Origin of the sequence: Selenomonas sp. oral taxon 137 str. F0430 (assembly GCF_000183625.1) — a bacterium.
GTDB lineage: Bacteria > Bacillota > Negativicutes > Selenomonadales > Selenomonadaceae > Centipeda > Centipeda artemidis.
Map to the genome: position 1 here is coordinate 115,343 of NZ_AENV01000014.1, position 48,781 is coordinate 164,123.

Here is a 48,781-nt window from a genome sequence, read left to right on the forward strand (position 1 = left end):
ATGTAAAAGGAAACACATGCAGAAAAATGGAGGGATCGGTATGAATCTGAGAAAATGGGCAATGTTTCTTCTTCCTGCCGCTTGCTTGGGACTTGCGGGCTGTGGAATGCCGGGGGCGAGTTCGAACCGCGTCGTCTATGCAAATTTTGACGATGCGGACGGGTTCTGTTCGCAGATCAGAGCGGCATTTGATCAAAAGGCAAAGGCGGACGGCATCGAGGTCACGTATTTGGACGCCAAGGGCAGCGGCAATATGCAGATCGACCAGATGAACGATGCCATCAGCAGCGGTGCAGGCGCGATCGTTCTGCTCGCGGCGGACGGGACGAGCATTGTCAAAAGCATCGAAAAGGCAAACGATGCGGGCATCCCTGTGATCATCGTCAACCGCAGCGTTGCGGGTGGAAAGGTGCTGCGCGCGTTTTCCGACGATAAGGAAGCCGGTCGTATGCAGGGCGAATACATGGCGACGCATCTGCCGGAGGGCGCAAAGATCGTCTATTTGCAGGGCGACGGTACGCAGAGCAGTGCCGTGGGACGTTGGGAAGGGTTCAAAGAAGCCTGCCTTGACAAGCGCCCGGACATACAGCTGCTCTCTTTTGTCGATGCCGGATGGAGCAAAGCAGAGGCGCTCAAGACAATGACTCTTTGGATGAGCATGTTTCCGGAGATCAACGGTGTCGTTGCGGGCAACGATGAGATGGCGCTCGGCGCAGTGCAGGCACTCAAGGGGGCAAACCGCCTCGAGGGCTGCCTGATCTCAGGGGTTGATGCGACACCGGCAGGGCTTGCCGCCGTGACGGCCGGGGAGATGGTGCAGACCGTCAAGCAGGATGCAAAGGGACAGGGCGAAGCCGCGCTGACGCTCGCGGAGGGATTCATCAAGGGAAATCCGCCGTCAAGCGACACATCGATTCCTTTTACATCCATCACGCAGGAAAATATCGGACAGGTTGGCAACTGAGGAGGGCGGCGGCATGAATATTCCAATGATTGGTGCGGATGCACTCAAAGATTACAGCGTGCGGACGAAGATTTTTATCCTCTCCGTGACGCTGCTCGTCGTTCTTCTCATTGTTGCGTCAGTTGGAATCTACTCGAACTACCGTGCGAAAGAGTCGCTCGACGATATGTATAACCACAACCTCATGACGACGCAGTACCTCAACGATGCGAACAATCGGCTGCGCAAAATCAGTGTGAACACGCCGTATCTGTTGCAGACGGATATGCCCGTGGACAGCCGCAAGGTGCTTGTGGACGATGTGCTCGGCAATCTTGACGGAATCCGGCACGATATGGAGGAACTCAAAAAGATTGACACGAGCGAGCGCGCGCAGGCGACCATTGCTGAGCTGGAAAAAAACCTCACTGTCGCCGCGGATAAGGTCGGCGGCATCAACAATATGGGAACTGCACCGGAAGATCGCATTGCGGCCTTTAATAATCTTGCGTCGCTCACGGTGATTTCGAGCAATATGGATGTGCTCACTCCGGATAACGTGTTTCAGGGAAAACAGGTCTTTGAGGCGAACAATGTCCGCTATGACGAGACGGTCTACACCTTTGCGGTGATCCTGCTGATCGCGCTCGGATTCGGGCTGTTCGTTTCGCGTCTCATCGCGGATAATATCTCGGGACCGCTTGCCGCATCGATCGGACACCTCAACGCCGTGGCGGCGGGCGATCTGAGCCGCGAGATCCCGGCGGAACTCTCGGCGCGCCGCGATGAGATCGGCGTCGTGGTGCAGGCACTCGGCAAAATGCAGGGCTTTATGAAGCAGGTGCATGAGGAAGCTGAGACGACGGACGCCATGGTCGGCGAGCTTGAGCAGATGCTGAATAGTCTCAGCGGCGACACACAGGACATGTCAGCCGTAACGCAGGAGATGTCGGCGGGCATGGAGGAGACGGCGGCGTCCACCTCCAACGTTCAGCATCTCAGCAGCGATCTCAGTGACGGCATTAAGGGGGCGGCGGATGCCGCCGCGCGCAGCGAGGAGTATGCGCGCGAGATTGTGGGACGCGTCGCACAGCTCAAGACGGCGATGGAGCAATCGCGGGCAAGCGCCGATCGCATCTACGGGGCGACGAAGGCCTCTGTCGAGGAAGCGATCGAATCCGCAAAGGTTGTCGACCAGATTGGACAGCTCACACGAGACATTGCTGAAATTGCGGAGCAGACCAACCTGCTCGCGCTCAACGCGAGCATCGAAGCAGCACGCGCCGGAGAACAGGGGCGCGGCTTTGCCGTCGTTGCGGGCGAGGTCGGAAAACTCGCCGAGCAGTCGCGCGAGACCACCGAGAAGATCAGAGGTCTCACGGGGCAGGTCACGGCATCCGTACAAGCGCTCTCAGACGGAGCATACAGCCTGCTGCAATTCATCGACGAGGACGTCCATGCCGACTATGGGCGGATGGATGAAACCACGCTCTCCTATGAGAAGGATACGGCGTATTTCCGCAAGAGCGCAGAGGATACGACGACAAATTCGCAGCAACTGCTCTCCGCTGTCAATGAAATGAACCAGGCGATGGACGAGATCCGCAATGCAACCCATGAGGGAGCCGTCGGCAATACGAAGATCGCGGAGAAAGTCGTCGGTATGGCGGAGCAGTATGAGGATATTTTGGCAAAGATTCAAACCTTCAAAGAAGGTACGGCGCGCCTCAAGAACCTTGTTGCAGCATTCAAAGAGGGCTGATTTTGCCGCCTCAAAAAGCAGTTTGACTTTTTTATAAAAAGACTATTGACTTTTTGACTTAAATGGATTACTATATGAATCGTGAGTTAGCACTCAGTACATGAGAGTGCTAACAGCGTAGAATATCATTGTTATGAAACTAGGAGGCAGATACCATGATTAAGCCATTGGGCGAACGTGTTGTCATTGAGGTTGCGGAGAGCGATGTCACGACGGCGAGCGGCATTGTGCTCCCCGACACGGCAAAGGAAAAGCCGCAGAAGGGCAAAGTCGTTGCCGTTGGCACGGGCAAGCTGCTGGATAACGGACAGCGCGCCACACCTGAGGTAAAGGTGGGCGACGGCGTCGTATTCTCGAAATACTCGGGCTCCGAGATCAAGGTCGACGATAAGGATTATCTCATCGTCCGCGAGAGCGACATTTTGGCGATTCTGTAAAATCACGCAGCTTTTAGGAGGCAATCATAATGGCAAAACAGATTTTGTTCGACGAAGAGGCGCGCCGCGCACTTGGCCGCGGTGTTGACGCACTGGCAAACGCAGTCAAGGTAACGCTCGGTCCCAAAGGCCGCAACGTCGTTCTCGATAAGAAGTACGGCGCACCGACCATCACGAACGACGGCGTAACGATTGCGCGCGACATTGAGCTCGAGGATCCGTTCGAAAACATGGGCGCACAGCTCGTGAAGGAAGTTGCAACGAAGACGAACGACATCGCAGGCGACGGTACGACGACTGCGACGCTCCTCGCACAGGCGATGATTCAGGAAGGAATGCGCAACGTCGTTGCGGGCGCAAACCCGATGATCGTCAAGAAGGGGATTGAGTGCGCAGTCAAGACCCTCGTCGAGGAGATCAAGAGCAAGGCACAGAAGGTCGAGACCAAGGCAAAGATCGCGCAGGTTGCGGCGATCTCCTCCGGCGACAGCGAAGTCGGCGACCTCATCGCAGAGGCGATGGAGAAGGTCGGCAAGGACGGCGTTATCACGGTCGAGGAGTCCAAGTCCATGGACACGAACCTCTCCGTCGTCGAAGGAATGCAGTTTGACCGCGGCTACATCTCCCCGTACATGGTCACGGATACGGAGAAGATGGAAGCCATTATGGACGACCCGTATGTGCTCATCACGGATCGCAAGATCTCGTCCGTCGCGGACATCCTGCCCGTGCTTGAGCAGGTGGTCAAGCAGGGCAAGCAGATCGTCATCATCTCCGAGGATCTCGACGGCGAAGCGCTCGCGACCATCGTCGTCAACAAGCTCCGCGGCACGTTCAAGGCGCTCGCGGTGAAGGCGCCGGGCTTCGGCGACCGCCGCAAGGCAATGCTTGAGGACATCGCGATCCTCACGGGCGGCACGGTCATCAGCGAAGAACTCGGGCGTAAGCTCGACAGCGTTACGCTCGCGGATCTTGGACGTGCGCGTCAGGTGCGCTCCACGAAAGAGGAGACGACCATCGTTGACGGCGCAGGCGACAAGAATCAGATCGCTTCGCGCGTCGATCAGCTCAAGAAGCAGATCGCGGAGACGACCTCCGATTTCGATCGCGAGAAGCTGCAGGAGCGTCTCGCAAAACTCGCGGGCGGCGTTGCGGTCGTTGAGATCGGCGCAGCTACCGAAGTCGAGATGAAGGACAAAAAGTACCGCGTCGAGGACGCGCTCAACGCAACGCGTGCCGCGGTCGAAGAGGGCATCGTTGCCGGCGGCGGCACGACCTTCATCGACATCCTGCCGGCGCTCGACAAGCTCGACGCCGACGGCGACGTCAAGGTCGGCATCGACATCGTGCGCCGCGCCATTGAGGCTCCGGTGCGCCAGATCGCCGAGAACGCAGGGCTTGAAGGCTCCGTCGTTGTGGATAGCGTAAAGAAGGCGGGCGACGGCGTCGGCTTCAACGCACTCGAGAACACCTACGTCGACATGATCGGCGCGGGCATCGTCGATCCCGCAAAGGTCACGCGCTCCGCGCTCCAGAACGCGGCATCCATCGCCGCGATGGTGCTCACGACCGAGACCCTCGTCACCGACAAGCCGGAGCCGGAGGCTCCGATGCCGGGCGGCGCGCCGGGCATGGGCGGAATGGGCGGCATGATGTAAGGATGCCCCGTGCGTTCCGGTAAATAAACGGTTTTAGCATTTTGACAAAACGATTTGTGCATATTTTGTGCATAGAAAGTTTTACGTAATACAAAAAGACGCCCCTCCGAAAATTCGGAGGGGCGTCTTTTGTATGTTGCAAGTTATATGCTGCCGGTGATATTAGGGAGATGCCCCAAAATGAAAAACTACCTGTTGTGCGGGTGGATATTATTTATATGGGAGAGGATTAGCGCTTGCTCTCGGCTTTGGCGAAGAATTTTTCCGATGCGACGGCAAAACGCTCATGCGTGCCGGAACCGATCTCCTCGCGGGCATCGTATGCCGTGACCTTGAGGTTGATCTTGCGCTCGTCGACTGCCGTGACCTCGGCGACGGCGCGGACGGACAGTCCGACGGGCGTTGCGGCACGGTGGCTGATAGAGAGCGCAGTGCCGACGGTCGTCCATCCGACGGGGCATTCGCGCTGGCATAGCTCGGCTGCGGCGCGTTCCATGAGCGCCGCCATGCAGGGGGTCGCGTAGACGTTGAGTGATCCGCTGCCGACGACGCGCGCAGTCTTCTCCTCCGTGACGCTGTCCTGTACCTCGTGTGTCATGCCGGGGGCGATGGTGCTTGTAAATTCCATAAAAAGTTCCAGCTCCTTTTCCATGATTTGGACTTGGTATAGGTAATTTCTTTTTTTATATTTTACTGCATGCCAAATTCTTATGCAACGGGCGAGGGGAGAAAAAGTGAACTCTGTATACAGAATAATTTGCCGTGGACGGTTGCGCCCGTCATGGAATCGTTTTATAATAAGGGACGCCCGCAAAGAGGGCATATATCCGTAATAAGAGGTGATACGAGTGAGTGATACATACAGCGTTGCCATCAGTTATGGCGAGGTACTCGGCTGGATTGACTACGACGGTGCGGCACGGTCGGCAAGTGTCAATCTTGCGGACGAGAAGGGGCGCACGGCAGTGGAGGCTTTTCTTGCCGCTCCGCATGAGGTCGAGATGCCGCATGAGACGCTGATGGACTTTACGAAAGAAACGGTCACGCCGCTCGCCGACCGGGAGAGCTTTGAGCTTGCCCTGACCCGTCTCTGGAACGAGACGGGGGTTCAGGTGGATTGGTCGCGTCCGGTGGACTATGTGAAGGCACACCCGCATTACTGAGGAGCGTTGTTTCCTCAAAGGTTTTACGCCGTTTTAGGGGAAACGGTGGGAGGAGCATTTATGACACGAATTGGAATTTTGGGCTATGGGAATCTCGGACGCGGCGTCGAGTACGCTGTGGAGGCAAATGCGGATCTGGAGCTCGTCGTCGTCTTTACGCGGCGCGATCCCGCGTCGGTCAAGGTGCGCTCAGGCGTGCCCGTCGTCTCCGCAAGCGCGGCGGCAGAGTGGAAGGATAAGGTGGATGTGCTGATTCTCTGCGGCGGTTCGGCGACCGATCTTCCGGAGCAGACACCGGCCTTTGCAAAGCTGTTCAATGTGGTGGACAGTTTCGACACGCACGCGAAGATCCCCGCGCATTTTGCGGCGGTGGATGCGGCGGCAAAGGCGGCGGGGACGGTAGGCGTGATCTCGGTCGGTTGGGATCCCGGACTGTTCTCGCTCGCACGCGTCTATGGCGATGCGGTGCTCACGAACGGTGCAGACTACACGTTCTGGGGGCGCGGCGTGAGTCAGGGGCACTCGGATGCGATCCGACGCATCCCAGGTGTGCGCGATGCCAAGCAGTATACCGTCCCCGTGCCTGCCGCGCTCGATGCCGTGCGCAGCGGTGCGAATCCTCAGCTCACCACACGCGAGAAGCATACGCGTGAGTGCTATGTTGTGCTTGAGGAGGGCGCGGATGCGGCTGCCGTGGAGAAGGCGATCGTGACGATGCCGAACTACTTCGCGGACTACGATACGACGGTGCACTTCATCAGCGAGGAGGAGCTGCAGCGTGACCATGCGGGGCTGCCCCATGCGGGTTTTGTCGTTCGCTCGGGCGCGACGGGCAAGGATGGCGAGCATAGGCACGTCATCGAGTTCAACCTGAAGCTCGACTCGAACCCCGAGTTCACGGCGTGTGTTCTCGCGGCGTATGCACGTGCGGCACACCGCCTTGCGTCTGAGGGGCAGACGGGCTGCAAGACCGTCCTCGACATCGCTCCCGCCTATCTCTCGGCGCAGGGCGGTGAGGAGCTTCGTGCGGCTTTGTTGTAAAATCCAGTGCCTCGTGCATTTTTGCACGGGGCACTTTTGTATTGGTGCTGTGGCATTTGCAGAAAGGAGGAGCAGCATGGGCTTGCTTCGGCGATTTTTTGGTAATTTTGAGAAACCACAGGGGACGATGGGCAGGGTCGTTGTTGCGATGATGAATCGCGGGCATGTTGGGATTGCAGCATGGGGGCTCTCGCATCTGGACCTGCGCGGGGACGAGCACGTTCTCGACTGCGGATGCGGCGGCGGGGCGAACCTCGCGAAATTTTGCAGATGCTCCCCACAGGGGATGTGACGGGGCTGGACTATTCGACGGTTTCCGTCGAGAAGGCACGTGAGGTGAACCGTGCGGCAATCGAGGTGGGACGGTGCACGGTCATGCAGGGGAATGTATTGGAACTGCCATTTGGTGATGGGCAGTTCGATGTTGTGACTGCGTTTGAAACAATCTACTTTTGGCAAGAGATTGCCCATTGCTTTACGGAGATGCACCGCGTACTGAAATCCGGCGGCGTATTCATGATAACGAACGAGACGAGCGGCAAGACGGGTGCACATGAAAAGTGGCAGAAACTCGTTGATAATATGTCTGTCTATACGGGTGAGGAACTCGAACCGCTGCTCATGGGTGCGGGCTTTGCACGTGTGGAGATTGACGAGGATTTGAAGGCGGATCGCCTCAATGTTCGGGCGTACAAGGCGTGAGATTTTTCTTTTGCAAATGAAGAAAGCGTCCCGTATCGGCGGGACGCTTTTGCTATTTCGCCGAACGATATTTTCTGCTATAGTAAGGGCATAGACTGGATGAGAAAGGAGTGCTGCTATGGCGATTACACCGCCGACGCCGCCGACGCCTCCCACGCCGCCGAAGATCACGCTCGGCGACGCAGCGCGGGACGCGCAGAATAACAGCGTGCATACGACGGGCGACGCGCAGGCGGAGCAGCAGGCGCGGGACTCCGTCGCGCAGGGAAACGGCGCGCTCTCCAAGACAACAACGGGGGCGCCGCAGGATCGCACGAAAACGGGACAGAGTGAGCGATCCAATGCAGGCGCGCGCAGCGATGCTGCAAACGGCGACCGCGTGAACACGGCGAGTGCACGCGTCGATCGCGGAACGCAGGTCGAGGGACAGACGGGTGCGGATGCGGCAAACGGACTCAGCGCCGCAGAGGAGAACGTGATCCTCAAGAAGCAGCTCGGCATCGGCACCGACGCGAATGCGCAGACCGCCGCACCGGAGCCGCCGCAGTCCTATACCGCGCCGAGCGCTTTTGCATGGGCAGGACTGCTTGTCGTCGGCATCGTTGGAGGGGTCGTTCTTTTTCGCAGGTTCTTCCGCAGGAAAGAGAGCACGGAGCCGGCGGAAGAGGTGCCGCATCTCGCGGAGCGTATCTTGGCTCAGGAGCGCGAGAGGGATGCATTGCGCCCCGCAGATACGGACGGCACAGCGGAGGAACATTCGGCACTGCTTTCGGCGGCGGCGCGGACACGCCGCGCACGCGATACGCGCGGAGAGCTTTTGACGGAGTACACGGGGCTGACGGCGGGCGAGGCACTCGAACGCCTCGCCCGTAAGGAGCGGCGCGCCCCCTCGTCGGATGTAGGAGCGCAGATGCCGCCGCGCAGTGCGCGCCGTGAGGGGGCACGGACGTCCCCCCCGCCCGTAGAGCATGCGCCGTCTGCACCGACGCCGGCAGTACCGCCAGTATCGCGCACTCCGACAGAGCAGATACCGAAAACGGATGCTCCACCGTCCGCACACCGCCCCGCAGAGCGGGAGGAGGACGGCGCGGAGCGTCCGCGTTTTGAGGTGCGTGTCTAGGTGTTTCTTTACAAAATACGCCCTTTGTACTATGATAACAGATGAAATTCTACACTGCGATGGAGTGATATTGATGCTGGATATGAAGTTTGTCCGAGAGAACCTAGACGCCGTGCGCGAGATGCTGAAGAACCGCTGCAACGGTCTCGACCTCAGCCCTTTTACCGCGCTTGACGAGGAGCGCCGCCGCATTTTGCAGGACGTGGAGGAAAAGAAGGCGCGCCGCAACGCCGTGTCGAAGGAGATCGGCGTCCGCAAGAAAGCGGGCGAGGCGGCGGAGGACGTCGTCGCGGAGATGCGGACGCTCGGCGATGAGATCGCGGCGCTCGATGAGGATCTGCGCGATGTCGAGCTGAAACTGCGCGACCTGCTCCTTCAAATTCCGAACATGCCCAAGGCGGATGTGCCCGTCGGCAGAGACGAGACGGAGAATCCCGAGGTGCGCCGCACGGGGACGCCGCGCGTCTTTGATTTTGAGCCCAAGGCGCATTGGGACATCGGCGAACAACTTGGCATTCTCGACGCGGAGCGCGCGGCAAAGGTCACGGGCGCGCGCTTTACGTTCTATAAGGGACTTGGCGCGCGACTTGAACGCGCCTGCATCAATTTCATGATGGATCTGCACGCGGAAAAGCACGGCTACACCGAGATGCTCGCACCTTACATCGTGAACGAGAGCAGCATGGTCGGCACGGGACAGCTCCCAAAGTTCGCCGAGGACATGTTCAAGCTTGAGGGGCTGGACTACTACCTCGTGCCGACAGCGGAGGTGCCGACGACGAACTACCACCGCGACGAGATTCTAGACGCGGCGCAGCTGCCGGAGTACTATACCTCCTACACCGCGTGCTTCCGTGCCGAGGCGGGCAGCGCGGGACGCGACACGCGCGGACTGATTCGTCAGCATCAGTTCAACAAAGTCGAGCTGATCAAATTCGTCACGCCCGAGACGAGCTGGGACGAACTTGAGAGTATGGTCGAGGCGGCGGAGGACGTCCTGCGGACGCTCGAACTGCCGTACCGCGTGATACAGCTCTGCACGGGCGACATGAGCTTTACCTCCGCCAAGACCTACGACCTCGAGGTGTGGATGCCCGCGCAGAATAAATACCGTGAAATCTCGTCGTGCTCGAACTGCACGGACTATCAGGCGCGCCGCGCGAATATCAAATACCGTCCCGCGCGCGGGGCGAAGCCCGCGTTCCTCCACACGCTGAACGGTTCAGGCGTCGCGGTCGGGCGCACGGTCGCCGCAATCCTCGAGAACAATCAGCAGGAGGACGGCTCGGTCGTCGTGCCGCAGGCGCTCGTGCCCTACATGGGCGGCGTGACCGTGATTCGATGAAAAAAATCATTGTCGGCATCACGGGCGCGAGCGGCAGCATCTATGCCGTGCGGCTCATGGAGGTACTGTGCCGCCGCGGCATCGAGATTCACGCCGTCGTCACTACGAGCGGGGAAAAGGTGCTCGATTATGAATGCGGCATCACGCGCGAGGAGCTTTCCCGCCGCGTGACGAAGCTCTACGCGAACGACGATGTGGGCGCGGCGATCGCGAGCGGCTCGTTCCGTATGGACGCGATGGTCATCCTGCCGTGCTCCATGCGCGCGGCGGGCGCACTCGCCCACGGCGTCACGGACGATCTCCTGACGCGCGCCGCTGACGTTACGCTTAAGGAGGGGCGCAGACTCCTGCTCGTGCCGCGGGAAACCCCGATGCACGAGATCCACCTCGAGAACCTGCTCCGCCTTGCGCGCGCGGGCGCGGTCGTCATGCCTGCCGCTCCCGGCTTTTACCACCGCCCGGAGACGGTGGATGATCTCGTGAATATGATGGTTGGAAAGATATGCGACCGCCTCGGTCTTGAGGAAGAACTTTTTTGCGTTGGAGGTGATTGTGATGACTTTGTGTAAGTCAAAGACAGCTGTTTTGGCGGGGCTTGTGCTCTTTGCACTGCCGCAGATCGCGGCGGCAGATGCGCGCCCCGTGGACGATATGCGGGAGATGCATATGGGGGATGCGTCCGCGCGCACGGAGAAGCGCAGCGCGGAGATTCAGATGGATTACCTGCATGGGCACGGTGAACGCCGTTATATCGATCTCTACAATGTGCAGGTCTATCGGCAATATAAGGAGATGCACGCAATGTCTCTCCATTGGGGGGTGACCGTATCGCGTGCCGTCGGTTCGTGGGCAGAGAAAGACCGTCCGGACGTGCGGCTCGATTCGTCTGCCGTCGGCGTGGGCCCCTCGTATATGGTACGCTGGACGAAGCCCATGGGAAAAAAGTGGGAAGCGTCCCTTGACGTGACGGGCGCCCTGCTCGTTTATAACCGCGTCCACCCTGCACATACGCGCAACTATGACTTCCTATGGCGCATCGGTCCTCGTCTTACCTATAAGTTCAACGACCGCAGCGCACTGAGTGTCGCCTATCTCGGGCATCATGTCTCGAACGGACAGCGCACGAAAAATCCGGGGTACAACGGTGCCGGTCTCTCTATCGGTTATCGCTGGTCGTACTAGAGGACGGTATTTGTGGCAAAGAAATTCTACGCCGTGAAACGCGGGCACAAAACGGGGCTGTTCACCATATGGGCGGACTGTGCCGCGGCGGTGCAGGGCTTTCGGGGCGCGGTTTATAAAGGCTTTATGACCGAGTCCGAGGCGCGTGACTGGCTTGCGGGGACGGGAGTGAGCGGTGGTACTCAGCCCCCCGCACACACTGCACCGTCCGCTGCGGATGAAGCGCCTGCCGACGCGGACTACATCATTCACACGGACGGCTCGTGCCTGCGGAACCCGGGCGGTGCCGGCGGATGGGCGGCGGTCATCGAGACTGCCGCGACGGGGGCGGTCGAGGAGAAGAGCGGCGGCGATCCCGAAACCACGAACAACCGCATGGAGCTGACCGCCGCGCTGAAGGCGGTATCCGCTGTCCCTGCGGGATCGCGTATCGTGCTCTATACGGACAGTCAGTATCTGAAGAATGCGTTTACCAAATTTTGGCTGCCCGCATGGAAAAAGCGCGGCTGGAAGAAAGCGGACGGCGCGCCCGTTCTCAATCAAGACCTGTGGATGCAGCTCGACGCGGCGTTTGCCGCGCGGCACGTCCGGTTCCGGTGGGTCAAGGGACATGCGGGCAATCCGCGGAACGAACGCTGTGACGAGCTCGCACGCACAGAGGCGATGCGGGCGGCAAAGGGGTAAGGAGGTGCGGCGGTGCAGAGAATCCTAGAGGCGGTCGGGGCATTTGTCCTCACGCATCTCGCCAATATCGGGCGCGTCACGCTCCTCTACGGAGAGACCATGCGGCAGGTCACGCGGCGGCTGCGCGTGCGGAGCATCGTCTATCAGATGTCGCATCTCGGTGCGGACTCCCTGCTCATCGTCGGACTGACACTTCTCTTTACAGGCGTTGTGCTGACGCTCCAGACGGCGCACGAATTCATCCGCTACGGCGCGCAGAGCACGATCGGCGCGGTCATTGCCATCAGCATCGGGCGTGAGCTCGGCCCCGTCCTCGTCGGCGTCGTCTGCGCGGGGCGCGTGGGCGCGGCGATTACCGCGGAGGTCTCCACGATGAAGGTCACGGAGCAGATCGACGCACTGCGCGTCATGGCGGTCAGTCCCGTCAACTACCTCATCGTGCCCCGGATGCTCGCGTGTATGTGCGTCGTTCCCATCTTGACCGTATTCGGCGACGTCATCGGCGTGTTCGGCGGCTATCTCACCGCCGTGCATTACTCCGGCATCTCCGCCTACACGTTCACACACTCGATTACACAGTTTGCAACCATCTATGACTTAACGGGCGGACTGATTAAGGCGATCTTCTTCGGCAACGTCATCGCTGTCCTCGGCTGTCATTATGGGCTTGCGGCGCCGAACGGTGCGGAGGGCGTTGGGAAAGCGACCATGCAGACCGTCGTCACCTCCATCATCGTGATTTTCATCCTGAACGCCGTCCTGACGTTCTTCCTCTTCTGACGGACGGGAGGGCATATGATAAAACTGCACGGCGTCTCCAAACGCTTTGCCGAAAAAGAAGCGCTGAAGGACATCAGCCTGACCATAGAAAAAGGCGAAACCGTCGCCATCATCGGCGGCTCCGGATCGGGGAAATCCACCCTCCTGCGCCTCATGATCGGGCTTGACCGCCCCACCGCGGGCGAAATCTGCGTCGGCACGGACAACATCGCCGCTATGGACGAGACCGCCCTCGACCGCGTGCGTCTGAGGATGGGCATGGTTTTCCAGTACTCCGCGCTCTTTGACTCCATGAGCGTCGGCGAGAACGTCGCGTTCGGACTGCGCGAGCACACGGATAAAACTGAGGATGAGATTCGCCGCATCGTCGCCGAAAAACTCGAGCTCGTCGGGCTGCCGGGCGTCGAGCACCTCATGCCTCAGGAACTCTCGGGCGGCATGAAAAAGCGCGTCGGGCTCGCACGCGCAATTGCGACCGATCCCGAGATCATCTTTTACGACGAACCGAGTTCGGGTCTTGACCCCATCATGACGGCAAAGATCGACGAACTCATCATCGATATGCAGAAAAAGCTCGACGTGACCTCCGTCGTCGTCACCCATGATATGGCGAGCGCCAGCCGCATTGCCGACCGCATCGCCATGATTTACGACGGCACACTTATTGCGGTGGACACGCCGGAGCGGTTTCAGGAAATTGATGATGCGCGTGTACAGGCGTTTTTCCGTACGCTGCATCACAGAAAGGAGAGCGGAGCATGAGCGCAGAGGCAAAAGTCGGCGCATTTACACTCGTCGGCGCGGCACTTCTCGTCGCCGTCGTCATATTCTTTGGCGGGCTGCGGCTTGGCGGGGGACATGAGTACACACTCTACGTCGGCTTTGGGCGCGCGGTCGGGCTGAACCCCGAGGCGCAGGTGCTCCTCTCCGGCGTGCCCGTTGGACATGTCGAGAAGGTGGGCAGCGACGGCACAGGTGTTACCGTCGCTATCAGCGTCTCGGACGACGTGAAGATCCCGCGCGGATCGTCTGTGACCATCGCACAGCCCGGCATCATGGGGGATAAGTTCGTCATCATCACACCGTCTGCAAATACGGATTACTATGCCGCGGGGGACTATCTCTACGGCGCGGATGAGATGGGCATGGACTCCATGTTCACCGAGCTGAATAAGATGATCATCCAGGTCGAGGACATGCTCACGGGCATCAACAACATCGTCGGTGAGCCCGGCTTCCAGACCTCCATGGTGCAGCTCGTCGTCAATATGGAGCACATGACGGCGCATCTTGACGGGCTTACTGCAACGCTTGAGCAGATGGCGGCGGAGAACCGCGGGAACCTCAGCGGCACGATCGCGAATATGAACGCCATGAGCGCCAACCTTGCGCAGAGCACGGCGAGCGTCGAACGTATCATGACCAATCTCGAGACCGTCGGAGCAGATCCCGCGACCGCAGAAAATCTGCGCCGCACCCTCGCCAATATCACTGAGGCATCGGGGCGCATCGCGCGCATTGCCGAGGGGATCGAGTCTGTGACCGGAGATGTGAAGACGCAGGAAGATGCGCGCGCCCTCATCCACAACGCGCGTACGATGACTGACAAGGCAAACGGGCTGATGGGACGACTCGGGAGCATAAAGGTCACGCCGAAGGTCGACGCCATGTACAGCGGCAAGGCGGACGACTGGCGGACGAACTTCAATCTCGACGTGGGCGAAGCGAAGGGGATGTATGCCTCGTTTGGCGTCGACGACATCGGCGGCGGCGATAAATTTAACGCACAGGTAGGCCTGCGCGGATCGGCACTCGGTGCGCGCGCGGGCGTTGTCGCGGGTGCGGCAGGGATCGGCGTCGATGCCTTCGCAGGGGATAAATTCAAATTCTCTGCCGACGCCTATGACCCGAATGATTTCACCGTTCGTCTGCGCGCGCAGTATCAAGTGCACGGCGGAACGTATCTCTTCGGCGAGTGGAACGATGTGAACGACAGTAAACAACGAGCCTTCTATACGGGCATTCGCCAAGAATTCTAGACGTGACGCGCGATTTTGGCGCATAGCTGTGTCACTGCGAAAAATCCTGCGCTCGACGTAGCTCTTAACTACGCCTTCGCTTGGATTTTTCTAGTTCCTTGCTCTGCCTCCAAACTTGCGCGTCACTCAGATTACGGTGTGACGGGGCGTGACGCGGGATTTTCGCGCCTAGCGTCGTCATTTTTGGCAAACGCTTCGTCGACGTAGGTTTTGGCTGCGCCTTCCTCGCGTTTGCCGCTATTCCTAGCTATGCATCGAAACTTCCGCGTCACTCGCTGTATGGTTTTATGTGCGGGATTTTGGCAATAGGTTAGCATTTGCATCAAATAAATAAGGACATTGCACGAAGCCGGCTATGGCGGTGCAATGTCCTATTTATGTGTTGGGCTGTATTTTTCTTGATTTTGTCTGGATTGCTGAGGTGTAGAGATGGTCTCTGAGGTTGCCGCTGCGAGATAGACAATGTCCTGCGTCATCGTGTTTGCGGCGTTGGGCAGCCAGCTCCTTGACCATTGCCTTTCAGATCCTTTTTCGCTTGGACAGCCTTGGAATCAAAAAGGGACTGCCGTACGGTGCACAAGGGATTCGTGCGGCAGTCTCCGAAGTGATCATAGTGTTTCAATGGGTATGATGGCTGTCCTTGAGGATGCCGACGAGCGCTCTTTGTACAATATCGAGCACGTCTTGCAGGAGTGCGTTATACATCTCGCCGCCGTCGACGACGCCGCGCCCGTTCTCTGTGAGGAAGAATTTTTTGGGATGCTCCGACGCTTCGTATGCTTCGTCGAATTTTGCCTTGACCAGTGCTTCAAAATCCATGAAAAGCCCTCCTTAAGATACAATAACAGATATCATCATTATACATGCTTTGCGGGGAAAATTCAAGGAATGGGCAGAAGCATGGCAAGCTCCGTAAATCCCTTTGCACGCAGCCATAGTCGGAAATCCTCGAACGGTGCGATGAGCGGTGCATATTTGAGCCGCATCTTGAAGCGCTCCATTGTGTGCATGTTGGCGCCGAAGATGGGGATTCGATCCATTTGATACGCGCCCTTGGCAGGTGTGCTCAGACCGTAATGGACGGTGAAGCCGCCGCGGTACCCCGCCGCCCGTGTGATGGACTCGATCTGCTCGTTGACAGCGCCGCCCGGGTAGGCGATGTAGCGGACGTTATAGCCGAGTTTTTCCGAGAGCAGCCTCTGCGAGTCGGCAATTTCATGCCGGAGATCTGCTTCGGCGGTGAGTTTGGAGAGATTCGCGTGGGTCATCGTATGGCTCTCGAAGCGCATGAGACCGGATGCTTTCATTTCCGCGATCTCATTCCATGTCAGGTAACCGGGATACGCATCCGTAAGGTCATAGATGAGGAAGATGGTCGCCTTGAATCCATATTTTTGCAGGATGGGATAGGCGTACTCGTAGTTGTCCTCATATCCGTCGTCGAACGTTATAACGACGGGTTTTTCCGGCAGGGCGGCACCGTTTTCGCAGGCGTCCATCAGCTCGTCAATCGTGACCGTCGTATATCCTTCTTCTTTGAGATACGCCATCTGTGCCTCGAATTGCTCCGGGTGGAGTGTGAGCGGGTTGCCGTCCTTCACCTCCACTTGATGATAGTTGAGGACGGGAACAGCACGGCGTTCCGACCACATAAGAATGAGCGCGGCGGCAAGAAGCAGCCCGAAGAGGATGATGACGGCGCATAGGATTTTTTTTGATGAAAATTGCAATTCGATTGCCTTCTTTATAAAAATTTCACAATAAGTTTAGCTTATACCTTACTTCATGTCAAGGGGTTGCGGGCGGAGTAACAGTGTGCAGTGAAAAAACTTTGATAAAAATGATGTTTCGGGCTATAATGAAAGTGAATCTATATGAAAAGTAAGGGGCGAAGCAATGAATCGAAACGATCCGTGCTGGTGCGGCAGCGGAAAAAAATACAAGAAATGTCATGCAGATTTTGACGAGCGGATTGCATCCATACATTATGATGTTGTCAAAGGACAGGTGCGTCCGCCGCGCAGGATTATCAACAACGAGGCGGATATTGAGGGGGTACGCCGCGCTGCGCTTGTGAATGACGGCGTACTCGATCTCATGGAGCAGCTGATTGAACCGGGGGTGGACACGGAGACGCTGGATCATGCGGCGTATGAATATATCACAGAGCGCGCTGGAATCCCTGCCTGCCTCGGATTCGAGGGCTTCCCGAAAAGTATCTGCACGTCGATCAATGACGTCGTCTGCCATGGGATCCCGTCAAAGAAGGACGTCCTCAAAGAGGGGGATATCGTTAATGTTGATACGACAACCATTGTTGGCGGCTATTATGCGGATGCATCACGCATGTATATGGTGGGAAAAGTTCCTCTCGCCGCGGAGCGGCTCGTACGCGTGACAAAGGAGATCATGGAGCGCGGCATTGCGGCGGCGCGTCCCTGGCATTTCCTCGGTGATGTCAACGCCGCGTGCGGTGACTGGGCACATGCGAATGGTTACTCTGTCGTGACGGCACTCGGCGGGCACGGCGTCGGCAAGGAGTTTCATATGGATCCGTTCGTTTCGCATGTGGGAGAACCGGGGACGGGGATGCTCATGGTGCCTGGCATGATCTTTACCATCGAGCCGATGATCAATGCGGGCGGTTATGACGTCACCGTCGACGCGGATGACGGCTGGACGGTGCGGACGAAGGATCATTCGCTTTCTGCACAGTGGGAGAATACGATCCTCATCACAGAGACCGGCGCAGAGGTGCTTTCATCATGATGCCGTTTGCAGAGATCGGAGTTTCGGAGGCGCTGTGCACCCTGCTCAAAAACCGGGGCATCAGCGTCCCGACGCCCGTACAGGAGCGTGCTGTTCCCGCCATGCGTGTAGGGCGCGACGTCATTGCGCAGGCACAGACAGGTACAGGCAAGACGCTCGCCTTTCTCCTGCCCGTATTGGAAAAAATCAAACCTCAGGGTGCAGTGGTGCAGGCGCTCGTCATCGCTCCGACCCGCGAGCTGGCAATACAAATCGCACGCGTCGCGGAGCCTCTTGCCGCGGCGCTCAGCATTGGCACGACGCTCGTCTACGGCGGCGCGGACATCGAGCGGCAGAAGGAGAAACTCCGCAGGCATCCGCAGCTCGTCATCGGTACGCCCGGACGACTGCTCGACCATGTGCGGCGCGGGACACTCGCCCTCGGCAGCGTGAACAAGGTTGTTCTCGACGAAGCTGACGAGATGTTGAAGCTCGGCTTCATCGAGGATGTCGAGACCCTCCTCGGGCACACGGCGCAGGACTATCAGCTTGCGCTCTTTTCGGCGACCATGCCCGAGCGTATCGTGCAGCTCACAAAGCGGTTCATGCACAACCCCGCGCGCATCAAAATTGAGGGCGAGCACACGACACTCGAGAACATCGAGCAGATCGCCCTTTCCGTGAATGAAGAGGAAAAACTGGATCGCCTCTGCGCCTCCATCAACGAGGAAGCGCCCTACCTCGCCATGGTATTCTGCGCGACGAAGGAGCGCACGCACGCGCTCATGATGGCGCTCGCGGGACGCGGCTATCTCGTGGACGCGCTCAGCGGCAACCTCACGCAGACGCAGCGCGCCTTTGTCCTGCGGCAGTTCCGCGCGGCAAAGCTGCAGATCCTCTGCGCCACAGACATCGCTGCGCGCGGGCTCGACATCGAGGGCGTGACGCACGTCTACAACTACGACCTGCCGCCGACGGTCACAGATTACATCCACCGCATCGGGCGGACGGGGCGCGCGGGCGCACGGGGGCGCGCCATCACGCTCGTCACCGCACGCCAGCACGAAAAGCTTCGCAAGATCGAAGCGGCACTCAAAGAGCGGCTTGCGCGCGCGGCGGTAAAGAAAAAGCCGCGTCCCGCTCCGCAGAAAGCGCAGCCGGACAAAGAGGGGCGGCGCGTCGTGCAGAGCCATCCGCCGCGCGGCGGGAAGCCCCCGCGCAAAAAGGCAAAGAAAGCACCCAGCAAGACGGTTACGAATCTCGGGCACCGCAGCCGCAAGCGACGCTGAAGAATACTTTTTGAAACTTTACGAAAATTACTTAGAAGGAAAACATTTCACGCTGTCGAATCTATTTAGGGTAAAGACAATTCCAAAGAGGAGGGAATCTCATGATTGGTATCAAGAATGTGATTGCGATTATCTGCGGCGGCGGTCCTGCGCCCGGCATCAACAGCGTGATTTCGGCGGTGGTTGTTGAGGCGACGCGCCACGGCTGGGATGTCCTCGGCATGTACGACGGATTTTCCCGGCTCGCGCGCGGGGAGAAGAACTACATCCGTCTCGACCCGCCGAGCATCAGCCGCATTCACCTCACGGGCGGTTGTATCCTCAAGATGTCGCGGTTCAACCCGACGAAGAAGGAATCCGACCTGCGCACCGTTGTAGAGACCCTCACAGAACTGGGCGTGACCCATGTCGTCACCATCGGGGGCGATGATACCGCATTCAGCTCGATGGCAGTCTCGGAGTATGCGCGCAAGATGGGGCGCACCATCAACGTCGTGCATGTGCCCAAGACCATTGACAACGATCTCCCGCTCCCCGAGGGCGTGCCGACATTCGGGTTTGAGACCGCACGTGCATTCGGAACGATGGAGATCGAGAACCTCATGGAGGACGCGAGCACAACGAATAACCGCTGGTACTTCACCATCGCGATGGGGCGTACAGCAGGGCATCTTGCGCTTGGTATGGGGCGCAGCGCGGGCGCTGCAATCACCGTGATCCCTGAGGAGTTCGCACAGGATAAGATCCCGCTCCAACAGATCGTAGACATCATCACCGGTTCGATCGTGAAGCGCTATCTCACGGGGCGTAATTACGGCGTGGCCGTCATTGCCGAGGGGGTCATCGAAAAGATCGCCGAGGAGGACTTTGCCAAACTCGGCAGCGTCGTCACGGACGAGCACGGACACATCCGCTACAGTGAGCTGGACTTCGGCGAAATCCTCAAGCAGGCGGTGCTCGCCGAGACAAAGAAGCTCGGCATCACACTCTCTATTATTGATAAGGAAATTGGCTACGAGCTGCGCTGCACGGCACCGATCGCATATGACATCGACTACTGCCGCTCACTTGGCTACTCTGCCGTGCAGTTCCTCAGAGCAGGCGACTCCGGCGCGATCATCACCATTCAGGATAATCAGGCGGTGCCGATGCGCTTTGACGAGATTCGCGACCCTGAGACAGGAAAGACGAAGGTGCGCAAGGTCAACATCGACTCTGTTCATTACCAAATTGCGCGCGGCTTTATGATGCGCCTTGAAAAAGGCGATCTTGACGATCCGGGGCTCGCCAACGCTTACCGCCTCACCCCCGAGGAATTCAAGGAGCGATACGGATACCTCTTTGAGGACGAGAGCGAAGTATAAAGACCAAACGGGCTGTATAGAAGGACTGCCGTATGATTTTTGCGGCAGTCCATTTTTTTGTTTTTAGGTATTGACGAATCAATACTGTTGTCGTATAATATCGTCTTGTTAGCGCAGTGCGCGAATCTGCGCCATGCAGATCATCGCGGGGTAGAGCAGTTGGTAGCTTGTCGGGCTCATAACCCGAAGGTCGCAGGTTCGAGTCCTGTCCCCGCAACCAAAAATGCATAGCAGTCATGGGTAGGTGGCCGAGTGGTTAAAGGCAACAGACTGTAAATCTGTCATCTTCGGATTACGATGGTTCGAATCCATCCCTGCCCACCACTTTTTTATCGCGGGGTGGAGCAGTCGGTAGCTCGTCGGGCTCATAACCCGAAGGTCACAGGTTCAAGTCCTGTCCCCGCAACCAAGTTTGTTCGCTGGTGTAGCTCAGTCGGCAGAGCGTATCCTTGGTAAGGATAAGGTCACCAGTTCAATCCTGGTCATCAGCTCCATAATAACGGCGGCATAGCTCAGTTGGCTAGAGCATGCGGTTCATACCCGCAGTGTCCGGAGTTCAAATCTCTGTGCCGCCACCATTTTGAAACTCACCCCCGATACGGGGGTTCTTTTATGCATTTTTGTGAAAATGTTGCGGTTGACAGCATTTTCCAAGTATGATAAATTGATATGAGTTATTGCCCAAAGAACTAATGAGGAGAGTTGATATTCATGCGCAACAACATTACGCTTGAGTGCACCGAGTGCCATAGCCGCAACTATCGCACGAACAAGAACAAGAAGAATAATCCGGATCGTCTCGAGTTCAACAAGTACTGCAAGTTCTGCCGCAAGCACACGGCACACAAAGAGACGAAGTAAGCGCGCCTGATATCATGGGAAAAATAGTCAAATTCCTACGCGAAGTTGTCGCCGAGATGAAGAAGGTGTCGTGGTCCACAAAGCGCGAGCTTGCAACCTACACCGGCGTCGTCGGCATTGCGATTGTTATCGTCTGCGCACTGATTTGGATCTGTGACACGATTTTTGCCCGTGTATTTCAGGTCATTTTGCATTACTAGGCTGGGTGAGGGATATGGCGGATAAGGAAGAACTCTATCTGAGACAGGCAAACCCGCACCGGGCATGGTATGTCATTCACACCTATTCGGGCTATGAGAACAAGGTCAAGGCGAATCTCGAGCGGTTGATGCATTCGGCGAGCATGAGCGACATGCTCTTTAACGTCGTTGTCCCCGTAGAGGACGAGCTTGAGGTTAAGGACGGCAAGGAAAAAGTCGTCCCGCGCAAGGTATTTCCCGGATATGTGCTGGTCGATATGATCGTTGACGAGCATTCATGGTATGTCGTCCGCAATACGACAGGCGTCACGGGATTTGTCGGCTCCGAAAAGCACCCCATCCCGCTGACGGCGGAGGAGGCGGAGCGCATCCTGAGCGGTTCTGTGGGCGGTGCGCCAAAGCGCCGGGCAAAGGTCGCCGTCGGCGACAACGTACGCATCGTATCGGGGGCATTCGAGGACTACGCCGGCAAAGTGATATCGATCGATTCTGCCGGAGCACGTGTTCAGGTGGATATCGAAGGAACGCCGATTGACATTGAAATTGATCAGGTCGAGCTGATCTGAGACCAAAGAATACACACCGAAAGGAGGTGATGTGTCAATGGCAAAGAAGGTTGCGCGTGTCGTAAAGCTGCAGGTTCCTGCAGGCAAGGCGACGCCGGCTCCTCCGGTAGGACCTGCGCTCGGTCAGGCGGGCGTCAATATCATGGCGTTTGTCAAGGACTTTAACGAGCGTACGGCAAAGCAGGCAGGGCTGATCATTCCGGTTGAGATCACGGTCTTTGAGGATCGCTCCTTTACCTTTATCACGAAGACCCCGCCGGCAGCAGTTCTGCTGAAGAAGGCTGCGGGCATCGAAAAGGCGTCGGGCGAGCCGAACAAGACGAAGGTCGCAAAGCTCCCGCGTGCAAAGGCGCGCGAGATCGCCGAGTCTAAGATGCCGGATCTGAACGCCGCGTCGATTGAGGCGGCAACATCCATGATCGAGGGCACCGCCCGCAGCATGGGAATCGAGATCGTCGACTAAGACGCTCTCTGTGGCAGGGCATTCTGCCCGCTGTGACCACGAAAGGAGAACACACAATGGCAAAATTTGGTAAGAAGTACCAAGATGCCGCGAAGCTGATTGAGAGCGGCAAGCTCTACACTTCGCAGGAAGCGATGGAACTCGTGAAGAAGACCGCCACGGCGAAATTCGACGAGACCATTGAACTGCATGTGCGCCTTGGCGTCGATCCGAAATACGCGGATCAGCAGGTGCGCGGCGCCCTTGTCCTGCCGAACGGCACGGGCAAGACACAGCGCGTTCTCGTCTTTGCCAAGGGCGAAAAGGTCGCCGAGGCGGAAGCCGCCGGTGCGGACTTCGTCGGATCGGACGAGATTGTGCAGAAGATTCAGGGCGGCTGGCTCGACTTTGACGTCGCCGTCGCAACGCCCGACATGATGGGCACGGTTGGTCGTCTCGGTAAGGTGCTTGGCCCTCGCGGCCTCATGCCGAACCCGAAGCTCGGCACCGTCACCATGGATCTCAAGAAAGCCGTTTCTGAGATCAAGGCAGGTCAGGTGGAGTACCGCACAGACAAAGCGGGCAACATCCATGTTCCCATCGGGAAGGCCTCTTTTGACGCGGAGAAGCTCCGCGAGAACTATCAGGCAGTCATCGAAACGCTCATCCGTGTGAAGCCCGCTGCGGCAAAGGGACAGTATATCCGCTCCATCACGGTTGTTGCGACGATGGGACCTGCCGTCCCCGTTGCGCTCAGCTAAACCTGAGCGGCGGAATTTCCCCGGGCTGTAGACAGCAGGTTTGCGAAAGCATCTAACGACGAAGTCGCCTGCCGAGGTCGGACGTGAACTAGAACATTCATCTCCGGCAGAGCAGCCGGAGATTTTTATATTTCGGAAACGAAAGGAGGGAAAAGTTTTATGGCAGATCATAAGAAAGAAGTTATCGTTGAAAAGCTGAAAGAGCAGCTAGGTTCCGCCAAGGGCGCCGTATTCACGACATACAGCGGACTGACGGTCGCACAGGATACGGAGCTGCGCCGCGAGCTGCGCTCTGCGGGCGTGACCTATCACGTCGTGAAGAATACGATGTTGCGCCGTGCCGCCGATGCGCTTGGGCTCGAGGGGCTTGACCCGCATCTTGAGGGAACCACGGCGTTTGCATTCTCCGCGGAGGATGCCGTTGCTCCTGCAAAGGTTATTTGCGATTACATCAAGAAGAACAAGCTCGACGACAAAGGCGTTCTGTCCGTCAAGGTCGGTACCGTCGAGGGCAAGGTCATCGAGGCAAACGAGGTGCAGGCACTTGCCTCGCTCCCGTCGCGCGAAGAGCTCATCGCAAAGCTTATGGGCAGCATGAACGCGCCGATCTCGAACACGGTGAACGTCCTTCAGGGCGTCATCCGCAACGCCGTCTATGTGCTTGATGCAGTGCGTGCGCAGAAAGCGTCCGCATAAGGAAGAATATAACAGATTTTATACAAAATTTTGGAGGTATATCTCATGAATAAGGATCAGATTCTTGAAGCTATTGAGAACATGACTGTTCTCGAACTTTCCGAGCTCGTTAAGGCAATGGAAGAGAAGTTCGGTGTCAGCGCCGCCGCTCCGGTTGCGGTCGCAGCTGCCGGTGCGGCGCCCGCAGGCGGTGCCGCTGCTGAGGAGAAGACGGAGTTCACTGTCGTTCTCGCGTCCGCAGGCGATAAGAAGATCAACGTCATCAAGGCCGTCCGTGAGGCAACGGGTCTTGGGCTGAAGGAAGCAAAAGAGCTTGTTGACGGCGCACCGAAGCCGGTCAAGGAGAACATCGCCAAGGCCGAGGCCGAGGAGCTCAAGGGCAAGCTCGAAGAGGCAGGCGCAACGGTCGAGCTGAAGTAATTTACTTCAAAACAAACTATATTAGAGCTGCTGCATGGAGACATCGTGCGGTAGCTCTTTTTTCGTGCGTCTAATAAATCCGCTAAAAAATATTTGACTTTTTGTCGTTTTACGCTTGACTTTTTGCTTTTTACGCTGTATATTCTTTATAGATTCGGTTAGCACTCGACAATATGGAGTGCTAACAACAGTTAAAAGAGAGGAGAGGGGTTGATGGTGGATGAACTTGACGCACGCAAGAGCAAGATCTTGTGGGCGATCGTAGACGACTATATTGCGTCGGCGGAACCGGTCGGATCTCGGACACTCGCACGCAAATATAATCTCGGCATCAGCCCTGCGACCATCCGAAACGAGATGGCGGATCTGGAGATGCTTGGATTCCTAGAGCATCCGCATACATCCGCCGGACGCATCCCGTCGTCAAAGGGCTATCGGTTCTATGTCGACGGACTTCTGCCGGTCGCTCCCGTAACGGAGACGGAGCGCACGCGTATTCACGAATGGTACCGTGCACGCGTGCGGCGCCTCGACGAGATGTTCCAAGAGACGGCGCGTCTTATCGCAGATGTGACGCACAATGTTTCGCTCGTGCTCGCGCCGCAGGCAGCACAGTCGGCATTTCGCCTGCTGCAGTTCCTGCCGATGGGCGAAAGCCATGTGATCGCCGTCCTCATGACGGATGCGGGCTTCGTCGAGAATCGCGTCATTGAGATTCCGGAGGGGGCTTCTTTCGAGGACTTCCTCCGAATGGCGGACGCGGTTAACCGCATACTCGCGGGCAAGGCACTGCGGGATGTGACGCGTGAAGATCTGAGGTGCATTCGTGACGACATCGGTGATGAGGCAATATTTGCCGAGGCGATGCACGTCATGCATCGAGCCCTCGAGGGGCGTGACGGGGAGCGTTTGTACCTTGGCGGTACGTCGCAGCTTCTCGCACATCCGGAGTATCGGGATCTTGAGCGTGTGCGCGAGATTTTGCACGCCCTTGAGCACGAGGATCTCGTCAAGGAGATCCTGCACACGCATACGGGCGAGGGGCTGACAGTGACGATTGGGCGCGAGAACATGAGCAGTGCGTTTTGGGATACGAGCGTGATTACAGCTTCGTATCATGTGGACGGCAGACTGCTCGGTACGATTGCGGTGCTCGGTCCGACGCGCATGGAATACGCGAAGGCAATGCGCATTCTGGACTATGTGAACACGAATTTAACAGAGATGATCCATCGTCTGAAGTGGTAGAAGAGGTGAACAGCTTGCAGGAAAAGGAAGAGCCGGTACAGGAGATACCGGTGGAAGAGGTGCAGCCCGCAGAGCAAGAAATCGAAACGGACGAAGCAGCCGCAGATACGGCTGTGGAACCGGAGATTCAGGTGGAGGGCGCTGCGCCCGAAGAGGATCCTGTCGACGCGCTCGAAGCGCAGCTCAAAGAGAAAAATGACCGCATTCTGCGGCTTCAGGCGGATTTTGAAAATTTCCGTCGGCGCACGGCAAAGGAGAAGGAAGAGCTGGCAGCGGTCATTACGCAGAACATGCTCGGGGATCTCCTGCCGCTTCTCGATAATTTCGAGCGGGCGATGGCGGTGGAGCAGACGGACGGCGAGGCGTTCCGCAAGGGCATGGAGATGATCTTCACCCAGCTCAAAGAGGTGCTTGACAAGAACGGTCTGGAACATATCGAGGCCGAGGGGCAGCCCTTTGACCCGAATGTGCACCAGGCGGTTATGCGCGTCGAGAACCCGGACGTCTCAGACGGGACGGTTACGCAGGTGCTGCAAAAGGGCTACCGCGCAAAGGGACGCGTCATACGTCCCGCAATGGTGCAGGTCGCCGGCAGCTAATAAAAAAGAAATCACATCATCATATTTGATTTGGAGGAATATAAAATGGCTAAAGTAATTGGTATTGACCTTGGTACGACGAACTCTGTTGTCTCGGTGATGGAGGGCGGCGAACCGACCGTTATCACGAACCCGGAGGGCAGCCGCATCACCCCGTCGGTGGTCGGCTTTACGAAGGACGGTCAGCGTCTTGTCGGACGTCTGGCAAAGAATCAGGCGGTTTCGAACCCCGACCGCACGATATCGTCCATTAAGCGCCATATGGGCGATCCGAACTATCATGTTACGATCGACGGAAAGAGCTACACGCCGCCCGAGATCTCGGCGATGATTCTGCAAAAGCTTAAGAGTGATGCCGAAGCATATCTCGGTGAGACGGTGACGCAGGCGGTTATTACGGTGCCCGCGTATTTCAACGACAGTCAGCGTCAGGCGACGAAGGACGCGGGCAAGATCGCAGGTCTCGAAGTCCTGCGCATCATCAACGAACCCACCGCGGCGGCGCTCGCCTACGGTCTGGATAAGGATAAGGACGAGACTATTCTCGTCTTCGACCTTGGCGGCGGCACATTCGATGTCTCCATCCTCGAACTCAGCGAAGGCGTGTTCGAGGTCAAGGCAACAAACGGCGATACCCACCTCGGCGGCGACGATTTCGATAAGAAGATTATGGATTGGATGGTCGAGGAGTTCAAGAAAGTCAACGGCATTGATCTTTCGCAGGACAAGATGAGCGCACAGCGTCTCATCGAGGCGGCAGAGAAGGCAAAGATCGAACTCTCGAGTATGTCCCAGACGAATATCAACCTGCCGTTTATCACGGCGGATGCCACGGGACCAAAGCATCTCGATCTCACGCTCTCGCGTGCAAAATTTGAAGAACTCACGGCAGACCTCGTCGAGCGTACGATGGTGCCGACGCGCAAAGCGATGGAGGATGCAGGGCTCTCGGGCAGCGACATCGACAAGATTATTCTCGTCGGCGGGTCGTCCCGTATCCCCGCGGTACAGGAAGCAATCCGCAAGATCCTCGGCAAAGAGCCGTCGAAGGGCGTCAACCCGGACGAATGCGTCTCCATCGGCGCAGCGATTCAGGGCGGCGTGCTCGTCGGCGAGGTCAAGGACGTGCTCCTGCTCGACGTGACCCCGCTCTCGCTCGGCATTGAGACTCTCGGCGGCGTCTGCACGAAAATCATTGACCGCAACACAACCATCCCGACCTCGAAGAGTCAGGTGTTCTCGACGGCGGCGGACAATCAGCCGGGCGTTGAGATCCACGTGCTTCAGGGTGAGCGTGAGATGGCGGCGGGCAACAAGACGCTCGGACGCTTCCAGCTTACGGATATCCCGCCTGCACCGCGCGGCGTACCGCAGATCGAGGTCAAGTTCGACATTGACGCCAACGGCATTGTCAACGTTTCGGCAAAGGATCTCGGCACGGGTAAAGAGCAGAAGATTACCATCCAGTCCGACAGCGGCATGAGCAAAGAGGACATCGAGCGTATGGTCAAAGAGGCAGAAGCTCATGCTGCCGAGGACAAGGCACAGAAGGAAGCCGTTGATGTGCGCAACGCGGGCGACGCTCTCGTCTATCAGGCGGAGAAGGCGGTCAAGGATCTCGGCGAAAAAGCGGATCAGGCGCTCGTTGCAAAGGTCAATGCGGGCGTTGAAAAGCTGAAGGAAGCCCTCAAGGGCAGCGACCTCGACGCTATCAAGAAGGCGACCGAGGAAGTTCAGCAGCCGCTCTATGAGCTCTCCGCAGCCGCGTACCAGCAGGCACAGCAGGCGGCAGGCACGCAGAGTGCGGCGCCGGGCAGCGATGCGGGCGCAGGTGCGCAGCAGAGCGCACCGCAGGATGATAACGTCGTCGACGCGGAGTTCACCGAGGTCAAAGACGACAAGAAGTAAGGTGGTATTGTGAGCGATAAACGCGATTACTACGAAATCTTAGGCGTCGCAAAGGGCGCCTCGGACGACGAGATCAAAAAAGCATACAAAAAACTCGCGCGTAAGTATCACCCCGACCTGAACCGTGACGACCCGAAGACCGCCGAGGAGAAATTCAAAGAGGTCAACGAGGCGTATGATGTCCTTAAAGATCCTCAGAAAAAAGCGGCATACGACCAATTTGGGCACGATGCCTTTGACCCGCGCCGCGGGGGCAGCGCCGGAGGAGGGAACCCTTTCGGCGGCGGATTCGGCGGCTTTGGCGGATTCGACGTGAACGACATCTTCGATATGTTCGGCATGGGCGGCAGTCGCCGCGCGCGTCAGCAGGGTCCCGAACGCGGTGCGGATCTTAGATTTGACCTTGAAATCACATTTGAAGAGGCTGCGTTTGGCAAGGAAATCCAGCTCGATGTTCCGCGGGATGAAAACTGTGAGACCTGCGGCGGCAGCGGTGCGGCCAAGGGCTCAACGCCCGAGACCTGTCCCGCTTGTCACGGCACGGGACAGGAAGAGGTCGTCCAACGGACGATCCTCGGCAGTATGCGTACAGCGCGGACGTGCAGTAAATGCGGCGGCACGGGCAAGATCATCAAAACGCCGTGCGGAGACTGCCATGGCACCGGACGCAGACATGTCACGCGCAAGATTGACGTCAAGATTCCCAAAGGGGTCGACGAAGGACAGCGCGTGCGCGTCACCGGAGCAGGCGAAGGCGGCGTGCGCGGCGGCGGCAACGGCGATCTCTACGTTTACATCTACATCAAACCGCACAAGCTCTTTCAGCGGCGTGGGAACGATGTCATCATCGAGATACCGATCACCTTCGTACAGGCATCGCTCGGCGATACGGTACAGGTACCGACGCTCGACGGTGCGGTCGATCTGAAAATCCCCGCGGGGATCCAGACCGGAACGGTGCTCCGCATCAAGGGGAAGGGTATCCCACACCTGCGCGGTACGGGGCGCGGCGATCAGCATGTCCGCATCAAGGTCACAACCCCGCAGAAACTCTCCGCGCGGCAAAAAGAACTCCTCAAGGAGTTCGGTGAACTCAGCGCAGACTCCGTCAACCCGGAGCAAAAGAGTTTCTACGAAAAATTCAAAGATTTATTTACCAAAGGCTGACGGATCATAGGGCTGTTGCACAAATATACTTTTGTATATGTGCAATAAGCCCTATTTTTTTGAACATGTTATATGGTTCGTGCATATGTAATGTTCTGCGCGGATCATTATATATCCCTCGTACACTGCGTGACTTTTGCGGGGAAATAGAGTACAATGGTCACAAAGAGCAGGAGGGGATTATGAGTAAACGTGAGAGAAATATGCGCCGGAGCGCCGCAGGGTTGGAGCAGGAGAGTGCAGAGGGGATCGAAGAGAGCCAGTTGCGCCGCTTGTTGACAAATACCATCGATACCATTGAGGACAACAAGACACAGATCTTCGACATCTATCAAAATACGCGCAGCGAGCTGGAGCAGGCGCGACAGCGGCTCATCGAGCTGAAGAAGAATGTAACCACGACGATTGAGCGTGTGGACGGACTTGCAGCTGAGGAGCAGCAGGCGAAGCAGCGGCTCGCTGAGGTCAGCAGCAGGTTCTCCGAGTTTTCGGAGGACGAGATTCGCAAAACCTACGAGAATGTCTCCATCATTCAGATCAATCTCGCCATCGAGCGGGAGAAAGAGCAGCAGATGCGCGTGGAACGGGATAAGCTGGAGATTCGTCTGCGTTACCTCTTCACAATGGTCGAGCGTGCGGAACACATGGCGCTCGCGATCGGTTCGGTGCTCAGCTACCTCAGCACACAGGTCAGCGGCGTGATTTGGAAAATCGAGGCGGTGCAGAAAGATAAATTTGTCGGCGCACGCATCATCAAGGCGACAGAGGAGGAGCGTTACCGCATCTCGCGCGAGATTCACGACGGCCCCGCGCAGGATCTGGCGAATGCTCTTTTTACGACGAGCATCACGGAGCGGCTCATGGATCAGGATATGGCAGCTGCGAAGGAAACGCTAGGGGAGCTGCGCGGTGAGATCCGTAAATGTCTTACGGGCGTCCGTCAGATTATATTTGACATGCGGCCGATGGCGCTCGACGATCTCGGGCTGCCGCAGGCGGTGGAACAGCTTGTGAATCTTTTCGGTGAACGTGGAAAGCTGCGCGGATCCTTTAGTCTCGAGGGTCATCATTATCAACTGCCGAAACATGTGGAGATCGCCGTGTTCCGGATCGTGCAGGAGGCGCTCAACAATGTGGTGAACCATGCCAAGACGGATAAGGTGAAGGTGCGGATGCATTATACCGATGCGGCGCTCACGGTACTTATCGCAGATGAGGGGGTGGGATTCGATACAAAGTATGCGCATGATGAGCCGACCGAAGAGTCCGATGATTCCTTTGATATGGAAGCACAGCGGCGCAAACGCCATTTCGGCGTGATCGGCATGGAAGAGCGTGCTAAACTCATCGGCGCGGCAATTCAGATACTCTCCGAGCCAAAGAAGGGGACGAAGGTACATCTGCGCGTGGAAAACCGTATGGTGGATGAGTGAAGGCGCCGATTGCCGGAGCGCTCCTAGATTATGCAAATCTTGGTATCGCGCCATTCCATACGCCGGGGCATAAGGGGGGACGCGGGGCGCATCCTCTGCTCCGCAATTTTTTGACGGAGACGGGGCTGCGCGCCGATGTCTCGCTCTCGGCGGAGCTCGACGACCTCCACGCGCCGACGGGATGCATCCGCGCGGCGGAGGAGATGGCGGCACGGGCGTATGGGGCGGATGCCGCGTATTTCATGATCAACGGCACGACGGGCGCGATCCATACGATGCTCATGTCGGCGCTTGTGCCCGGGGATACGGTGCTCGTGCCGCGCAACGTGCACCGTTCGATCGTCGGCGGGCTGATCCTCGTCGGTGCGCGCCCGGTCTACATGCAGCCGGAGATCGACGCGCGGCTCGGCATCGCGATGGGCGTTTCCCTTGCCGAGGTGCGGCGCGCAGCGGCGGCGCATCCGGGGGCACGCGCCGCGCTTTTCGTCTACCCGACGTACTACGGCGTTGCAAACGAGCTGCCCGAGATCGCGGACTTCCTGCACACGCGGGGGATACTTGTGCTCGTCGACGGGGCGCACGGGGCGCATTTTGCATTCTCCGACGTGCTGCCGCCGTCCGCGATGCAGGCGGGCGCGGATCTCTCCGCGGAGAGTACGCACAAGATGCTCGGCTCGCTGACGCAGACCTCCATGTTGCTCGCGCGGGGGGACGCGTCCCCGCCGAACGCATCCGCGCGGCATCGGGACTGCTCCAGTCGACCAGTCCGAACGAGATCCTGCTCGCTTCGCTCGATGCGGCGCGTCTGCAAATGGAAGAGGAGGGACGCACGCGGCTCGATACAGCGATATGCTGCGCAGAGGAGCTGCGCGCGCGCATCAATGAGCTGCCGGGACTGTGGGCATTTGGCGGCGCGTACATGGGCGCGCCGGGGCGCGTCGCGCTCGACCCGCTGAAGGTCACGGTGAACGTCGCGGGACTCGGGCTCTCGGGCTTTGCGGCGGAAGAGGAACTGCGCCGCGCGGGGATCGCGTGTGAGTTGTCGGATGCATATAATGTGCTCTTTTTGCTCTCCTATGCGGACGGAGTGCGGGAGATAGAACGAATTGCGGCGGCGCTTGAGAAGATAGCGGCGCGGTGCGGAGAGGCAGATATGCCGGAGACTGCGGCGCCGGAGATGCCGCCCTTGCCGGAGACGCCGTGTACGCCGCGCGCGGCATATTTTGCGCCGAAGGAGCGCGTGTCTCTCGCGCAGGCGGCAGGACGCACGGCGGCGGAGACGATTCTCTTTTACCCGCCGGGGATTCCCGTGCTCGCTCCCGGGGACGCTGTGCAGGCGGCGTCACTCGATTATCTGCGCGCGATGCGGGACGCGGGCGCGCGTGTTGTGGGCGCGTCGGACGCATCCCTTGAGACAATACTGGTGACAGCGGAAGGATAGCTATGGCAAAGGGCAAACTCTTTATCATCGAAGCGGGTGACGGCTCAGGGAAGGAGACACAGACGCGGCTCCTCGCAGAGCGGCTTGAGCGGGACGGACACAGCATCCTGCCGATTACGTTTCCCGACTATGCGGCGGATTCCTCCATGCTCGTGCGGATGTATTTGCGCGGGGATTTCGGCACGCACGCGGATGATGTGAACGCCTATGCGGCATCCACGTTCTTTGCCGTCGACCGCTACGCGTCCTACAGGACGAAGTGGGGGCGGGACTACGAGACGGGCGCAGTGATCCTCGCCGACCGCTATACGACGTCGAACATGGTGCATCAGGCGGTCAAGATTCAGGACGACGCAGAGCGAGACGCATTTCTCGATTGGCTCTATGATCTGGAGTTCCGCAAGATGGGGCTGCCCGTGCCGGACGCCGTGTTCTTCCTCGATATGGAACCTGCGGCGGCGCAGCGGCTCATCGCTGTGCGCGCAGAGAACAGCGGCGCTGCGCCCGACATCCACGAGCGCGACGCGGACTATCTCGCGCGCACGCACGACGCCTACGTCCTGCTTGCGGCGCGCTATGGCTGGGTGCGCATCCCATCGAGTACGGACGGCGCGCCGCTACCGATCGCGGAGATCCACGAGCGGCTATATCGTGAGGTGCAAACATATTTGGGAGGTGAACCATGTGCCTGAAATCAGCATTTTTTTCGGAATACGTATCATGATCTATCATAACGACCACAATCCGCCGCATATTCATGCGGAATATGCAGGCAATAAGGCGCAGATCGATATTCAAACCGCTTCGGTGACGCGAGGCTTCCTCCCAAACAGACAATTAAAACTTGTGCTTGCATGGTGCGCTATGTATCAAGATGAACTGATGCAGGATTGGGAACTCGTCAAGAGCGGGAAAGAACCGAATCCGGTACCGCCGCTCAGAAAGGGCTGATAACGATGGATGAGAGATTTTTTCCCGAGGTCTTACAGGTCGTGCCCGGCGAGCAGTACGAGTTGTACGCATACTTCAACGACGGAACGGTGCGCCGGTATGATGCCGCGCCCCTCGTGGTGCGCGGCGGCGTCTTTCGCCCGCTCACGGATAAGGCGGTGTTCGATGCGGCGCTCACCGTGATGAACGGGACGGCGGCGTGGGATATTGAGGGGAAAAGAGATCCCCGAAAATGCATTGACATCGATCCGTTTGACGTATACGACGCACCCGTTGTACGGGATCCGTTGGAAGTATGATCCGGAAGGCGCAAAGAGAGTGACGTTTTGATTCAAGAAGTGATCATTGTCGAGGGGAAGATGGATGTCGCGGCGGTGCGGCGCGCGGTGGAGGCGGACTGCATCATCACGGACGGGTTTCGTCTGCGCAGCCGCGCAATCAAGGATATCCGCGCCGCGTATGAAGCGCGCGGCATCATCGTCCTCACCGATCCCGACACGGTCGGCGAACGCATTCGTGCGCGTCTGACGAAGATGTTCCCGCGTGCAAAACACGCCTTTATCCCCGCCGAGGAGGCGACGAATGCCGCTGACGGCGACGTCGGCGTCGAGCAGGCGAGCCCCGATGCCGTGCGGGCGGCGCTCGCCCTCGTGCATACGCCGATGGAGCGTCCCGCAGAGCTCTTTTCGATGCGCGACATGATGTCGTACGGTCTGACGGGGACGCCTGATGCCGCCGCGCGCCGCGCCCTGATGGGGCGGCGGCTCGGACTCGGATGCGCCAATGCAAAGACGTTCCTCGCGCGGCTCAACACCTACGGCATCAGCCGCGCCGACTTTCAATCCGCCGGAGAGGAGCTGCCATGAGAGCGAATATTCCCGTGATTGCCGATCCGGAGGTCACGCGCCATATATTGAACGCCTTTCACCTGCGTGCGAGCAAGCGGCTCGGGCAGAACTTCCTCGTGGACGCGGGCGTTGTGCGCGGTATCGTGGAGGCGGCACAGCTCACGCCCGCAGATACGGTGCTCGAGATCGGCCCCGGCATCGGCACGCTGACGCAGGGGCTCGCGGAGACGGGCGCGCGCGTCGTCGCGGTCGAGCTGGATAAAAAGCTCCCCGCCGTGCTCGCCGAAACCCTGCGCGGCTACGATAACGTCACCGTCGTGCCGGGCGATATTCTAAAGATCAACATCCCGGAGACGCTTGGATTAAAAGAGGGGCAGCGCTTCAAGGTCGTGGCGAACCTGCCGTACTACATCACGACGCCGATCATCATGACGCTCCTCGAACAGAGGCTGCCGATCGAGCGGCTCGTCACGATGGTGCAGAAGGAAGTGGCGATGCGCATGACGGCGCAGCCGGGGTCAAAGGACTACGGCGCGCTCTCCCTCGCCGTGCAGTATTTCACCGCGCCACGCATGGTGATGGACGTGCCTCCCAGGGCGTTTCGCCCCGCGCCCGAGGTGACGAGCGCGGTCGTTGCCTGCATTGTGCGCGAGTCTCCGAGCGTTGCGCCGCGCAGTGAAAAACTCTTTTTCCGTCTCATCCGCGCGGCATTCGGACAGCGGCGCAAGACCCTGCCGAATGCGCTGGTGGGGGCGGGACTGACGAAGGATGCCGCGCAAGCCGCCCTGCGCGCGGCGGGCATCGCCGGCAGCACACGCGGCGAGCAGCTGTCGCTCCAAGACTTTGCACGGATTTCCGATGCTGTCGGCGATCTGCCGGGACAAGGGTGAGGAGGAATGAAGATGCTCTTTGACAGCCATTCGCACACCGTATTTTCCGCCGATTCGGAGATGCCCGCGGAGGAAGCCCTGCGCGCCGCGAGGGCAAAGGGACTCGGGATCGTCTTTACCGAACACTGCGACTATGACTATCCCGCGGCGGGCGAGGAGACGTTTCTCTTTGACCCCGAAGCGTATTGGGCGGCATATGAGCCGCTGCGCGATGCGGGGCTGTCCCTCGGTGTCGAAATGGGCATGATGGAGAGTGCGCGAGAGAAGAACGCCGCCTTTATCGCGCGCGTACCGTTTGATTTTGTGCTCGCGTCCATCCATTTCCTGCGCGTGAAGGATCTCTACCATGCCGAGGCATACGAGGGGCGCGAGAAGGACGAGATGTACCGCGAATATTTCTCCGTCATGCGTGCGGAGATCTATGCGCATCCTTATATCGACGCGCTCGCACACATCGACTACATCGCGCGCAACGCGCCGTTTGAGAACCCGGAGATCTCTTACGGCACATTCGCGGAGGAAATCGACGGTGTGCTCCGCGCGCTCGTCGAGACCGAGACGGTCATCGAGATCAATACGCGCAGGCTAGGTACGCCGCGCGGCATCAAGGAGCTCGCGCCCGTCTACCGCCGCTACCGAGAGATCGGCGGGCGGTATGTTACGATCGGTTCCGACGCGCATGTACCGACGGCGGTCGGCGCATATTTTGACCGCGCGCTTGCGCTTGCACACGCATTTGACCTGCGCGTCGTGACGTTCCGTGCGCGCAAGATGCAGATTTGTGAACCGTAATACATCATGGAATGGGGGATATGATGAATTATCGTACAATTAATTTTCCTGCAAACAGTCTTTTTCTCGTGACCGGCGGCGCGGGGTTTATCGGCTCAAATCTATGTGAAGCCGTCCTGTCAATGGGGCATTGCGTGCGCGTGCTCGACAATCTGTCGACGGGCTATGAGAAAAATATCGCGGGACTGCGCACACATGAGAAATTCGAAATGATCGAGGGGGACATCAAGGATTTCTCCACATGCACGCGCGCCTGTGCGGGCGCCGATTATGTGCTCCATCAGGCGGCGGCGGTGAGCGTGCCGGAGAGCATCGAGCAGCCGATCGCCTACACCGAGACGAACATCATGGGGACGGTCAACATGATGCAGGCGGCCGCCGCGGCACATGTGAAGAAATTTGTCTACGCATCGAGTTCCGCTGTCTACGGCGACGATCAAACGATGCCAAAGCGCGAGGACATCGTCGGGCGGCGCCTTTCCACCTATGCCGTGACGAAATATGTCGCCGAGGAGTATGCCGTCCAGTATACGATGCATTACGGACTGGATTGCTATGGGATGCGCTACTTCAACGTCTACGGACGCCGCCAAGATCCGAACGGCGCGTATGCCGCGGTCATTCCGAAATTCGTCGAGGCACTCCTGCATGACAGACCGCCGATCGTCAACGGTGACGGCGAGCAATCGCGCGATTTCGTCTACGTCGAGGACGTCGTGCAGGCAAATCTCCTCGCGTGCGCCGCGCCGCATGAAGCCGCAGGCGAGGCGTACAACATCGCGAGCGGAACGCGGTCAAGCCTCAACGAGATGTATGCCGTCCTCAAAGAACTGCTCGGCAAAGACCTCACGCCCGTCTATGGACCGGAGCGCGCGGGTGACATCCGCCACAGCGGCGCGGATATTACGAAAGCGCGTGAAAAACTCGGCTATGCACCCGCATACGATTTTAAGCGCGGCGTCACCGAAGCGATCGCATGGTACAGAGAGAATCTGTGATATCGAATTTGATATAGAAATAAAAAAGGGCTATTGCACGATTTTTCCTTCGTGTAATAGCCCTGTTCCTTATGGGAAAAGGGGATAATAAGGAGATCCCTTTTAACGAAATGCTTGTACGAGCTGTTCAAGCCCTCGTTCGAGCGTCGCTCGGGGGCAGGCGATGTTGATGCGCTGGAAACCGCTGCCGCCTGTGCCGAAGATGGGACCGTCGTCGAGCCAGAGGTTTGCCTCGTGAACGATTTTGTCGTTGAGCGCTTTGTCCGAGAGACCGTACGCACGGAAGTCGAGCCAGAGGAGGTATGTTCCCTCGGGCTCGACGATTTTTATTTGCGGCAGATACTGTGCAAGGTACGCCTTCGTATACTCGTAGTTCGTCTCAATGTAGGCGAGGAGTTCCGTGAGCCACGGCGCACCGTGTTCGTATGCGGCGTGCGCGGCAGAGAGTCCGAGCGTGTTCGGTTCGTCGTAGCCCGTTTTGCCGCGTTCCGTGCGGAAACGGCTGCGCAGGTCGTCGTTCTTGATGAAAATATTGGATATTTGGAGTCCCGCGAGGTTGAACGTCTTGCTCGGTGAGGTGCAGGTGACGGTGATGTCTGACGCCTCGGGGGAAAGGGCGGCGAACGGCGTATGCGTAAAACCGGGGCGGACGAACTCTTCGTGAATCTCGTCCGCGACGACAAGGACGCTGTGCCGCAGACAGATCCCGGCGATGCGTTCGAGCTCCGCGCGCCGCCACACGCGGCCGACAGGGTTGTGCGGGCTGCACAGGATGAAGAGATTGACATTGTTCTCGATGATTTTTTGTTCAAAATCGTCAAAGTCGATTTCGTAGCGTCCGTTTTCGAGCCGGAGCGTGTTGTCGACGAGTGTGCGCCCGTTGTCGCGGATGACGTTCGCAAACGGATAGTAGACGGGCTGCTGGATGAGTACGGCATCGCCCGGTTCGGTGAATGCGCGGATGGCGGTTGCGATGGCAAAGACGACGCCCGGCGTGATCACGAGCTCGCGGCGTGCGACGTCCCAATGATGATGTGTTTTGAACCAGTGCTGCAGGACGGCGAAGTAGTCGTCCTTTATCTGCGTATAGCCGAAGATGCCGTGCGCCGTGCGGCGATTGAGGGCGTCGAGGACGGGCGCGGGCGCGCGAAAGTCCATGTCGGCGACCCAAAAGGGGAGGACGTCTTTCGGATAGCCGCGCTCTGCGGCGAAGTCGTATTTGATGCTCGCGGTGCCGCGGCGGTCGATGAGTTCGTCAAAATTCGTGGGCATGATGATTCTCCTGTTAGAAACTGTTATTGCATGGCTTAGGGAGGCGTTTCACGCCGCTGCGCAAACGACGCGGCAGTGACATTCGGCGCTCAGAATGTTACGCCGCACAGCCCTGTGTCGCTCCGCTCCTTGGGCTGCACAGCGGCGTTCTCACACTGCATATGAACGGGAGGTAAATATGCCGCGCCGCCCTTGCGGGTTACAGCTTCGCGGCTGTGATAACGCCCCCCTGCGCCATACTTAAAGGGCATCACTCTTTCCGCGCCGGAGGGCGCGCATCGGTTGCAGCTTTTTTCACGAAGGTTATTTTATAGTAGTGCTCCCTATTATCTTTCTCGTGCCGCGGCGCGCAGCGCCTGGGCAAGATCCTCCTCGATGTCGCCCAAGTCCTCGATGCCGACGGAGAGCCGCAGGAGACGGCTGTCAAGCCCCGTGCGGCGGATGAGCTCGGCGGGCATCTCCGCGTGCGTCTGCACGAGCGGATAGGTGAGGAGACTTTCGACGCCGCCGAGACTTTCGGCGAAGGCGATGAGCTTCAGGTGTGCGAGACATTTCTGTGCGATTTCGGGCGTCTGTACCTTGAACGAGATCATCCCGCCGAACCCTGTGCTTTGACTTTTTTGAAGTTCGTGTCCGGGATGATCCGGGAGTCCGGGGTAGAACACCTCCGTGACCTCCGGGAGTGTGCCGAGCCACTCCGCTGTCGTGAGTGCGCTCTGTGCCTGCCGTTCGATGCGGACACCGAGGGTCTTGATGCTGCGCAGCATGAGCCAAGCGTCCATCGTGCTGAGATTCGGACCCTCGGATTTTACGAGGAACTCGATGCGCTCCGCGAGATCGGAGCCATCCTCCTTGACGGCGATGAATCCGCAGATGATGTCATTGTGTCCGCAGAGGTACTTCGTGCCGCTTTCGAGGACAATGTCCGCGCCGAGTATGAGCGGCTTTTGAAAATGCGGCGAGAGGAAGGTGTTGTCGGTAACAAGGAGCGCGCCGCCCTCATGTGCGATGTCCGCAAGCGCACGGATGTCCGTGACGAACATCATCGGGTTCGACGGGGTTTCGATGAAAACCATCTTCGTCGCGGGGCGCATTTTCGCGCGTACGAGCGCCGCGTCGCGCGTGTCGATATATTCGAAGTCAATGCCGTATTTCGCGTAGATTTCGTTCGTCAGGCGCACCGTGCCGCCGTAGATGTCCTCGGAGAGGAGCACATGGTCGCCCGCCGTGCAGAGGGAAAAGACGAGGTTGATCGCCGCCATGCCTGAGGACAGCGCCCACGCGCGTTCGCCGCCCTCAAGGAGCGCGACGGTCTGTTCGAGGACGCTGCGCGTCGGATTCGCCATGCGCCCGTAGTCGAAACCCGTGCTCTGGCGAAATGCGGGATGGCGGAACGTCGCGGAGAGATAGATCGGCTCCGTGATCGCCCCCGTTGTATCGTATTTGTGACAGCCATGCACCTCGGCTGAAAAATCCTTCATGTTTATTTCCTCCCTCGTGATTTTGTGGTTCTGTATCTAGGATATATTCATTATAAACGCGGGGAAAGGCATCTGTCAATCAAAAATCCATAAAAACATACTTGACAACTATGCAAAAGCGTTGTATGATTGCTCCACGATAAAGTTAAAACATATCTGCGAACAATGAATTTAAGAGTCCGGCAGACTTGCCGGGAAGGGAGCATATCATGGCGGTATCGAAGAAAGAACTTGTGCTGAGCGCGATGGATCGCAAGGGAGTCGAACGCGTTCCGGCGGGATTTTGGTTCCACTTCCTCGACGACGAGATTCACGCGAACGCGTACGATGATCCGTCGCTCGAGAAAAAGGTCTTGGACGGGGAGCTGCGCTACATCGAGGAGTCGCAGCCGGACTTTGTAAAGATCATGACGGACGGGTTCTTCTCCTATCCGAATCCCGTCGTGCAGCAGGCGCGTACGGCGGCGGAGCTCGCGAAGGTGCAGCCGCTGCCCGACGACCACCCGTTCTTCACGCGGCAGATTGCGTATGCGAAGGAGATCACACGCCGCTACGGCAATGAGATCGCGACGTTCTACAATATCTTCTCCGCGGCGACGACGGTGAAATTTATGCAGCCGGGCACGATCGACGAGAGTGAGACGTTCCTCACGAATCTCGTGCGTGAGGACAAGGAAGCGGTAAAGGCGGCGTTCGCCGTCATCTCCGCCGACATCGCGAAGCTCGCGCGCCGCATCATCGAGGAGGCGGGCGTGACGGGCATCTACCTCAGCCTGCAAAACCACACGGGATTCGGAGACGACCGCAGCGTCTATCGCGCGGTGTTCGCTCCCGGCGAGCAGGAGATTCTGCGCGCGGCGAACGCGGCAAACGACTACAACATCCTCCACATCTGCGGCTATGCGGGACATCGTAACGAGCTTGAATGGTACCGCGGCTACGAGGTCAAGACCATCAACTGGGCGGCGGTGGTCGAGGGCGTGCCGCTCGAGGAGGGGCGCAAGGTGTTCCCGGAGCACGCGCTGCTCGGCGGATTCGGCAACCTCGATACGGACGTGCTCTATCGCGGCAGCCGCGCGGAGGTGGAGGCGGAGACGCGCCGCATTTTGTCGGCGGCGGGGCGCACGGGGGTTCTGCTCGGTGCGGACTGCACCGTGCCGCGCGACATTGACCGGAACCGTTTTGCATGGGTGCGCGAAGCTGCACGCGTTTGATATAGGAGGATGGCAAAATGCATTTTAATAAAATCACGAAAACGGCGCTGACGGCGCTCCTCGGTGCGGCACTTTCCGTAGGTCTCACGGGCTGCGGCAAGGACGCGGCGGACGGCGGCGCGGCAAAGTCCGCGGACGGCAAGAAGATCGTCACGGTCGCGCACACGAACTACTATGTCCCGTACGACTATGTGAACGAGCAGGGTGAATCCGACGGATTCGAGGTCGCGGTGATGAAGGAAGTCGCGAAGAAACTGCCGCAGTATGAGTTCAAATTCGTGCCGACCTCGGACGACGACCTTCTCATCGGCGTCGAATCGGGCAAGTACACGGTCGGGACGAAGGGCATTTGGATCACGGATGCGCGCAAGAAGAAATATGTTTTCCCGAAGAACAACATCGGCGCGAGTGTCATCGGTCTGACGATCCGCAAGGACACGGCGAATGAGATCAAGGATATGGCGTCGTTCGCGAAGTTCAGCGGCAAGATCGTGCCAATCGCTCCACAGGACGCGCGCTACATGGTTGTCGACACCTACAACAAGGAGAACCCGGACAATCAGATCAAGCTGACGTCCTCCGAGTCGTTCCAGAACGCGGACGCGTACAGCTGGGTGATGGAGGGGCGCTACGACGGCTATCTCGACGTCGAGCTGAGCTACAAGAACAACATCGCCAAGGAGGATGCGCCCTACCATGCGTTCAGCGACAAGCTGACCTATGTGCGCTACAAAGGCATCCCGACGTACCCGATCTTTAACAAGAACGAGCAGGCATTCGCCGACGAATATGACAAGGCGATCGAGGAGCTGCGCGCCGAGGGCAAGATCGCGGAACTTGAGCAGAAATATTTCGGCGAGAGCCTTTCGGAATATCTGAAGTAAGCGGAGAGAAATGTGAGGTGAAGGGTGGAAACAAGAGCCTTTGACGCCGGTATGATTTTAGAGGTGCTGCCCGACCTCCTCGCATATCTTGACGTGACCCTGCTCGTTGCGGGCATCAGCATCGCGGCGGGATCGCTCCTCGGCGGGCTGCTCGCATGGGCAAATCTTGACGGCGGGCGTCCGTTGCGCGCACTCGCGGCAGTCTATGTGTATGTCATGCGCTGTACGCCGTCCATCGTCCTGCTGTTCATTGTGTTCTACGGGCTGCCAAAACTCCTGCAGGGCGCATTCGGCATCGATATGAACGGCATGAACCGCGCGGTGTTCGCGGTCATTACCTTTACACTGCTCTTCGGCGCGTACATCTCCGAGGTGTTCCGCGCCGCGTACAAGGCGGTGCCGCGCGGGCAGTACGAGGCGGCGGTCTGCGCGGGGCTCTCGCCCGTGCAGGCATTCGCCCACGTCATGCTCCCGCAGGCGGCGATCGTCGCCCTGCCGAATTTTGGCAACGCGTCGATCAATTTGCTGAAGGAAGGATCGCTCGCCTATACCATCGGGCTCATCGACCTCATCGGCAAGGGCAACCTCATCATCGCGCAGAATTTCGGCGCGTACGGCATCGAGATCTATCTCGCCTGTATGCTCGTCTACTGGGCGGTCGTGCTCCTCTTGGAGCAGGTTTTTACGCAGGTGGAACGCCGCCTTGATAAAGGCGCGAGTCTGCGCGTCGAGGCGCCCGCCCGCGCGGGTGCGGTAACGGGAGGAGGCGCCGCGGATGGAGCTTGATTTTGAATTTATGCGCGAGACGTTCCTGCTCGTTTGGCAGGGCGCGGGCGTCACGCTCTCGCTGACCGTGCTCTCTCTCGTCCTCGCCGCGCCGATCGCGTTTTACTTTGCGGTGCTGCGCGTGCGCGGACGCCGCGTCGGCGGGACGATCGTGCGGTGCTACGTCTCCTTTGTGCGCGGCACGCCGCTCATTTTGCAGATACTGCTCCTTTATAGTCTACTGCCGAGCCTGCTCAACGTCGTCGTCAAGCAGGTGGGACTGGATGTCAACGTATTCGATGCCGTCGATCCCTTTTGGTACGCGGTCTTTATCTTCACGATCAACTCGATCGCGCTGCTCACAGAGGCGTTCCGTTCCGCCCTGCTCGCCATCCCAAAGGGACAGCTCGAAGCGGGGCTCGCGAGCGGACTTTCCGCGCCCGCGACCTATCTGCACGTCATTCTGCCGCAGGCACTCGTCGTCGCGCTGCCGAGCATCTGCAACATCACGGTCAACCTCATCAAGGGGACATCGCTCGCGTTCCTCATGACGGTCAAGGACATTATGGCGGTGGGGAAAATCGCCGCATCCTACGGTTACAATTATATCGAGTCGTATCTCGACGTGTTCGTCGTCTATCTCGTGCTCTGCACGATCGTTCAGCTGCTGTTCGCAGCGGCGGAGCGCCGCGTCGGCGCGTTCCGCGGTCAAATTTAGGGAGGGGAGAACATGCTGCTGCATGTCCAAAATGTCCGCAAACAGTTTGAAAACACCGAGGTGCTGAAGGACGTCAGTCTCAGCGTCGACAAGGGCGACGTCGTTGTCATCCTAGGCCCCTCCGGATCGGGCAAAACGACCCTCCTGCGCTGCCTGAACTTCCTTGAGCGCGCCGACGGCGGCGCGATGGATTTTCACGGCGCGCATCTCTCGCTCGCGGACGCATCGCATAAAGAGGTCGCGGACGTGCGGAAAAAGACGGGATTCGTCTTTCAAAACTACAACCTCTTCGCGAACAAAACCGCACTCGAGAATGTCACGCTCGGACTGACGGTCGGGCGCGGCATCGCGAAGGAAGAGGCCCGCGAGATCGCCATGGATGCGCTGCGCAAGGTCGGCATGGAGAGCCGTGCGGACTACTATCCCGCGCAGCTCTCGGGCGGGCAGCAGCAGCGCGTCGGCATCGCGCGCGCCGTTGCGGCAAAGCCCGACGTTATCCTCTTTGACGAGCCGACCTCCGCGCTCGATCCGGAGCTTGTCGGCGAGGTTCTATCGGTGATGAAGCAGCTCGCGCAGGAAGGCACGACGATGATCGTCGTCACGCACGAGATGAAGTTCGCGCAGGACGTCGCGACGCACGTCGTATTTATGTCGGACGGCGTGATCGTGGAGGAGGGCAGCGCGAAGGAGATCTTCACCGCACCGCGTGAGGAGCGCACGCGCCGGTTTCTGCGGCGGATATTGCCCGAAGAGTATGAGCCGGCGGCGCTGATTTAAGTGACACGCGATTTTGGCGCATCGCTGTGTCATTTCGAAAAATCCTGCGGTCGACGTAGGTTTCATCTACGCCTGCCCTCGCGTTTTCCTCATTCCTCGCTGTGCATCGAAACTTCCGCATCAACGAGCGGCGTTGTTGAGGCGGGGATGGGGGGCGCGCCTAGTTTTGTCATTATGGGGAGGCGTTGCGTCGCCATAACGCGTTTTATGAACAAAAAAAATCGACAGCCGCTCTATTTCGAGCAAGCTGTCGATCTATGTCGATATTACCATAAAACTGTGAACCATCCTTATTCAGTTGTGTGGTCGCCTTTCCACTGCGTGTACGCCTCGTGTATCTGCGCCTTGGAAAGCCTTATATTGTACGTTCAGCTGAAACCGTTTTGGAGATCCCATAGATTCATCCAATTTGCGCGCTTGGTTTTCGAAATCGAATCGTACAGAAGGAATTTGTTAACTGCCCGAACCACCGGGGAGTGACTGCGCTGCAACCGGCTTTTTTGACACTATGCCATGTGCGTATCGGCAGAATCCGCCGCCGTAATACTTCTTCAAAGATGCATTCCTGTCAATGGGCATGGTCACCGCGCTGAAGAATTTGTGTCAATAGACATTCTCCTTTCCGCTAGTTTCGAACCTAGGAGATATATCTCTTTTCTGCGTTTATCATATCATAATCCCGAGGGAATCGCAAGCATTTTTTAGCAAATTGCGTTATAATATAGAAACTTCTATATACGCCGGAGGGATACATTTGCTTTCGATGTTTGTTGACTTTCTCTTCCCGCCCCGCTGTCCGAGCTGCAAATCGTATGTGGAGCGGCGGGGCAGTTTTTGCGGTGCTTGTACGAGACGACTCACAGGACTGCGCACTGTCGCCCGCTCTGTGGATGCCGTATCGTATCTTGCTGGGATTTGGGCGCTCGGATATTACCGTGAAGGTGTGCGGGATCTCCTGCGTACGCTCAAGTATCGGCGGGAGAAAAGTGTTTTGCCCTATCTCCATGGCATGCTCGCTGCCGGGGAAGCGGTACTCATGCAGCTCCCGGAGCAGATCGTCGCCGTACCTGTTCCGCTCGCTCCCGCGCGCGCACATGAGCGTGGATTCAACCAGACGGAGCTGATTTTTGCGCCGTGGCTAAAGGCGCACGGGATCGCATTCGAATCGCTGCTCGTACGCAGCCGTGAAACTGCACCGCTTTATGAGTTCTCACGCGAAGAACGCCGCCGTGAGCTGCGCGGGGCATTTGTATGCGCGAATGGCGCGCAGATCGCGGGACGGCATATCCTGCTTCTCGACGATATTATGACGACGGGGACGACTCTTCTGGAGTGTGCGCGCACGCTCAAACGCGCGGGTGCGGAAAATATATATGCCCTTGTCCTTGCGAGTGAGCATAGCTGACCGCTTATATCGAAAGAGAAGTTCTAAGTACTGCAGCGGTTTTACTTGCAGACAGCCGGACAATTTAGTAGAATATAGACGCAAAGTAAGCGGAATTGGAATAAATTGTATTGGAAAAATAGTCAAGTACAGCTCGAAATCTGAGCCCACGTTTTGTTGTGCCCCGGGCAGTGCAGAACAATCCGAGTGCAGAATAAAGATGTTCTGCGCTGAAATTATTGTATGGAAAATATCAAGGGAGGAGAACCTTTATGGAAGATCAGGATCCGCGCGTACGTCCAATGAGTGAGGCGGAGAATGCTGCGTATCGTGGCGTTACGGTTGATGAGGATGGTACGGCGGCCGATGCGGAGTCGCCGCGGGCAGAAGCATACCGGTCTTCGGGCGGGGCATATGAGCGCGCGCAGCGAAGTTCCGTGCGTTATGTCCGTATCGGCGGAGCGCCGCAGCAGCCGTCGCTCCTTTCCTCCATTATTTGGGGGCTTGTCCTTGCCGCGCTGCTTGCTTTCATCATCTTCGTCGCACTGCCCGCGATTGCTATGGTGATTGTCGGTGTCTGTATTCTCGGGGCAATCGTCAGTCTCGTTGGGAGAGGGCGTGTGCTTGCGTGGCTGACGCGGCATTTATACGGAAGGTAGAAAATTCAGCCTGGCGATCCGGACGAAAATATTTGGTGAAGCCACAGGCGAGTTTGCGTGATATAGGGCTTTACAAAGCCTATATCATATGATATACTCTAGGAAATTCATTTAAGACGTGGAAAGAGTGGGTGAAAGCCCACTCTTTCATTCATGTAAAAAGGAAGCAGGGCGCTTTGCGTCGTGCTTCCCTCTGTGATGCGGTTAGGATAGAGAGGGAAACGATGAGCGCGAAGATCGAGGAGCGCGTCGAGGAGATCGTACAGGATCTCCTGCCGGTACAGCCGGAATTGGAACTCGTAGACGTCGAATATGTACGTGAACGCGATTGGTATCTCCGCGTCTACATCGACAAAGAGGGCGGTATCGACATCGAGGACTGCCGGACTCTCAGCGAGCGACTGGAGGAGATCCTTGACCGTGAGGACTTCATTGCCGATGCTTATATCCTCGAAGTTTCCTCACCCGGGCTTGATCGTGTGCTGCGCAAGGCGCGCGACTTTGAACGAGAACACGGCAAGCGTGTCGATGTGGCGCTTTATGCGCCCCTTGACGGTAAAAAGAACTTGACGGGTGAGCTCACCGGCTATGACGGAAATGTATTGATACTGGACGACGATGTGCGCATCCCGATGGAGCAGGTATCTCAGGTGCGTCTGCATATCGACTTTTAGGGAGGATTTGGGCTTTGGCAAGAAAGATCACAAAGGAGACGAATGCCGGAAAGGAGTTCCTTCAAACACTAAAGGAACTTGCGTACGAGAAGGGGATTGACGAGGAACTCCTTTTTGAGACCATCGAGGCGGCGCTGATTTCAGCCTATCGGCGCAACTTCGGATCGGCCCAGAACGTACGCATCGCACTTTCACGCGAGACGGGCGCATTCCACGTCTTTGCCATCAAGACGGTGGTCGAGGAAGCCGAGAGCGGCGTCACAGACATCTCTCTTGCACAGGCGCATGCCATCAATCCGGACTATCAGGTCGGCGATGTGGTCGAGATCGAGATGACTCCTGCAAACTTTGGGCGCATTGCAGCGCAGACGGCGAAACAGGTGGTCATGCAGCGTCTGCGCGAAGCGGAACGCGGCATTGTCTACGAAGCGTATATGAATCGCTCCGCCGATATCGTGACGGGAATTGTTCAGCGCATTGAGGGACGCAGCGTGTATGTCGATATCGGCAAAGCAGAGGCTGTGCTGATGCCGACCGAGCAGATACCCGGCGAGACATACAACTATGGCGATACCATTCGTGCGTATATCATTGAGGTCAAACGCTCGCCCCGCGGCCCGCAGATCATGCTCTCGCGCACGCACCCGGGACTCCTCAAAAAGCTGTTTGAGCTCCAGGTGCCCGAGATGCAGGAGGGCATCGTCGAGATCAAGGCGATTGCGCGTGAGGCAGGCAGCCGCTCCAAGGTCGCTGTTCACTCTACAGAGGAGCGTGTCGATCCCATCGGCGCGTGTGTCGGTCCGCATTTCATGCGTGTACAGGCTGTGGTAGACGAGCTGGCTGGCGAGAAGATCGACATTGTGAAATGGAGTGAAGATCCCGCGACCTACATTGCGAACTCGCTGAACCCCGCAAAGGTCATTTCGGTCGCCGTGAGCGAGACAGAGAAGCTCTCCCGCGTCGTCGTGCCGGATTATCAGCTCTCGCTTGCCATTGGCAAGGAAGGGCAGAATGCCCGACTGGCGGCTAAGCTCACAGGATGGAAAATCGACATCAAGAGCGAGTCGCAGGCAGCACAGGAAGAGAACGGCGGTGTGCCGGAACCCGTCGACGACATAGATGCCGCGGAGACCTCCGCGGCGGGGGAGGCCTAAATGGAGCCGGCGAAACAGCCTGAGCGGCTGTGCGTCGGCTGTCGGGAGAAGCATCCCAAGGGCGAACTCATCCGCATTGTGCGTGCTCCGTCGGGGGATGTTTCCATCGACGCGACGGGAAAGAGTCCAGGGCGCGGCGCGTATCTCTGTCCGCGTGAAGAGTGTCTGCTGGCAGCGCGGAAACACAACGGTCTCGCGTGGTCGTTCAAGGGGCGGGTTGCGGCCGCTGTCTACGATGCACTCTCGGAAGCCCTGCGGGCGCGTACGGAGGGCTAGATGATGAATGCACAGACTGAGAACCGTGTCGAGAATTTACTGAGTATGGCGGCGCGCGCGCGCCGCATCGTCTCGGGTGCGTTCGTGGCGGAGGAGACACTTGAAAAAGGGCGAGGGACATACCTCTTGCTCGCGGCGGATGCCTCGGAAGAAACAAAGCGCAAATTTACGAATATGGCGGAACGACGGAATGTTCCATATGTGGAGTTATTAAGAGCAGAGCGGCTGGGACGGTGCCTCGGAAAAGAGTACCGCGCGGTCGCCGTATTGATAGATAGAGGATTTGCGGAGCGGCTGGACGCCTATCTGCATGAAATACCGACGGGGGTGGATTGATGTCAGAATCGAAATACAGAATCACCGATTTGGCGAAAGAATTCAAGACGGACAAAAATACCATTATTGATATTCTGAAGAGCAAGAACTACAAAGTGAAGAACATGTTCAGTGCTGTCGGTGAGGAAGAACGTGCCGCCGTCAAGGCGGAGCTTGGGCGGACGGCAAAGCCCGTACGCAGGGAGTCCATGCAGAGCAAAGCCCCCGCTCCGCAGCAAGAGCGCCTCGCAAAGAAGGACGTACGACCTGCAGCACCGGCACAGAAGGATGGTGAGTCGGCAGCCTCGGCAGGAAGGGCAGAGATACCTGAGCCAGAGAAGCAGGTACTGCGTGCCCGAACAAAGGCACCCGGCATTGTAATCGTACGTCAGGCGCCTGCTAAGACGCGCAGTGAGAGTTCTGGAGCGTCGAATGCAGGAAGCGCTCGCCCTGCACGCTCCTCGTCCGCCGGCGGAAATGCGGGCGGACGCAGCAGCAGCGGACGTCCTGCAGGGCGCTCTGGTGCGGGGCGTCCAAGCGCACCCGCTGCAATGGCGGCACCGCCGCCCGCAGAAGGCCGTGAGACCGGTCGTCGCCGCAGCGGACGAGGCGGCGAGAACACGGGCGGCGGAGACCGCAGCCGCGGCAGCCGCGGCGGACAGCGGCGTGACCGCGAGGAGCGGACGGATCTGCCGCGTGCAGGGCGCAGCGGCGCACGCAAACAGCGTAA

Annotated in this window: 54 protein-coding genes, 5 tRNA genes and 3 pseudogenes (1 of these 62 only partly in view); 56 read left to right on the plus strand and 6 right to left on the minus strand. The window is 58.3% G+C overall.

From position 1 onward, the window contains the following. From ilvN to groL, 5 genes are all read left to right on the plus strand, one after another. Positions 1 to 6: the 3' portion of an acetolactate synthase small subunit gene (gene ilvN / locus HMPREF9162_RS09955; protein WP_009349862.1), read on the plus strand. Its footprint begins 495 nt before the window's first position; the window shows 6 of its 501 coding nt (coding positions 496-501); its start codon lies beyond the left edge, outside the window; the stop codon is at positions 4 to 6. 34 nt (positions 7 to 40) lie between these two features. After that, positions 41 to 964: a sugar ABC transporter substrate-binding protein gene (locus HMPREF9162_RS09960; RefSeq protein WP_175282271.1), complete on the plus strand. Its 924-nt coding sequence runs from the start codon at positions 41 to 43 to the stop codon at positions 962 to 964. Positions 965 to 977: 13 nt separating this feature from the next. After that, entirely contained in the window at positions 978 to 2,705 is a 1,728-nt protein-coding gene (locus HMPREF9162_RS09965) for a methyl-accepting chemotaxis protein (RefSeq protein ID WP_009439242.1), read from the plus strand. A 155-nt stretch (positions 2,706 to 2,860) separates the two neighbouring features. After that, positions 2,861 to 3,142 carry a co-chaperone GroES gene (gene groES / locus HMPREF9162_RS09970; RefSeq protein ID WP_009349865.1) on the plus strand — a complete coding sequence of 94 codons (282 nt, stop codon included), beginning with the start codon at positions 2,861 to 2,863 and terminating at the stop codon, positions 3,140 to 3,142. A gap of 29 nt (positions 3,143 to 3,171) precedes the next feature. Further along, the gene (gene groL / locus HMPREF9162_RS09975; RefSeq protein ID WP_009439190.1) at positions 3,172 to 4,800 is read left to right on the plus strand and encodes a chaperonin GroEL; all 1,629 of its coding nucleotides are present in this window, start codon (positions 3,172 to 3,174) and stop codon (positions 4,798 to 4,800) included. Between the two features lie 229 nt (positions 4,801 to 5,029). On the opposite strand, the gene HMPREF9162_RS09980 is transcribed toward groL, so the two are convergent. After that, a complete protein-coding gene (locus tag HMPREF9162_RS09980) occupies positions 5,030 to 5,428 on the minus strand; it encodes a thioesterase family protein (RefSeq protein ID WP_037350609.1) in 399 nt (132 codons plus the stop codon). A 220-nt stretch (positions 5,429 to 5,648) separates the two neighbouring features. Here HMPREF9162_RS09980 and HMPREF9162_RS09985 point away from each other — a divergent pair, with 220 nt between their 5' ends. The 11 genes and pseudogenes from HMPREF9162_RS09985 (at position 5,649) to HMPREF9162_RS10035 (ending at position 14,856) form a co-directional block, all read left to right on the plus strand. Beyond that, entirely contained in the window at positions 5,649 to 5,963 is a 315-nt protein-coding gene (locus tag HMPREF9162_RS09985) for a hypothetical protein (protein WP_009439254.1), read from the plus strand. A gap of 60 nt (positions 5,964 to 6,023) precedes the next feature. Continuing rightward, positions 6,024 to 7,004 carry a diaminopimelate dehydrogenase gene (locus tag HMPREF9162_RS09990; RefSeq protein ID WP_009439231.1) on the plus strand — a complete coding sequence of 327 codons (981 nt, stop codon included), beginning with the start codon at positions 6,024 to 6,026 and terminating at the stop codon, positions 7,002 to 7,004. A gap of 76 nt (positions 7,005 to 7,080) precedes the next feature. After that, positions 7,081 to 7,706: pseudogene (locus HMPREF9162_RS09995) on the plus strand (class I SAM-dependent methyltransferase). Positions 7,707 to 7,824: 118 nt separating this feature from the next. Continuing rightward, the gene (locus tag HMPREF9162_RS10000; RefSeq protein ID WP_009439240.1) at positions 7,825 to 8,826 is read left to right on the plus strand and encodes a hypothetical protein; all 1,002 of its coding nucleotides are present in this window, start codon (positions 7,825 to 7,827) and stop codon (positions 8,824 to 8,826) included. Between the two features lie 73 nt (positions 8,827 to 8,899). Further along, positions 8,900 to 10,171 carry a serine--tRNA ligase gene (gene serS / locus HMPREF9162_RS10005; RefSeq protein WP_009439229.1) on the plus strand — a complete coding sequence of 424 codons (1,272 nt, stop codon included), beginning with the start codon at positions 8,900 to 8,902 and terminating at the stop codon, positions 10,169 to 10,171. Next, positions 10,168 to 10,721, plus strand: a pseudogene (locus HMPREF9162_RS10010) (UbiX family flavin prenyltransferase). The gene serS and the pseudogene HMPREF9162_RS10010 overlap by 4 nt, the downstream one beginning before the upstream one ends. Positions 10,722 to 10,726: 5 nt before the next feature. Continuing rightward, entirely contained in the window at positions 10,727 to 11,353 is a 627-nt protein-coding gene (locus HMPREF9162_RS10015; RefSeq protein ID WP_009658991.1) for an acyloxyacyl hydrolase, read from the plus strand. A 12-nt stretch (positions 11,354 to 11,365) separates the two neighbouring features. Then, positions 11,366 to 12,037 carry a ribonuclease HI gene (rnhA, locus tag HMPREF9162_RS10020; RefSeq protein ID WP_009439157.1) on the plus strand — a complete coding sequence of 224 codons (672 nt, stop codon included), beginning with the start codon at positions 11,366 to 11,368 and terminating at the stop codon, positions 12,035 to 12,037. 12 nt (positions 12,038 to 12,049) lie between these two features. Continuing rightward, the gene (locus tag HMPREF9162_RS10025; protein ID WP_009349878.1) at positions 12,050 to 12,817 is read left to right on the plus strand and encodes an ABC transporter permease; all 768 of its coding nucleotides are present in this window, start codon (positions 12,050 to 12,052) and stop codon (positions 12,815 to 12,817) included. Positions 12,818 to 12,832: 15 nt separating this feature from the next. After that, entirely contained in the window at positions 12,833 to 13,579 is a 747-nt protein-coding gene (locus HMPREF9162_RS10030; RefSeq protein WP_009439258.1) for an ABC transporter ATP-binding protein, read from the plus strand. Continuing rightward, positions 13,576 to 14,856 carry an MlaD family protein gene (locus tag HMPREF9162_RS10035; RefSeq protein WP_009439185.1) on the plus strand — a complete coding sequence of 427 codons (1,281 nt, stop codon included), beginning with the start codon at positions 13,576 to 13,578 and terminating at the stop codon, positions 14,854 to 14,856. Before HMPREF9162_RS10030 ends, HMPREF9162_RS10035 begins: the two co-directional genes overlap by 4 nt. Before the next feature lie 618 nt (positions 14,857 to 15,474). On the opposite strand, the gene HMPREF9162_RS10040 is transcribed toward HMPREF9162_RS10035, so the two are convergent. Both HMPREF9162_RS10040 and HMPREF9162_RS10045 read right to left on the minus strand, forming a co-directional pair. Continuing rightward, complete coding sequence (locus HMPREF9162_RS10040; RefSeq protein WP_009439275.1) at positions 15,475 to 15,675, minus strand: hypothetical protein; 201 nt, start codon at positions 15,673 to 15,675, stop codon at positions 15,475 to 15,477. Positions 15,676 to 15,737: 62 nt separating this feature from the next. Further along, on the minus strand, positions 15,738 to 16,586 hold the full coding sequence (locus tag HMPREF9162_RS10045; RefSeq protein WP_009439215.1) for a polysaccharide deacetylase family protein: 849 nt from the start codon (positions 16,584 to 16,586) through the stop codon (positions 15,738 to 15,740). Between the two features lie 166 nt (positions 16,587 to 16,752). Between HMPREF9162_RS10045 and HMPREF9162_RS10050 the strand changes: the two genes are divergently transcribed. From HMPREF9162_RS10050 to HMPREF9162_RS10185, 28 genes and pseudogenes are all read left to right on the plus strand, one after another. After that, entirely contained in the window at positions 16,753 to 17,625 is an 873-nt protein-coding gene (locus tag HMPREF9162_RS10050) for a methionyl aminopeptidase (RefSeq protein WP_009439276.1), read from the plus strand. Further along, positions 17,622 to 18,893: a DEAD/DEAH box helicase gene (locus HMPREF9162_RS10055; protein WP_009439205.1), complete on the plus strand. Its 1,272-nt coding sequence runs from the start codon at positions 17,622 to 17,624 to the stop codon at positions 18,891 to 18,893. Before HMPREF9162_RS10050 ends, HMPREF9162_RS10055 begins: the two co-directional genes overlap by 4 nt. 101 nt (positions 18,894 to 18,994) lie before the next feature. Continuing rightward, positions 18,995 to 20,257, plus strand: a complete 1,263-nt coding sequence (pfp, locus tag HMPREF9162_RS10060) for a diphosphate--fructose-6-phosphate 1-phosphotransferase (protein WP_009439133.1) — start codon at positions 18,995 to 18,997, stop codon at positions 20,255 to 20,257. 144 nt (positions 20,258 to 20,401) lie between these two features. Next, positions 20,402 to 20,477 (plus strand) — tRNA-Met (locus HMPREF9162_RS10065). Between the two features lie 18 nt (positions 20,478 to 20,495). Further along, positions 20,496 to 20,581, plus strand: a tRNA-Tyr gene (locus HMPREF9162_RS10070). A 9-nt stretch (positions 20,582 to 20,590) separates the two neighbouring features. Next, positions 20,591 to 20,666, plus strand: a tRNA-Met gene (locus HMPREF9162_RS10075). A 9-nt stretch (positions 20,667 to 20,675) separates the two neighbouring features. Beyond that, positions 20,676 to 20,751: transfer RNA gene (locus tag HMPREF9162_RS10080), tRNA-Thr, on the plus strand. A gap of 7 nt (positions 20,752 to 20,758) precedes the next feature. Beyond that, positions 20,759 to 20,835, plus strand: a tRNA-Met gene (locus HMPREF9162_RS10085). 133 nt (positions 20,836 to 20,968) lie between these two features. Further along, positions 20,969 to 21,118 carry a 50S ribosomal protein L33 gene (gene rpmG, locus HMPREF9162_RS10090; protein WP_009349888.1) on the plus strand — a complete coding sequence of 50 codons (150 nt, stop codon included), beginning with the start codon at positions 20,969 to 20,971 and terminating at the stop codon, positions 21,116 to 21,118. Positions 21,119 to 21,132: 14 nt separating this feature from the next. Then, positions 21,133 to 21,318 (plus strand): preprotein translocase subunit SecE, encoded by a 186-nt coding sequence (gene secE / locus HMPREF9162_RS10095; protein ID WP_009349889.1) that lies wholly within the window; start codon positions 21,133 to 21,135, stop codon positions 21,316 to 21,318. A gap of 14 nt (positions 21,319 to 21,332) precedes the next feature. Continuing rightward, positions 21,333 to 21,884: a transcription termination/antitermination protein NusG gene (gene nusG, locus HMPREF9162_RS10100; protein ID WP_009349890.1), complete on the plus strand. Its 552-nt coding sequence runs from the start codon at positions 21,333 to 21,335 to the stop codon at positions 21,882 to 21,884. Between the two features lie 37 nt (positions 21,885 to 21,921). Further along, positions 21,922 to 22,347 carry a 50S ribosomal protein L11 gene (gene rplK / locus HMPREF9162_RS10105; RefSeq protein WP_006693626.1) on the plus strand — a complete coding sequence of 142 codons (426 nt, stop codon included), beginning with the start codon at positions 21,922 to 21,924 and terminating at the stop codon, positions 22,345 to 22,347. Between the two features lie 56 nt (positions 22,348 to 22,403). Beyond that, positions 22,404 to 23,087: a 50S ribosomal protein L1 gene (gene rplA, locus HMPREF9162_RS10110; protein WP_009349891.1), complete on the plus strand. Its 684-nt coding sequence runs from the start codon at positions 22,404 to 22,406 to the stop codon at positions 23,085 to 23,087. Positions 23,088 to 23,246: 159 nt separating this feature from the next. Next, on the plus strand, positions 23,247 to 23,783 hold the full coding sequence (rplJ, locus tag HMPREF9162_RS10115) for a 50S ribosomal protein L10 (protein ID WP_009349892.1): 537 nt from the start codon (positions 23,247 to 23,249) through the stop codon (positions 23,781 to 23,783). Between the two features lie 45 nt (positions 23,784 to 23,828). After that, a complete protein-coding gene (gene rplL / locus HMPREF9162_RS10120) occupies positions 23,829 to 24,203 on the plus strand; it encodes a 50S ribosomal protein L7/L12 (RefSeq protein WP_009349893.1) in 375 nt (124 codons plus the stop codon). Positions 24,204 to 24,416: 213 nt separating this feature from the next. Further along, positions 24,417 to 25,451, plus strand: a complete 1,035-nt coding sequence (gene hrcA / locus HMPREF9162_RS10125) for a heat-inducible transcriptional repressor HrcA (protein ID WP_009439161.1) — start codon at positions 24,417 to 24,419, stop codon at positions 25,449 to 25,451. Continuing rightward, positions 25,445 to 26,050 carry a nucleotide exchange factor GrpE gene (gene grpE, locus HMPREF9162_RS10130; RefSeq protein WP_037350600.1) on the plus strand — a complete coding sequence of 202 codons (606 nt, stop codon included), beginning with the start codon at positions 25,445 to 25,447 and terminating at the stop codon, positions 26,048 to 26,050. Before hrcA ends, grpE begins: the two co-directional genes overlap by 7 nt. A gap of 45 nt (positions 26,051 to 26,095) precedes the next feature. After that, positions 26,096 to 27,958 (plus strand): molecular chaperone DnaK, encoded by a 1,863-nt coding sequence (gene dnaK, locus HMPREF9162_RS10135; protein WP_009439175.1) that lies wholly within the window; start codon positions 26,096 to 26,098, stop codon positions 27,956 to 27,958. A gap of 9 nt (positions 27,959 to 27,967) precedes the next feature. Further along, positions 27,968 to 29,125: a molecular chaperone DnaJ gene (gene dnaJ / locus HMPREF9162_RS10140; protein ID WP_009439139.1), complete on the plus strand. Its 1,158-nt coding sequence runs from the start codon at positions 27,968 to 27,970 to the stop codon at positions 29,123 to 29,125. Positions 29,126 to 29,307: 182 nt separating this feature from the next. Further along, the gene (locus tag HMPREF9162_RS10145; RefSeq protein WP_009439211.1) at positions 29,308 to 30,558 is read left to right on the plus strand and encodes a sensor histidine kinase; all 1,251 of its coding nucleotides are present in this window, start codon (positions 29,308 to 29,310) and stop codon (positions 30,556 to 30,558) included. Then, positions 30,555 to 31,999: pseudogene (locus tag HMPREF9162_RS10150) on the plus strand (aminotransferase class I/II-fold pyridoxal phosphate-dependent enzyme). The gene HMPREF9162_RS10145 and the pseudogene HMPREF9162_RS10150 overlap by 4 nt, the downstream one beginning before the upstream one ends. A gap of 2 nt (positions 32,000 to 32,001) precedes the next feature. Further along, on the plus strand, positions 32,002 to 32,691 hold the full coding sequence (locus tag HMPREF9162_RS10155; RefSeq protein WP_009439267.1) for a thymidylate kinase: 690 nt from the start codon (positions 32,002 to 32,004) through the stop codon (positions 32,689 to 32,691). Continuing rightward, positions 32,684 to 32,950 (plus strand): DUF4160 domain-containing protein, encoded by a 267-nt coding sequence (locus HMPREF9162_RS10160; RefSeq protein ID WP_009349904.1) that lies wholly within the window; start codon positions 32,684 to 32,686, stop codon positions 32,948 to 32,950. The genes HMPREF9162_RS10155 and HMPREF9162_RS10160 overlap by 8 nt, the downstream gene beginning before the upstream one ends. A gap of 5 nt (positions 32,951 to 32,955) precedes the next feature. Then, on the plus strand, positions 32,956 to 33,249 hold the full coding sequence (locus HMPREF9162_RS10165; RefSeq protein WP_009439178.1) for a DUF2442 domain-containing protein: 294 nt from the start codon (positions 32,956 to 32,958) through the stop codon (positions 33,247 to 33,249). A gap of 27 nt (positions 33,250 to 33,276) precedes the next feature. After that, on the plus strand, positions 33,277 to 33,816 hold the full coding sequence (gene rnmV, locus HMPREF9162_RS10170; protein WP_009439168.1) for a ribonuclease M5: 540 nt from the start codon (positions 33,277 to 33,279) through the stop codon (positions 33,814 to 33,816). Then, the gene (rsmA, locus tag HMPREF9162_RS10175; protein ID WP_009439246.1) at positions 33,813 to 34,688 is read left to right on the plus strand and encodes a 16S rRNA (adenine(1518)-N(6)/adenine(1519)-N(6))-dimethyltransferase RsmA; all 876 of its coding nucleotides are present in this window, start codon (positions 33,813 to 33,815) and stop codon (positions 34,686 to 34,688) included. The genes rnmV and rsmA overlap by 4 nt, the downstream gene beginning before the upstream one ends. Before the next feature lie 12 nt (positions 34,689 to 34,700). Beyond that, on the plus strand, positions 34,701 to 35,480 hold the full coding sequence (locus tag HMPREF9162_RS10180) for a PHP domain-containing protein (RefSeq protein WP_009439187.1): 780 nt from the start codon (positions 34,701 to 34,703) through the stop codon (positions 35,478 to 35,480). 23 nt (positions 35,481 to 35,503) lie between these two features. Next, positions 35,504 to 36,478, plus strand: coding sequence for an SDR family oxidoreductase (locus HMPREF9162_RS10185; RefSeq protein WP_037350611.1), 975 nt, complete (start codon positions 35,504 to 35,506; stop codon positions 36,476 to 36,478). 102 nt (positions 36,479 to 36,580) lie between these two features. Here HMPREF9162_RS10185 and HMPREF9162_RS10190 read toward each other — a convergent pair whose 3' ends face one another. The 3 genes from HMPREF9162_RS10190 to HMPREF9162_RS10195 all read right to left on the minus strand — a co-directional run bounded on the left by HMPREF9162_RS10190 (position 36,581) and on the right by HMPREF9162_RS10195 (position 39,231). Further along, entirely contained in the window at positions 36,581 to 37,750 is a 1,170-nt protein-coding gene (locus tag HMPREF9162_RS10190; RefSeq protein ID WP_009439239.1) for a MalY/PatB family protein, read from the minus strand. A gap of 89 nt (positions 37,751 to 37,839) precedes the next feature. After that, a complete protein-coding gene (locus HMPREF9162_RS12535; RefSeq protein ID WP_175282270.1) occupies positions 37,840 to 38,004 on the minus strand; it encodes a hypothetical protein in 165 nt (54 codons plus the stop codon). 72 nt (positions 38,005 to 38,076) lie between these two features. After that, positions 38,077 to 39,231, minus strand: a complete 1,155-nt coding sequence (locus HMPREF9162_RS10195; protein WP_009439162.1) for a PLP-dependent aspartate aminotransferase family protein — start codon at positions 39,229 to 39,231, stop codon at positions 38,077 to 38,079. 209 nt (positions 39,232 to 39,440) lie between these two features. Here HMPREF9162_RS10195 and HMPREF9162_RS10200 point away from each other — a divergent pair, with 209 nt between their 5' ends. The 12 genes from HMPREF9162_RS10200 to HMPREF9162_RS10255 all read left to right on the plus strand — a co-directional run. After that, complete coding sequence (locus HMPREF9162_RS10200; protein WP_009439172.1) at positions 39,441 to 40,445, plus strand: uroporphyrinogen decarboxylase family protein; 1,005 nt, start codon at positions 39,441 to 39,443, stop codon at positions 40,443 to 40,445. A 17-nt stretch (positions 40,446 to 40,462) separates the two neighbouring features. Next, the gene (locus tag HMPREF9162_RS10205; RefSeq protein ID WP_009439216.1) at positions 40,463 to 41,329 is read left to right on the plus strand and encodes a transporter substrate-binding domain-containing protein; all 867 of its coding nucleotides are present in this window, start codon (positions 40,463 to 40,465) and stop codon (positions 41,327 to 41,329) included. A 24-nt stretch (positions 41,330 to 41,353) separates the two neighbouring features. After that, entirely contained in the window at positions 41,354 to 42,115 is a 762-nt protein-coding gene (locus HMPREF9162_RS10210) for an amino acid ABC transporter permease (RefSeq protein ID WP_009439152.1), read from the plus strand. Beyond that, positions 42,105 to 42,812, plus strand: coding sequence for an amino acid ABC transporter permease (locus HMPREF9162_RS10215; protein WP_009439189.1), 708 nt, complete (start codon positions 42,105 to 42,107; stop codon positions 42,810 to 42,812). The genes HMPREF9162_RS10210 and HMPREF9162_RS10215 overlap by 11 nt, the downstream gene beginning before the upstream one ends. A gap of 12 nt (positions 42,813 to 42,824) precedes the next feature. Continuing rightward, positions 42,825 to 43,589 carry an amino acid ABC transporter ATP-binding protein gene (locus tag HMPREF9162_RS10220; RefSeq protein WP_009439241.1) on the plus strand — a complete coding sequence of 255 codons (765 nt, stop codon included), beginning with the start codon at positions 42,825 to 42,827 and terminating at the stop codon, positions 43,587 to 43,589. A gap of 754 nt (positions 43,590 to 44,343) precedes the next feature. Beyond that, positions 44,344 to 44,994, plus strand: a complete 651-nt coding sequence (locus HMPREF9162_RS10225) for a ComF family protein (protein ID WP_009439209.1) — start codon at positions 44,344 to 44,346, stop codon at positions 44,992 to 44,994. Between the two features lie 251 nt (positions 44,995 to 45,245). After that, positions 45,246 to 45,632: a hypothetical protein gene (locus HMPREF9162_RS10230; protein WP_009439234.1), complete on the plus strand. Its 387-nt coding sequence runs from the start codon at positions 45,246 to 45,248 to the stop codon at positions 45,630 to 45,632. A gap of 224 nt (positions 45,633 to 45,856) precedes the next feature. Next, positions 45,857 to 46,306: a ribosome maturation factor RimP gene (gene rimP / locus HMPREF9162_RS10235; protein WP_009439201.1), complete on the plus strand. Its 450-nt coding sequence runs from the start codon at positions 45,857 to 45,859 to the stop codon at positions 46,304 to 46,306. A gap of 14 nt (positions 46,307 to 46,320) precedes the next feature. Beyond that, positions 46,321 to 47,460 carry a transcription termination factor NusA gene (gene nusA / locus HMPREF9162_RS10240; RefSeq protein WP_009439277.1) on the plus strand — a complete coding sequence of 380 codons (1,140 nt, stop codon included), beginning with the start codon at positions 46,321 to 46,323 and terminating at the stop codon, positions 47,458 to 47,460. Continuing rightward, a complete protein-coding gene (rnpM, locus tag HMPREF9162_RS10245; RefSeq protein WP_009349922.1) occupies positions 47,461 to 47,736 on the plus strand; it encodes an RNase P modulator RnpM in 276 nt (91 codons plus the stop codon). It abuts the gene before it with no gap. Positions 47,737 to 47,739: 3 nt separating this feature from the next. Beyond that, the gene (locus HMPREF9162_RS10250) at positions 47,740 to 48,072 is read left to right on the plus strand and encodes a L7Ae/L30e/S12e/Gadd45 family ribosomal protein (protein ID WP_026761523.1); all 333 of its coding nucleotides are present in this window, start codon (positions 47,740 to 47,742) and stop codon (positions 48,070 to 48,072) included. Then, a partial coding sequence (locus tag HMPREF9162_RS10255) for a translation initiation factor IF-2 N-terminal domain-containing protein (protein ID WP_009439145.1) occupies positions 48,072 to 48,781 on the plus strand: 710 nt, incomplete at its 3' end. The genes HMPREF9162_RS10250 and HMPREF9162_RS10255, both read left to right, overlap by 1 nt.

Coding starts and splice junctions, on each gene's coding strand:
- groES (WP_009349865.1), top strand. CDS start 2,861: ATGATTAAGCCATTGGGCGAACGTGTTGTCATTGAGGTTGCGGAGAGC.
- hrcA (WP_009439161.1), top strand. CDS start 24,417: ATGGTGGATGAACTTGACGCACGCAAGAGCAAGATCTTGTGGGCGATC.
- HMPREF9162_RS10055 (WP_009439205.1), top strand. CDS start 17,622: ATGATGCCGTTTGCAGAGATCGGAGTTTCGGAGGCGCTGTGCACCCTG.
- HMPREF9162_RS10050 (WP_009439276.1), top strand. CDS start 16,753: ATGAATCGAAACGATCCGTGCTGGTGCGGCAGCGGAAAAAAATACAAG.
- HMPREF9162_RS10215 (WP_009439189.1), top strand. CDS start 42,105: ATGGAGCTTGATTTTGAATTTATGCGCGAGACGTTCCTGCTCGTTTGG.
- groL (WP_009439190.1), top strand. CDS start 3,172: ATGGCAAAACAGATTTTGTTCGACGAAGAGGCGCGCCGCGCACTTGGC.
- HMPREF9162_RS10000 (WP_009439240.1), top strand. CDS start 7,825: ATGGCGATTACACCGCCGACGCCGCCGACGCCTCCCACGCCGCCGAAG.
- rplK (WP_006693626.1), top strand. CDS start 21,922: ATGGCAAAGAAGGTTGCGCGTGTCGTAAAGCTGCAGGTTCCTGCAGGC.
- HMPREF9162_RS09965 (WP_009439242.1), top strand. CDS start 978: ATGAATATTCCAATGATTGGTGCGGATGCACTCAAAGATTACAGCGTG.
- HMPREF9162_RS10015 (WP_009658991.1), top strand. CDS start 10,727: ATGACTTTGTGTAAGTCAAAGACAGCTGTTTTGGCGGGGCTTGTGCTC.
- rplA (WP_009349891.1), top strand. CDS start 22,404: ATGGCAAAATTTGGTAAGAAGTACCAAGATGCCGCGAAGCTGATTGAG.
- rplL (WP_009349893.1), top strand. CDS start 23,829: ATGAATAAGGATCAGATTCTTGAAGCTATTGAGAACATGACTGTTCTC.
- HMPREF9162_RS10145 (WP_009439211.1), top strand. CDS start 29,308: ATGAGTAAACGTGAGAGAAATATGCGCCGGAGCGCCGCAGGGTTGGAG.
- rpmG (WP_009349888.1), top strand. CDS start 20,969: ATGCGCAACAACATTACGCTTGAGTGCACCGAGTGCCATAGCCGCAAC.
- HMPREF9162_RS10165 (WP_009439178.1), top strand. CDS start 32,956: ATGGATGAGAGATTTTTTCCCGAGGTCTTACAGGTCGTGCCCGGCGAG.
- HMPREF9162_RS10030 (WP_009439258.1), top strand. CDS start 12,833: ATGATAAAACTGCACGGCGTCTCCAAACGCTTTGCCGAAAAAGAAGCG.
- HMPREF9162_RS10220 (WP_009439241.1), top strand. CDS start 42,825: ATGCTGCTGCATGTCCAAAATGTCCGCAAACAGTTTGAAAACACCGAG.
- pfp (WP_009439133.1), top strand. CDS start 18,995: ATGATTGGTATCAAGAATGTGATTGCGATTATCTGCGGCGGCGGTCCT.
- HMPREF9162_RS09960 (WP_175282271.1), top strand. CDS start 41: ATGAATCTGAGAAAATGGGCAATGTTTCTTCTTCCTGCCGCTTGCTTG.
- rimP (WP_009439201.1), top strand. CDS start 45,857: ATGAGCGCGAAGATCGAGGAGCGCGTCGAGGAGATCGTACAGGATCTC.
- nusG (WP_009349890.1), top strand. CDS start 21,333: ATGGCGGATAAGGAAGAACTCTATCTGAGACAGGCAAACCCGCACCGG.
- HMPREF9162_RS10035 (WP_009439185.1), top strand. CDS start 13,576: ATGAGCGCAGAGGCAAAAGTCGGCGCATTTACACTCGTCGGCGCGGCA.
- HMPREF9162_RS10155 (WP_009439267.1), top strand. CDS start 32,002: ATGGCAAAGGGCAAACTCTTTATCATCGAAGCGGGTGACGGCTCAGGG.
- rsmA (WP_009439246.1), top strand. CDS start 33,813: ATGAGAGCGAATATTCCCGTGATTGCCGATCCGGAGGTCACGCGCCAT.
- HMPREF9162_RS10195 (WP_009439162.1), bottom strand. CDS start 39,231: ATGAAGGATTTTTCAGCCGAGGTGCATGGCTGTCACAAATACGATACA.
- HMPREF9162_RS10205 (WP_009439216.1), top strand. CDS start 40,463: ATGCATTTTAATAAAATCACGAAAACGGCGCTGACGGCGCTCCTCGGT.
- HMPREF9162_RS10040 (WP_009439275.1), bottom strand. CDS start 15,675: ATGGATTTTGAAGCACTGGTCAAGGCAAAATTCGACGAAGCATACGAA.
- HMPREF9162_RS10230 (WP_009439234.1), top strand. CDS start 45,246: ATGGAAGATCAGGATCCGCGCGTACGTCCAATGAGTGAGGCGGAGAAT.
- HMPREF9162_RS10190 (WP_009439239.1), bottom strand. CDS start 37,750: ATGCCCACGAATTTTGACGAACTCATCGACCGCCGCGGCACCGCGAGC.
- HMPREF9162_RS10200 (WP_009439172.1), top strand. CDS start 39,441: ATGGCGGTATCGAAGAAAGAACTTGTGCTGAGCGCGATGGATCGCAAG.
- HMPREF9162_RS09980 (WP_037350609.1), bottom strand. CDS start 5,428: ATGGAATTTACAAGCACCATCGCCCCCGGCATGACACACGAGGTACAG.
- dnaK (WP_009439175.1), top strand. CDS start 26,096: ATGGCTAAAGTAATTGGTATTGACCTTGGTACGACGAACTCTGTTGTC.
- rnpM (WP_009349922.1), top strand. CDS start 47,461: ATGGAGCCGGCGAAACAGCCTGAGCGGCTGTGCGTCGGCTGTCGGGAG.
- HMPREF9162_RS09990 (WP_009439231.1), top strand. CDS start 6,024: ATGACACGAATTGGAATTTTGGGCTATGGGAATCTCGGACGCGGCGTC.
- rplJ (WP_009349892.1), top strand. CDS start 23,247: ATGGCAGATCATAAGAAAGAAGTTATCGTTGAAAAGCTGAAAGAGCAG.
- secE (WP_009349889.1), top strand. CDS start 21,133: ATGGGAAAAATAGTCAAATTCCTACGCGAAGTTGTCGCCGAGATGAAG.
- HMPREF9162_RS10185 (WP_037350611.1), top strand. CDS start 35,504: ATGAATTATCGTACAATTAATTTTCCTGCAAACAGTCTTTTTCTCGTG.
- HMPREF9162_RS10180 (WP_009439187.1), top strand. CDS start 34,701: ATGCTCTTTGACAGCCATTCGCACACCGTATTTTCCGCCGATTCGGAG.
- serS (WP_009439229.1), top strand. CDS start 8,900: ATGCTGGATATGAAGTTTGTCCGAGAGAACCTAGACGCCGTGCGCGAG.
- HMPREF9162_RS10250 (WP_026761523.1), top strand. CDS start 47,740: ATGAATGCACAGACTGAGAACCGTGTCGAGAATTTACTGAGTATGGCG.